The organism is Micromonospora sp. NPDC007220 (genome assembly GCF_040634035.1).
Taxonomy (GTDB): domain Bacteria; phylum Actinomycetota; class Actinomycetes; order Mycobacteriales; family Micromonosporaceae; genus Micromonospora; species Micromonospora reichwaldensis.
Genome location: NZ_JBEYEU010000005.1, coordinates 170122 through 225936, shown reverse-complemented (window position 1 = coordinate 225936; position 55815 = coordinate 170122). Strand labels below are relative to the sequence as shown.

At 72.5% G+C, this 55815-nt stretch carries 53 protein-coding genes and 1 riboswitch (1 of these 54 only partly in view); of the genes, 34 read left to right on the top strand and 19 right to left on the bottom strand.

Going from position 1 to position 55815, the window contains the following annotated elements; all coding sequences use genetic code 11:
- Positions 1-51: 51 nt before the first annotated feature.
- Complete coding sequence (locus ABZ573_RS13470; protein WP_358118194.1) at positions 52-933, bottom strand: universal stress protein; 882 nt, start codon at positions 931-933, stop codon at positions 52-54.
- Positions 934-1052: 119 nt separating this feature from the next.
- Between ABZ573_RS13470 and ABZ573_RS13465 the strand changes: the two genes are divergently transcribed.
- From ABZ573_RS13465 to ABZ573_RS13395, 15 genes are all read left to right on the top strand, one after another.
- Positions 1053-1802 (top strand): SAM-dependent methyltransferase, encoded by a 750-nt coding sequence (locus ABZ573_RS13465; RefSeq protein WP_358118192.1) that lies wholly within the window; start codon positions 1053-1055, stop codon positions 1800-1802.
- Positions 1803-2142: 340 nt separating this feature from the next.
- Positions 2143-3321 (top strand): PP2C family protein-serine/threonine phosphatase, encoded by a 1179-nt coding sequence (locus ABZ573_RS13460; protein ID WP_151454628.1) that lies wholly within the window; start codon positions 2143-2145, stop codon positions 3319-3321.
- A gap of 53 nt (positions 3322-3374) precedes the next feature.
- On the top strand, positions 3375-3845 hold the full coding sequence (locus ABZ573_RS13455; protein WP_151454627.1) for a MarR family transcriptional regulator: 471 nt from the start codon (positions 3375-3377) through the stop codon (positions 3843-3845).
- 392 nt (positions 3846-4237) lie between these two features.
- Positions 4238-4804, top strand: a complete 567-nt coding sequence (locus tag ABZ573_RS13450; RefSeq protein ID WP_225852190.1) for a CDP-alcohol phosphatidyltransferase family protein — start codon at positions 4238-4240, stop codon at positions 4802-4804.
- Positions 4801-5745: a DUF881 domain-containing protein gene (locus ABZ573_RS13445; protein WP_151454625.1), complete on the top strand. Its 945-nt coding sequence runs from the start codon at positions 4801-4803 to the stop codon at positions 5743-5745. The genes ABZ573_RS13450 and ABZ573_RS13445 overlap by 4 nt, the downstream gene beginning before the upstream one ends.
- Complete coding sequence (locus ABZ573_RS13440; protein ID WP_151454624.1) at positions 5742-6074, top strand: small basic family protein; 333 nt, start codon at positions 5742-5744, stop codon at positions 6072-6074. Before ABZ573_RS13445 ends, ABZ573_RS13440 begins: the two co-directional genes overlap by 4 nt.
- A 10-nt stretch (positions 6075-6084) precedes the next feature.
- Positions 6085-7065, top strand: a complete 981-nt coding sequence (locus ABZ573_RS13435; RefSeq protein ID WP_358118189.1) for a DUF881 domain-containing protein — start codon at positions 6085-6087, stop codon at positions 7063-7065.
- 54 nt (positions 7066-7119) lie between these two features.
- The gene (gene gcvH, locus ABZ573_RS13430) at positions 7120-7500 is read left to right on the top strand and encodes a glycine cleavage system protein GcvH (RefSeq protein WP_151454622.1); all 381 of its coding nucleotides are present in this window, start codon (positions 7120-7122) and stop codon (positions 7498-7500) included.
- 214 nt (positions 7501-7714) lie between these two features.
- The gene (locus ABZ573_RS13425; RefSeq protein ID WP_089000305.1) at positions 7715-8167 is read left to right on the top strand and encodes an FHA domain-containing protein; all 453 of its coding nucleotides are present in this window, start codon (positions 7715-7717) and stop codon (positions 8165-8167) included.
- A gap of 50 nt (positions 8168-8217) precedes the next feature.
- The gene (locus tag ABZ573_RS13420; RefSeq protein WP_192581391.1) at positions 8218-8919 is read left to right on the top strand and encodes a MerR family transcriptional regulator; all 702 of its coding nucleotides are present in this window, start codon (positions 8218-8220) and stop codon (positions 8917-8919) included.
- Between the two features lie 176 nt (positions 8920-9095).
- Positions 9096-9560: a bifunctional nuclease family protein gene (locus ABZ573_RS13415; protein ID WP_151454621.1), complete on the top strand. Its 465-nt coding sequence runs from the start codon at positions 9096-9098 to the stop codon at positions 9558-9560.
- Between the two features lie 187 nt (positions 9561-9747).
- Positions 9748-10332 (top strand): MerR family transcriptional regulator, encoded by a 585-nt coding sequence (locus tag ABZ573_RS13410; RefSeq protein WP_151454620.1) that lies wholly within the window; start codon positions 9748-9750, stop codon positions 10330-10332.
- 367 nt (positions 10333-10699) lie between these two features.
- Complete coding sequence (locus ABZ573_RS13405; protein WP_358118186.1) at positions 10700-11950, top strand: nitric oxide synthase oxygenase; 1251 nt, start codon at positions 10700-10702, stop codon at positions 11948-11950.
- Positions 11951-11953: 3 nt separating this feature from the next.
- Positions 11954-13174 (top strand): globin domain-containing protein, encoded by a 1221-nt coding sequence (locus tag ABZ573_RS13400; RefSeq protein WP_327028371.1) that lies wholly within the window; start codon positions 11954-11956, stop codon positions 13172-13174.
- On the top strand, positions 13171-13800 hold the full coding sequence (locus ABZ573_RS13395) for a hypothetical protein (protein ID WP_327028370.1): 630 nt from the start codon (positions 13171-13173) through the stop codon (positions 13798-13800). The genes ABZ573_RS13400 and ABZ573_RS13395 overlap by 4 nt, the downstream gene beginning before the upstream one ends.
- 28 nt (positions 13801-13828) lie before the next feature.
- Here the strand turns inward: ABZ573_RS13395 and ABZ573_RS13390 are convergent, their stop codons facing one another.
- Complete coding sequence (locus tag ABZ573_RS13390) at positions 13829-14488, bottom strand: SDR family oxidoreductase (protein ID WP_151457351.1); 660 nt, start codon at positions 14486-14488, stop codon at positions 13829-13831.
- Between the two features lie 169 nt (positions 14489-14657).
- On the opposite strand from ABZ573_RS13390, the gene ABZ573_RS13385 reads away from it, so the two are divergent.
- Complete coding sequence (locus ABZ573_RS13385) at positions 14658-15518, top strand: NAD-dependent protein deacetylase (RefSeq protein ID WP_327028369.1); 861 nt, start codon at positions 14658-14660, stop codon at positions 15516-15518.
- A 104-nt stretch (positions 15519-15622) separates the two neighbouring features.
- Positions 15623-15721: riboswitch (glycine riboswitch) on the top strand.
- 74 nt (positions 15722-15795) lie between these two features.
- Positions 15796-18642: an aminomethyl-transferring glycine dehydrogenase gene (gene gcvP / locus ABZ573_RS13380; protein ID WP_358118183.1), complete on the top strand. Its 2847-nt coding sequence runs from the start codon at positions 15796-15798 to the stop codon at positions 18640-18642.
- Between the two features lie 127 nt (positions 18643-18769).
- Here the strand turns inward: gcvP and ABZ573_RS13375 are convergent, their stop codons facing one another.
- On the bottom strand, positions 18770-18970 hold the full coding sequence (locus tag ABZ573_RS13375) for a DUF5999 family protein (protein WP_151456036.1): 201 nt from the start codon (positions 18968-18970) through the stop codon (positions 18770-18772).
- Positions 18971-19093: 123 nt separating this feature from the next.
- Between ABZ573_RS13375 and ABZ573_RS13370 the strand changes: the two genes are divergently transcribed.
- A complete protein-coding gene (locus ABZ573_RS13370) occupies positions 19094-20296 on the top strand; it encodes a chorismate-binding protein (protein ID WP_358118180.1) in 1203 nt (400 codons plus the stop codon).
- Positions 20297-20434: 138 nt separating this feature from the next.
- Positions 20435-22114, top strand: coding sequence for an L-lactate permease (locus ABZ573_RS13365; protein ID WP_358118178.1), 1680 nt, complete (start codon positions 20435-20437; stop codon positions 22112-22114).
- 22 nt (positions 22115-22136) lie between these two features.
- On the opposite strand, the gene pip is transcribed toward ABZ573_RS13365, so the two are convergent.
- Complete coding sequence (pip, locus tag ABZ573_RS13360) at positions 22137-23096, bottom strand: prolyl aminopeptidase (RefSeq protein ID WP_311413276.1); 960 nt, start codon at positions 23094-23096, stop codon at positions 22137-22139.
- A 50-nt stretch (positions 23097-23146) separates the two neighbouring features.
- Between pip and ABZ573_RS13355 the strand changes: the two genes are divergently transcribed.
- From ABZ573_RS13355 to ABZ573_RS13345, 3 genes are all read left to right on the top strand, one after another.
- Complete coding sequence (locus ABZ573_RS13355) at positions 23147-23725, top strand: MarR family transcriptional regulator (RefSeq protein ID WP_358118176.1); 579 nt, start codon at positions 23147-23149, stop codon at positions 23723-23725.
- Positions 23726-23757: 32 nt separating this feature from the next.
- Positions 23758-25374, top strand: coding sequence for a hypothetical protein (locus ABZ573_RS13350; RefSeq protein ID WP_358118174.1), 1617 nt, complete (start codon positions 23758-23760; stop codon positions 25372-25374).
- Positions 25375-25486: 112 nt separating this feature from the next.
- Positions 25487-28186 carry a hypothetical protein gene (locus tag ABZ573_RS13345; RefSeq protein WP_358118172.1) on the top strand — a complete coding sequence of 900 codons (2700 nt, stop codon included), beginning with the start codon at positions 25487-25489 and terminating at the stop codon, positions 28184-28186.
- A 21-nt stretch (positions 28187-28207) separates the two neighbouring features.
- Here ABZ573_RS13345 and ABZ573_RS13340 read toward each other — a convergent pair whose 3' ends face one another.
- Both ABZ573_RS13340 and ABZ573_RS13335 read right to left on the bottom strand, forming a co-directional pair.
- On the bottom strand, positions 28208-29026 hold the full coding sequence (locus ABZ573_RS13340) for an ABC transporter permease (RefSeq protein ID WP_358118170.1): 819 nt from the start codon (positions 29024-29026) through the stop codon (positions 28208-28210).
- The gene (locus tag ABZ573_RS13335; RefSeq protein ID WP_358118168.1) at positions 29023-30006 is read right to left on the bottom strand and encodes an ATP-binding cassette domain-containing protein; all 984 of its coding nucleotides are present in this window, start codon (positions 30004-30006) and stop codon (positions 29023-29025) included. The genes ABZ573_RS13340 and ABZ573_RS13335 overlap by 4 nt, the downstream gene beginning before the upstream one ends.
- A gap of 74 nt (positions 30007-30080) precedes the next feature.
- On the opposite strand from ABZ573_RS13335, the gene ABZ573_RS13330 reads away from it, so the two are divergent.
- Together ABZ573_RS13330 and def are read left to right on the top strand one after the other, a co-directional pair.
- On the top strand, positions 30081-30869 hold the full coding sequence (locus tag ABZ573_RS13330; protein WP_358118166.1) for a TetR/AcrR family transcriptional regulator: 789 nt from the start codon (positions 30081-30083) through the stop codon (positions 30867-30869).
- A gap of 10 nt (positions 30870-30879) precedes the next feature.
- A complete protein-coding gene (def, locus tag ABZ573_RS13325) occupies positions 30880-31389 on the top strand; it encodes a peptide deformylase (RefSeq protein WP_327028358.1) in 510 nt (169 codons plus the stop codon).
- 50 nt (positions 31390-31439) lie between these two features.
- Here def and ABZ573_RS13320 read toward each other — a convergent pair whose 3' ends face one another.
- Both ABZ573_RS13320 and ABZ573_RS13315 read right to left on the bottom strand, forming a co-directional pair.
- Positions 31440-32216: a GNAT family N-acetyltransferase gene (locus ABZ573_RS13320; protein ID WP_327028357.1), complete on the bottom strand. Its 777-nt coding sequence runs from the start codon at positions 32214-32216 to the stop codon at positions 31440-31442.
- A 52-nt stretch (positions 32217-32268) separates the two neighbouring features.
- Positions 32269-32637, bottom strand: coding sequence for a helix-turn-helix domain-containing protein (locus ABZ573_RS13315; RefSeq protein ID WP_151456047.1), 369 nt, complete (start codon positions 32635-32637; stop codon positions 32269-32271).
- Positions 32638-32737: 100 nt separating this feature from the next.
- On the opposite strand from ABZ573_RS13315, the gene ABZ573_RS13310 reads away from it, so the two are divergent.
- Positions 32738-33349: a malonic semialdehyde reductase gene (locus ABZ573_RS13310; protein WP_327028356.1), complete on the top strand. Its 612-nt coding sequence runs from the start codon at positions 32738-32740 to the stop codon at positions 33347-33349.
- 43 nt (positions 33350-33392) lie between these two features.
- Here the strand turns inward: ABZ573_RS13310 and ABZ573_RS13305 are convergent, their stop codons facing one another.
- Positions 33393-34172, bottom strand: coding sequence for a TSUP family transporter (locus ABZ573_RS13305; RefSeq protein ID WP_327028355.1), 780 nt, complete (start codon positions 34170-34172; stop codon positions 33393-33395).
- Between the two features lie 192 nt (positions 34173-34364).
- Between ABZ573_RS13305 and ABZ573_RS13300 the strand changes: the two genes are divergently transcribed.
- Both ABZ573_RS13300 and ABZ573_RS13295 read left to right on the top strand, forming a co-directional pair.
- Entirely contained in the window at positions 34365-35144 is a 780-nt protein-coding gene (locus tag ABZ573_RS13300; protein ID WP_358118162.1) for an endonuclease/exonuclease/phosphatase family protein, read from the top strand.
- A gap of 103 nt (positions 35145-35247) precedes the next feature.
- Positions 35248-36828, top strand: a complete 1581-nt coding sequence (locus tag ABZ573_RS13295; protein WP_327028353.1) for an NAD(P)-binding domain-containing protein — start codon at positions 35248-35250, stop codon at positions 36826-36828.
- 49 nt (positions 36829-36877) lie between these two features.
- Here the strand turns inward: ABZ573_RS13295 and ABZ573_RS13290 are convergent, their stop codons facing one another.
- On the bottom strand, positions 36878-37990 hold the full coding sequence (locus ABZ573_RS13290; protein ID WP_358118160.1) for a glutamate--cysteine ligase: 1113 nt from the start codon (positions 37988-37990) through the stop codon (positions 36878-36880).
- A 283-nt stretch (positions 37991-38273) separates the two neighbouring features.
- On the opposite strand from ABZ573_RS13290, the gene ABZ573_RS13285 reads away from it, so the two are divergent.
- Entirely contained in the window at positions 38274-39140 is an 867-nt protein-coding gene (locus ABZ573_RS13285) for a tetrahydrofolate dehydrogenase/cyclohydrolase catalytic domain-containing protein (protein WP_358118158.1), read from the top strand.
- A gap of 145 nt (positions 39141-39285) precedes the next feature.
- On the opposite strand, the gene ABZ573_RS13280 is transcribed toward ABZ573_RS13285, so the two are convergent.
- Complete coding sequence (locus ABZ573_RS13280; RefSeq protein ID WP_358118156.1) at positions 39286-40296, bottom strand: tyrosine-type recombinase/integrase; 1011 nt, start codon at positions 40294-40296, stop codon at positions 39286-39288.
- Between the two features lie 57 nt (positions 40297-40353).
- Between ABZ573_RS13280 and ABZ573_RS13275 the strand changes: the two genes are divergently transcribed.
- Positions 40354-40947 (top strand): AAA family ATPase, encoded by a 594-nt coding sequence (locus ABZ573_RS13275; RefSeq protein ID WP_151456723.1) that lies wholly within the window; start codon positions 40354-40356, stop codon positions 40945-40947.
- A gap of 549 nt (positions 40948-41496) precedes the next feature.
- On the opposite strand, the gene ABZ573_RS13270 is transcribed toward ABZ573_RS13275, so the two are convergent.
- Positions 41497-42360 carry a helix-turn-helix transcriptional regulator gene (locus ABZ573_RS13270; RefSeq protein ID WP_151456724.1) on the bottom strand — a complete coding sequence of 288 codons (864 nt, stop codon included), beginning with the start codon at positions 42358-42360 and terminating at the stop codon, positions 41497-41499.
- 175 nt (positions 42361-42535) lie between these two features.
- Between ABZ573_RS13270 and ABZ573_RS13265 the strand changes: the two genes are divergently transcribed.
- From ABZ573_RS13265 to ABZ573_RS13255, 3 genes are all read left to right on the top strand, one after another.
- A complete protein-coding gene (locus ABZ573_RS13265) occupies positions 42536-43393 on the top strand; it encodes an aldo/keto reductase (RefSeq protein WP_225852430.1) in 858 nt (285 codons plus the stop codon).
- A 76-nt stretch (positions 43394-43469) separates the two neighbouring features.
- Positions 43470-44063, top strand: a complete 594-nt coding sequence (locus ABZ573_RS13260) for a flavodoxin (RefSeq protein WP_151456725.1) — start codon at positions 43470-43472, stop codon at positions 44061-44063.
- Positions 44064-44095: 32 nt separating this feature from the next.
- Positions 44096-45082, top strand: a complete 987-nt coding sequence (locus ABZ573_RS13255) for an aldo/keto reductase (protein ID WP_151456726.1) — start codon at positions 44096-44098, stop codon at positions 45080-45082.
- A gap of 356 nt (positions 45083-45438) precedes the next feature.
- Here ABZ573_RS13255 and ABZ573_RS13250 read toward each other — a convergent pair whose 3' ends face one another.
- From ABZ573_RS13250 to ABZ573_RS13225, 6 genes are all read right to left on the bottom strand, one after another.
- Positions 45439-47826 (bottom strand): excinuclease ABC subunit UvrA, encoded by a 2388-nt coding sequence (locus ABZ573_RS13250; protein WP_358118153.1) that lies wholly within the window; start codon positions 47824-47826, stop codon positions 45439-45441.
- 81 nt (positions 47827-47907) lie between these two features.
- Entirely contained in the window at positions 47908-48318 is a 411-nt protein-coding gene (locus tag ABZ573_RS13245) for a VOC family protein (protein ID WP_151456728.1), read from the bottom strand.
- Between the two features lie 5 nt (positions 48319-48323).
- On the bottom strand, positions 48324-48773 hold the full coding sequence (locus ABZ573_RS13240) for a helix-turn-helix transcriptional regulator (protein ID WP_358118150.1): 450 nt from the start codon (positions 48771-48773) through the stop codon (positions 48324-48326).
- A gap of 72 nt (positions 48774-48845) precedes the next feature.
- Positions 48846-51509, bottom strand: a complete 2664-nt coding sequence (locus ABZ573_RS13235) for a DUF6493 family protein (RefSeq protein WP_358118148.1) — start codon at positions 51507-51509, stop codon at positions 48846-48848.
- Positions 51506-52846, bottom strand: coding sequence for an SWIM zinc finger family protein (locus tag ABZ573_RS13230; protein WP_358118146.1), 1341 nt, complete (start codon positions 52844-52846; stop codon positions 51506-51508). The genes ABZ573_RS13235 and ABZ573_RS13230 overlap by 4 nt, the downstream gene beginning before the upstream one ends.
- A 42-nt stretch (positions 52847-52888) precedes the next feature.
- Complete coding sequence (locus tag ABZ573_RS13225; RefSeq protein ID WP_358118144.1) at positions 52889-53617, bottom strand: SDR family oxidoreductase; 729 nt, start codon at positions 53615-53617, stop codon at positions 52889-52891.
- A gap of 141 nt (positions 53618-53758) precedes the next feature.
- On the opposite strand from ABZ573_RS13225, the gene ABZ573_RS13220 reads away from it, so the two are divergent.
- Positions 53759-54196: a peroxiredoxin gene (locus ABZ573_RS13220; protein ID WP_358118375.1), complete on the top strand. Its 438-nt coding sequence runs from the start codon at positions 53759-53761 to the stop codon at positions 54194-54196.
- A 72-nt stretch (positions 54197-54268) separates the two neighbouring features.
- Positions 54269-54964 (top strand): hypothetical protein, encoded by a 696-nt coding sequence (locus ABZ573_RS13215; RefSeq protein ID WP_151453206.1) that lies wholly within the window; start codon positions 54269-54271, stop codon positions 54962-54964.
- 139 nt (positions 54965-55103) lie between these two features.
- Here the strand turns inward: ABZ573_RS13215 and ABZ573_RS13210 are convergent, their stop codons facing one another.
- Positions 55104-55815 carry the 3' portion of an SDR family oxidoreductase gene (locus ABZ573_RS13210; RefSeq protein ID WP_358118142.1) on the bottom strand. 53 nt of this gene lie beyond the right edge of the window, so only the last 712 of its 765 coding nucleotides appear in the window; the start codon falls outside the window, past its right edge — the gene reads right to left on this strand; the stop codon is at positions 55104-55106.

Here is a 55815-nt window from a genome sequence, read left to right as displayed (position 1 = left end):
ACCCGCCTGCGCGGGGACCAACCCCGCGACCGGTCCGGCGCGGTGCCCGGCTCAGCGCGGCGCGCGGATCACCGCGACCGGGCATTCGGCGTGGTGCAGCAGCGACTGGCTCACCGAGCCCAGCAGCAGCCCGGTCAGCTCGCCGCGTCCCTGCCGGCCGACCACTAGCAGCTGGGCCCGCCGGGACGCCTCGGCGAGCACGGTGGTGGGGCGGCCGCGCGTGGTCTCCCGGCTGACCGGCACGTCCGGCCACCGCTCCGTGAGCCCTGCCAGCGACTCGGCGACCACCCGCTCCTCCTCGGAACGCAGTTCGGTGTCGTCGTACACCAGTGGTCGCATGTCCCCGGGCCCGGTGGAGGTCGGATGCCGGTAGGCGTGCAACGCGACCAGCGCCGCGCCGCGCACCGACGCCTCCTCCATGGCGAACTCCGCGGCGAGCCGGGCCGTCTCGGAGCCGTCCACGCCGACGACGACGGCCCCGTCGGGGTGGTCGGTGCCCCGGGCGACCAGCACGGGACAGTCGGCGTACGCGGCGACCTGCACCGCGACGGACCCCACCACCAGGGCGGAGAAGCCGCCGAGCCCCCGGTCGCCGAGCACGATCATCGCGGCGGCCGGCGACTCGCCGAGCAGCACCGCGGCGGCCTCGCCGTCGATGATCTCGCCGGAGATCCGCAACCCGGGCACCGCCGCCTCGGCCTCGTCCGTGGCGGCGGCGACGACCTGCTCCGCCTGGTGCCGCAGGCCGGCGCCGGGTGGGCCGGCGGCGGGGGCGTCGACCGGCACGCGCAGCAGGGGCCAGATGAAGGCGTGCACGATCCGCAGTGGCCGGTGCCGGCGGGCCGCCTCGACGGCGGCGAGCCGCACGGCGCGCAGCGACGAGTCCGAGCCGTCCGCGCCGACGACCACCGCCGCGCCGTTCGCCGAGTTCACCGCCCACCTCCCGCCGCTTCCCGGCCAGTATCGCGGCCGGGAACCCGTCGGCGGGCCGATACCGCGCAGGCCGGCCGGTGGGTACGCTGTCCACGCCCACCGGGGAGGGAGCGTCGTCGATGGTTGAGCCGGACCAGCCGAGCACCGCGCGGATGATCGATTTCTGGCTCGGCGGGGAGCACCACTTCCCGGTCGACGTGGCGGCCGCCCGAGACTTCGAGCAGGCGTACGGGCCGTGCGAGCCGGTCTTCCGCGAGCTGCGCGCGTTTCTCGGCCGGGCGGTCCGGGCGATGGCCGCGCGGGGGGTCGACAGCTTCCTCGTCTTCGGCGCCGGGGTGCCCACCATGGGCAACGTGCATGAGGTCGCCCCGGACGCCACCGTCCTCTACACCGACGTCGACCCGGTCACCATCCGCCTCGGCCAGCGCCTGCTGGCCGGCAGCGACCGGGCCGGCTACGGCTACGGCGACGCCACCGACATCGGCACCGTCGACCGCGCCCAGCTGCACCGGTTCGTGCCGGGGTGGGGGAGGAGACCGGTCGGCGTGGTCTTCCTCGGTCTGGCCGCGTTCCTCGACGACGAGACGCTGGCCCGCACCCTCGACGAGCTCTACGGTGCCACCGCGCCGGGCAGCCTGCTCGCCGTCGACTTCGACACGGAGGAGCTGGCCGGCTTCCCGGCGGCCCTCGCGATGATGGGCCCGGCGTTCCGGATGCGCCCGCCGGCCGCGTTCGTGCCGCTGCTGGGCCGCTGGACGCCCACCGAGGACGGCATCGTCCCGATCGCCCGGTGGCGGCCGGACGGCCCGCCCGCGCAGGTGCCCGACGCCTTCCACGGCGGGGTCGCCGTCCACCCGCCGGCGTGCTGACGCCTCCGGACGGCGAGGTACGCGTGTGCGGCCTGCCGTCCTGACCGGCCGTCACCGCGGCACCCGGGTCGCCACCTGACCACCGGTCGTCTCAACACCAGTCGCCGCCTGAGCGCCCGCTGCTGCCGCAGCAACCTGGCCTGACCTGTGCACCCCGCTGCCCCGCAGCACCCCCAACTGCCGCCGGCGCCGGCCGAGGCGACGTGGGCGCCGCGCGCCGGGCCCCGAGCCGGGTGCGAGGCCACGGCGGCTGGCACCCGCCGTGTGCCCGCCCGCCCGGAGGGTGGGGGAGGGGGCTCCGTATGATGCTTGCCCTACGGCAAGCTTCCGGAGGATGATCATGTTGGAGGCACCGGGCCAGGTCTCGCGTGCGCTTCGTGCGGCCCCGCCCGACCAGGTGGTGGAGGCGGCGGACCAGGCTATCCGGTCCGCCCTGGGCGCCTCGCGAACGGACGTGTTCATCGCCGACTACCGGATCACCGGGCTCTGGCCGGTGCTCGACGCGGACCTCTCCGGCGGCGGCTTCCTCGCCTGCCACGACGCGGCGCAGCGCTGCTTCAGCAGCCAGCAGCCGATGACCGACACCGACGACGAGGGCCGGTGCCGGCTCTACCTGCCGCTGTCGGTGTGGGGGGAGCGGCTGGGCGTGCTCCTGGTCGAGCTGCCCGACCAGCCCGAACCGGACGTCGTCGAGCGGGCCGCGGACATCGCCGGCGAGCTGGCCGTCGTGCTGCGCGCGGCGGACCGGGAGACCGACCGGTACCGCCGGGTCCGCCGACGGGAGCGACTCAGCATGGCCGCCGAGATGCAGTGGGAACTGCTGCCGGGACGCGGCGTGAGCCACGCGGCGTTCGACCTCGCCGGCCAGCTGGAACCGGCGTACACGGTCGGCGGAGACCACTTCGACTGGTCCGTGGACGACGACCGGCTCACCGTGACGGTGCTCAACGGCGCCGGCATCGGGCTGTCTGCGGCGCTGCTGACCGCCGTCACCGTGAACGCGCTGCGCAACGCCCGGCGCTCCGGAGGCAGCCTCGTCGAGCAGGCCGAGTTGGCCTCCGACACGGTCTTCTACCAGCACCGCGGTCGCCGGTACGTGGCCACGCTGCTCCTCGAACTGGACACCGTCACCGGCCGGGTGCGGGCGGTGGACGCCGGCTCCCCGCACCTGCTGCGGGTGCGCGGCGGCACGGTGACGCCCATCGACCTGGAGCAGCAGCTGCCGCTGGGCATGTTCGCCGAGGCCCGCTACGACGTCCAGGAGTTCGCGCTGGAACCGGGGGACCGGCTGTTCGTGGTCAGCGACGGGGTGTGGGCCGCCGATCCCGGTGACCGCGGCGCGTACGGCGAACGGACGATGGCGCGGGCGATGCGGTCCACGCGGCTGCAACCGCCGGCGGAAGCAGTTGGTACGGTGATGCGCGAACTGCACGCCTGGCACGCGGACGCCGATTTGCGCGACGACGCGGTCGTCGTCTGCCTGGACTGGCGTGGTTCCGCCGGGCGGGGCGACGGGTGAGAGCCGTCGTCGCACCGGCAGGGCACGAGCGGGACGATCGCAGGGGACACCGGGTGGAGCGACCTCCGAATCTCGCCGCGGCGATCGACGCCGCCGCCGAGGCACTCGTCGGTGTGCTCGACTCGGCGGTGCCCCGGCACCAGATGGCCGTCTCCCCGACGCAGCTGCGGGTGCTGTCGCTGATCAGCGGCCGGCCGGAGACCAACGTCAACGGCCTGGCCGAGTTGCTGGACGTCGTGCCGTCCTCGGCGAGCCGGCTCTGCGACCGGTTGGAGGCCACCGGGCTGCTGCGCCGGGTGCCCGATCCCCGCGACCGGCGGGAGGTGCGGCTGATGCCGACGGCCGCCGCCGAGGCGCTGCTGCGCGAGCTGCAGGAGCACCGGCACCGGGCGGTGCAGGCCGTGCTGGACCGGATGCCCGGTCGGGCGCAGCACGAGCTGCTGCTGGCGTTGATGGCCTTCGAACGCGCGGCCACCGCCGCCCCGACCGAGTCGCCGGCGGACTCCCAGGCCCGCACCGCCTGACGGGTCGTCTCCCGCCGTACGCGCCTTCCCCCCTGCTCCACTAGTGTCCTAGGATGCCTTACGGGGGGTGACGCACCCCACCCGACGACACCGTCGTCGACGGGCCCGGACGCCTGAGGCCGGAGGAGGCGCCGAGGGCCCGATATAGTGGCAGCGCAACCGGCCCGTGATCGTCACGATCGCGGGCCGATGTCAGGCGAAGGTCCCGTATACGGGGGACCGCAGGGGACGCCGGCGGCAGCCGGCCCGACAGCGCCCACGTTCTCCGCGCCGCCGGTCCTCGGCCGGGCGGCGGAGCGTGTCGCGGAGGAGGTTCGGTGTCGCGTCCGCCGGCTCGGGAAGAGCACCCGGGGGCCACCGACGGCACGAGCGGATCGGCCGTCGGCGACCGGATCCTCACGCTGCCGAACGTCATCAGCTTCGTCCGGTTGCTCGGCGTCCCGCTCTTCCTCTACCTGCTGCTCGTCGCGCACGCCGACGTGGCCGCGCTCGTGGTCCTGGCCATCGGCGGCACCACGGACTGGGTGGACGGCTGGGTCGCACGCCGGATGCGCCAGGTCAGCCGGCTGGGGGAGCTGCTCGACCCGCTCGCCGACCGGCTCTACATCCTCGCCACCCTGCTCGGGTTCACCGCCCGCGACGTGGTTCCCTGGCAGTTCACCGCGGCGCTGCTGGCCCGGGAGTTGCTCCTGCTCGGTTCGCTGGCGGTGCTGCGCCGGCACGGGTACGGCCCGCCGCCGGTGCACTACGTGGGCAAGACCGCGACCTTCCTGTTGCTGGCCGCCTTCCCGGTCCTGCTGCTCGCCGCGGCGGTGCCGGGTGCGGCGACCGTCGCCGGGGCGATCGGCTGGGGCCTGGCCTGGTGGGGCCTGGTGCTCTACTGGGTGGCCGGCGCGCTCTACGTCGTGCAGGCCGGCCGGCTGGTCAGGGCGGTTCGGGCCGGGGGAGCGCCGGCATGACGGGCACGCCGGGCGACGGCCGGGGCCGCGGCGACCGGGTGTACGCCCCGGACTTCCTCACCGAGCTGTTCCGCAATCCGCTGGATCCCGGCTACGCCGACGCGGCGGCCCGGCGTCGGGAGCGGCAGACGCCCTCGCCGAGGTGGCGGCGGTGGTCGGCGCGTTCCGTCACCGTGGTGGTGGCGCTGCTGCTGGGTTTCCTGTTCGCAGTGGCGTACCGGCAGACGCTGGAGGCCGAGCCGGGGCGCAGCCAGGCCCGGTCCGGCCTGGTCGAGCAGATCAAGCAGCGGGAGACCGAGACGGACCGGTTGTCGGTGCGGGCCGACGAGCTGCGGGCGGAGGTAGCGCGGCAGCGGGCGGCGGCGCTGGGTGGCTCGGAGGCGGCGCGGCTGCACAACCTGGAGGCGGGCACCGGCCTGGGGCGGGTGCGCGGTGACGGCGTGGTGGTGCGCCTGGCGGACGCGCCGCAGAACCAGGACGCGGTGACGGGCGCGGACGTGGGGCCGTCCCGGGTGATCTACAGCGATCTGCAGGGTGTGGCCAACGACCTGTGGGCGGCGGGGGCTGAGGCGATCGCGATCAACGGTCAGCGGTTGACGGCGATGTCGACGATCCGTTCGGCGGGGCAGGCGATCCTGGTGGACTTCCGGCCGGTGACGGGGCCTTACGAGGTGTCGGCGATCGGTCCGGGGTCGATGCGGGACCGGTACGAGGACAGCCGCAGCGCGTTGACGATGCGGAAGGTGGCCGAGGACACCGGGTTGTCGTTCGGGGTGCGTGAGGCGGAGGACCTCACCCTGCCGGCCGCTCCGGACCCGCGGCTACGCTACGCGCAGCCCTCGGTGAGCCCGACGCCGTCGCCGTCGGGGGCCGACCGTTCCGTCAGTCCTGGGCCGACCGGTTCGAGGACGTCTCCCAGCCCCTCCGGAGGTGGTCGATGATCGCGGTGCTGGCGTTGTTCGCCGGTGTGGTCCTCGGCGTGTGGCTCGACCCCACGGTTCCCACGGCGTTGCAGCCGTACCTGCCGATCGCGGTGGTGGCCGCGTTGGACGCGGTGTTCGGCGGGGTACGGGCGAAGCTCGACCGGATCTTCGACGACAAGCAGTTCGTGGTGTCGTTCATTTCGAACGTGCTGGTGGCGGGTCTGATCGTGTATCTGGGTGACCAGTTGGGGGTGGGCGGTCAGCTCTCCACCGGCGTGGTGGTCGTGCTCGGGGTGCGGATCTTCGGGAACGTGGCGGCGATCCGTCGGCACCTGTTCCGGGCGTAGGTTGGTGGCGATGAGCAGCGACGAGCACACCGAGACGGGCACGGGTTGGCCGCAGCCGGCGGGTCCGGGGCGGCCGTCGGGTCCGGCGGGGGAGCCCGATCCGCGGCCGGACGCGCCGGACCCGGACGAGTTGAGCCCGTTGGCGCCGGAGCGGTCCGCGCCGCCGGTGGAGCCGCCCGTGCAGGAGCCGGCGGTGGTGGAGCCCGACGACGGCGTGACGGTGGAGCTGAGCCGGGCCGCCGCCGGTGCCACCCCACCCGCGCCGGCAGCGGCCGGGGGTGGCGGGACGCCGCGGCGGCGGGTGAGTTCGGCCGGGGTGATGATCGCGGCGCTGTTGGCGTTGCTGGGGTTCACCCTGGTGGTGCAGTTCAAGTCGACGTCGACGGATCCGACGGTGGCGGCGACGCGGCAGGAGGATCTGGTGCGGATCCTGTACGACCTGAACTCGCGGGAGGTCCGGCTGCGGCAGGACATCGCGACGCTGGAGGAGAGTCAGCGGCAGTTGCGTTCGGGTCAGCAGGGGCGGCAGGCGGCGTTGGAGGAGGCGACGCGGCGGGCCGACGAGTTGGGGATCCTGGCGGGGACGTTACCGGCGACGGGGCCGGGGTTGTCGGTGCGGTTCGAGGCGGGTGAGAAGCCGATCTCGGCGTCGCGGGTGTTGGACGCGGTGCAGGAGTTGCGGGGCGCGGGCGCGGAGGCGATGCAGATCTCCGGTGGTGACCGGGCGACGGTGCGGATCATCGCGTCGACGTTCTTCCTGGACGGGGAGGGCGGGTCGTTGGTGGTGGACGGGCGTCGGTTGACGGGTCCGTTCACGATCACGGTGATCGGTGATCCGGCGACGATGCGTACGGCCTTGAACATTCCCGGCGGGGTGGTGGCGTCGGTGACGGGTGACGGCGGTAAGTTGATCGTCGAGGATCGTGAGGCTGCCGAGGTTTCGGCGCTGCACGCGCCGATCAAGCTGGAACACGCCCGTCCGGTCTCCTGACCGGCGCGGCCCGCACCGGGGTTCCGGTGCGCCGATGGATGAAGGACGCGTCTGGTGATTCCTGAGGATCTGCGGTATACCGCCGAGCACGAGTGGGTGGCGGGTGACGGCGGCGGCACTGTCCGGGTCGGCATCACGCACTTCGCGCAGGACGCCCTGGGTGACATCGTGTATGTCCAGCTGCCCGATGCGGGTGTGGTGGTGGCGGCCGGTGAGTCGTTGGGTGAGATCGAGTCGACGAAGAGCGTGTCGGAGATCTACGCCCCGCTCAGCGGTACGGTGGCGGCGCGCAACGAGGCGCTCGGCGACACCCCTGAGGTGATCAACACTGATCCGTACGGTGCGGGTTGGTTGCTGGAGATCACCCCGGACGATCCGGCGGCGGTCGATGGTCTGCTGTCCGCGGACGCGTATCGTGAGCTCACCGAGAGCTGAGTGCGTCCCCTTCGGGCGTGGCGGGTGTTCCGCGCGTCCGGTTGCCCTGCATTTCGGCGCTGGCTAGGCTCGCCCAGTCGACCGAGAACCAAATAGTTCAGCGTTGCGGAATTGCCTTTCCGGGCACGGGGAGCCAGCCGCCGGGTGTTGCACTGCCCGGCGGCCAGACCCGCCATTACCCGACGCCGACCGAACAGATCCGTGAGGTGGTCCCATGACGCGCCCAGACGACGAGTTCCCCCCACTCGACGTCACTTCGACGCTCAATCTCGGTTCGCTCGACGAAGTGCTGGAGGGGCCGGACACCGATGTGGTGCCGAGCCGGATGTCCGGTTCGTTGCCGCCGGGTATGGCGCTGCTGGTGGTTCGCCGGGGTCCGAATGCGGGTGCCCGGTTCCTGTTGGATCACGATGTGACGACCAGTGGCCGTCACCCGGACAGTGACATCTTCCTCGACGACGTGACGGTGTCGCGGCGGCACGCCGAGTTCCACCGTGACGGTGGGACGTTCACGGTGCGGGACGTGGGGAGCCTGAACGGCACGTACGTGAACCGGGAGCGGGTCGAGGCGGCCACGTTGAGCAATGGTGACGAGGTGCAGATCGGCAAGTTCCGGGTGGTGTTCATCGCCGGTCCGCGTCCCGAGGAGGGGGCCGGCCGGGGGTGAACGAGCCTGCGGCCTCCACGCCGCCCGAGGCGGCCCGTGCGCGCCCGCTGATGAGTATCGGTGAGGTGCTGGGTCAGCTGCGGGTCGATTTCCCGGACGTGACCATCTCGAAGTTGCGGTTCCTCGAGGCCGAGGGCCTGGTGGAGCCGCAGCGGACGGCGGCGGGTTACCGGAAGTACAGCTGGGACGATGTGGCGCGGTTGCGGTTCGTGCTGACCGCGCAGCGGGACCAGTATCTGCCGTTGCGGGTGATCCGTGATCAGTTGGCGCAGTGGGACGCGTCCGGGGAGTCGCCGGGTCGGCAGCGGCCGACGTTGGTGGCGGTGGGTCCGGACGGTGAGGTTCCGGGGCGGGTGCCGGAGGAGCCGGTCGGGTCGCCGCAGGTGCGGCTCGGCCGGCTGGACCTGGTGGCGCGCAGCGGGATCGACGAGTCGACGCTGGGCGAGTTGGAGCGCCTCGGTGTGGTGGTGTCGGATCCGCCGGGTTGGTACGACGACGACGCGTTGATCATCGCGCGGGCGGTGGCGGGTCTGGCGGCGTACGGGTTGGAGCCGCGGCATCTGCGGGCGTTCCGTACGGCGGCGGATCGGGAGGCCGGTCTGTTCGCGCAGTTGTTGACGCCGTTGGCGCGGCAGAGTGATCCGGCGGCGCGGGCGCGGGCGGCGGAGACGGCGCGGGAGTTGGTGGCGCTGTCGCAGCAGTTGCATGCGGCGTTGGTGCGGGTGGGGTTGCGGTCGACGTTGGGTCGGTGATCCGGCGGGGGCCGTGCGGAAAGATCTTCCCCGGGAAGCGTGTCGTAGGCTTGCCGGGGTAACCCCTTTCTGGCGCGGGCGTGTGCGGGTAGCGCATGGGACGGCCGTGTCGCGGTCCGTGTACCGTGCAGGGAAGGGCGCGGTGCGGCGTAGGTGACAACGACACGGAGGCGGCGGTGCGCGAGCTGAGCGTGGTCGGAGTTCGGGTGGAGCTGCCCAGCAACCAGCCGATCGTCCTGCTCAGGGAGGTCGAGGGGGACCGCTATCTGCCGATCTGGATCGGTGCGGTCGAGGCGACGGCGATCGCCTACGAGCAGCAGGGGGTCAAGCCGGCCCGGCCGCTGACCCACGATCTTCTGCGGGACGTGTTGACGGCGTTGAAGGCGCCCTTGCAGGCGGTGGAGATCACCGAGTTGAAGGAGAACGTCTTCTACGCCGATCTGTTGCTCGGGGACGGGGTGCGGGTGTCGGCCCGGCCGAGCGATTCCATCGCCCTGGCGTTGCGGGTCGGTGCGCCGATTCGTTGTGCGGAGGAGGTCCTCAGCGAGGCGGGGATCGTGATCCCGGACGAGCAGGAGGACGAGGTGGAGAAGTTCCGCGAGTTCCTGGACCAGGTGCGTCCGGAGGACTTCGCCGGCTGAGTCCGGTCTTCCTCGGGATGTCACGTTCGGTGATGTCCCGGTGCTGTGGGTGATCTTCGTTGTCGTGTCGCGGCGTGTCGCGGCGGCTTCTGCGGGGCAATTCCTGAAGGCGGCTATAGGGTTGCCGTGTCGAGGGGTGCACGTCCCGGAAACGACGTGTCACCGCACTGGCGGGGAGGTTGTCCGGATGCACGAGCCGCGAGATCCCGATCCGGGTACGGAGCTGGACGAGCCGGGTGTGGCGCCGCCGGGGTGGGCGACCGAGGGTGACGGTGCTGTGGGCTACCGGGGCGTGACGGCCTGCCATGCGGTGGGGATCAGCTACCGGCAGTTGGACTACTGGGCCCGCACCGGGTTGGTGGTGCCGAGTGTGCGTGACGCTTCGGGTTCGGGCACGCAGCGGTTGTATTCGTTCCGGGACCTGGTGGTCCTGAAGGTGGTGAAGCGGCTGCTGGACGCCGGGGTGTCGTTGCAGAACATCCGGAAGGCGATCGAGGCGCTGCGTTCCCGTGGGGTGGCGGACCTGGCGGGCATCACGTTGATCTCCGATGGCACGACCGTGTATGAGTGCCGGTCGCCGGAGGAGGTGGTCGACCTGTTGCAGGGTGGCCAGGGCGTGTTCGGTATCGCGATCGGTGGGGCGTTCAAGGAGATCCAGGGTTCCCTGTCGCACCTGCCGTCTGAGCCGGCGACGTCGGTGGAGCCGCAGGTGGCGGCGGAGCCGGTGGGTGACGAGTTGGCGGCGCGTCGGGCGCGGCGCCGGGCCGGCTGAGGGGTCGGCGGCTCGGCTGATCCGCCCCGCGCGCTCCGGGTTCGCCGGGGTCGCTCCGCCCGGTCCGGGCCGGGTTCGCTGCACGTCGTTGGTTCGCGTCACCAGCGCTGCCCGGCAATCGTCGTCCACGACCGAACCGTCCGATCGGCTGGTGGCGTGGGGGCCTGCGGCGGTGTGGCGTGCGCCACGTCCTGACCTGTCGGCTTGTTGACACTTCTGACGATCATGGCAATCCTGTCTGCGTCGTTGCGCCTGTTTCGCACGTGGGTCGCTGTTCCGTCGGGGTACGGGCAGTTGCGGGCCGGTGTCACGCGACGACGCAGGCAGCGGGCGGCGACGCTTGCCCGACGATCGGATTGAGTGCGAAGTGCAGACCGACGTGGATGCCGGCGCGATGTCGGCGCGCGCCGGCGTGCGGGCCGGGGATGCGGGCGGCTGTCCCGTGTCGCACGCGTCCGACTCGCCGGTGGACGTGACCGCGGAGGCGGTGGAGTTCCTGCACCTGTACCACGAGGAGCGCCGGCTGCCGGGGGTGGCGGACCGGGTCGCGCGGGTACGGGAGGAGATCGCGGTGACCGGCACGTACCGGCACACCGGCGATGAGTTGGTGCACGGCGCGAAGGTGGCGTGGCGGCAGTCGGCGCGCTGCGTGGGGCGGGTCCGGTGGGCGGGGTTGAGGGTCCGCGACCGCCGTGGGGTGACGACGGTCGCGGGCATCGCGGAGGAGTTGGCGCGGCATCTGGCGGTGGCGGACAACGGCGGGCGGATCCAGTCGGTGATGACGGTGTTCGCGCCGGACCGGCCGGGGGTGGGTCCGCGGGCGCGGCTCTGGAACGACCAGCTGATCCGCTACTGCGGACACCGGATGGACGACGGGTCGATCCTGGGTGATCCGGCGCAGGTGGCGATGACGGACGCGGTGCGGGCGCTGGGCTGGCATCCGCCGCCGGTGCCGGGCCGGTTCGATCTGCTGCCGTGGGTGCTCGAGACGGCGTACGAGGATCCGACGTTGGTGGAGGTGCCGCGGGAGCTCGTGCGTGAGGTCGCCCTGACGCATCCGGCGTATCCGTGGTTCGAGGAGTTGAGGTTGCGCTGGCACGCGCTGCCGGTGATCAGCAACATGCGGTTGCGGGTGGGTGGGGTGGACTACAGCTGCGCCCCGTTCAACGGGCACTACCTGGGCGACGAGGTCGGCACCCGGAACATGGGTGACGGGGACCGGTACGACCAGTTGCTGCCGGTGGCGCGGGGGTTGGGGTTGGACACCTCGCGGGAGGACACCCTGTGGCGGGAGCACGCGGCTCTGGTCATCAACCAGGCGGTGCTGCACTCGTTCCGTGCGGCGGGGGTGCGGGTGTCGGATCCGCACACGGAGTCGGAGCTGTTCATGCGGTTCTGCGCGCAGGAGGAGCGGGCGGGCCGGCCGGTGCACGGCGACTGGTCGTGGCTCAACGGCAGTGTGGGGTGGGCGGCGTTGCACGCGGTGCACCACCGGTACTACGACACCCGGGTGCCGAACCCGAACCTGTGGCAGACCGATCGTGCGTACGGTCCGGCGGGCGTCGAGGCGCTGTCCCTGCGGCAGCGGCACGACGTGGCCCGTCGGCGGGAGGGCTGAGGCATGGACGTGGTGGCGCTGCGTCAGAGTTGGGCCCAGCTGTCGGTGGCCGGGCCGGAGGCGGCGAAGTACTTCTACGCGACGTTGTTCCTGATCGCGCCGGAGACGCGTGCGATGTTCCCGACGAACATGCAGTACCAGCAGGACAAGTTGCTGGCGGCGTTGGGGCACATCGTCACCCATGTCGACGACGAGCGGGAGGTGACGGCGTTCGCGCAGCGGTTGGGCGCCGATCACCGGCGGTTCCAGGGCGAGGACCGGCAGGGCCGGCCGGTGCCGTTGGCGGAGTGGCACTACATCCGGGTCGGGCAGGCGTTGCTGGCGACGTTGGAGCGGTTCCTGGGTCCACGGTGGACGCCGCAGCTGCACGCCGAGTGGGCCGCGGCGTACGAGTTGGTGGCGCGGTTGATGCTGGCCGGGGCGGTGGAGGCGGAGCGGACGTCGCCGCCGTACTGGGAGGCGGAGGTCCTGGCGGTGCAGCGGCGGCGGGCCGACGTGTGTGTGTTCACGGTCCGTCCGAACTACCTGTGTGAGTACCTGCCGGGGCAGTCGCTGCCAATGCAGGTGCCGCAGCTGCGGACGTGGCGGTATCTGTCGCCGGCGAACGCGCCGCGTCCGGACGGGACGATCGAGTTCCACGTGCGGGCGGCGGGCCGGTTCTCCACGCATCTGGTGCGCAGGCTGCGGGAGGGTGACCGGGTGCTGCTGGGCGCGCCGGTGGGGACGGCGTTGTCGTCGTACGACCGGTCGCCGGGCCTGCCGTTGCTGCTGGTGGCGGGGGGCACCGGGGTGGCGCCGCTGCGGGCGGTGGTGGAGGCGTTGCGGCTGGGTCCGGGGCGCTCGACGACGTTGGTGGTGGGGGGACGGACCCCGGACGACCTGTACGACGACGTGGCGTTGCGGGAGTTGGCGGCGGCCGCGTCGGCGCAGTCGTGGCAGTCCGGGTGGCTGCGGTACGTGCCGACGGTGGAGTCCGGCTGGCAGTGGCAGGGGGCGGTGGGCACGGCCGGTGAGACCGCGGTGCGGTTGGGTCCGTGGCACGACACCGAGGTGCTGGTGTGCGGCAGTCCGGAGATGACCGGGGCGACGGTTGCCGCGTTGACGGCGTCGGGGGTGCCGCGGGAGCGGATCCTGGTGGAGAGTTACGACCATTGCCTGTATCCGCCGCTGGCGGGCGCTGCCGCCGCCGCGCCGGACGACTTCAGTTGGACGGGTGTGCGATGAGCGTCGACCACGGCGACCGGGTGGTCGCCGATGCGCACGGTGAGCTGACCCGGGCCGTGGGCGCGTTGGAGGCGCGCCGGTTCCGGGGTGGCCGGTGGCTGTCCGCCGACGAGGTGTCGGGCCTGGCCCGGTCGGCCGACGAGCGGTCGGCGTTGCTGGGTGGTGAGGTGGACCGGTTACGGCGGGAGAACGAGGGCCTGGCGCGGCAGGTGGAGATGTTGCGCCACGGCGCGTTGCCCAGCACCGGCGCGCAGGGCCCGGATCCGATGGTGATCGAGTTGGCGGTGCGGGCGCAGGACGAGGCGAACCGGACGATCGGTGAGGCCAGCGCGGAGGGCGCGGAGATCATCGCGGAGGCGCGGCGGCAGGCCGACGAGATCATCGCCGAGGCGCACGTGCTGGCCGGGGGTGTCGCCGGCCCGGCGGGGGCGGAGGGCGAGGAGTTGCGGCGGCAGGTGCGGGAGCTGGAGGGCCGGCAGGCGGCGTTGGTGGCGGCGGTGGCGGCGGCGCAGCAGCACCTGAGCCGGTGGCAGGCGTACCTGTCGGAGCAGTCGGAGCAGTTGCGCTCCGACGCGGAGGCGGCCGGGGCGGTCGGCGCGCAGCTGCGTGCCGTGCTCGGCGAGTAGCGGCGTCGCCTGCCCGCCGGACGGCGGGTCAGTGCTGGTCGACGGCGGCGACGGCGTCGGCGATGGGGGTGTTGCCGCCGACGAGTTCCAGGATCGCGCCGGCGCTGTGTGGGTGGTGGAGCAGGGCGACGAGGACCCGGGCGACGTCGGTGCGGGTCACGGCGCCCGCGGGGGCGTGTCGGGTGAGGGTGATCCGCCCGGTGGGCGCGTCGTCGGTGAGCCGGCCGGGTCGCAGGATCGTCCAGTCGAGGTCGCGGCCGGTCAGGTCGTCCTCGGCGGCCTTCTTGGCGCGCAGGTACGCCGCGAACACCTCGTCGGTGCCGGCGGGTGGTTCGCCTTCCACTCCCATCGAGGACAGCAGCAGGTAGCGGCGGACGTCGGCGCGTTGCGCGGCGTCGGCGAGCAGGACGGCGCCTGCCCGGTCGACGGTGTCCTTGCGGGCGGCGCCGCTGCCGGGGCCGGCGCCGGCGGCGAAGAGGACGGCGTCGGCGCCCTCGAGGTGGGCGGCGAGCTCGTCGGCGCCGACGTGTTCGAGGTCGGCCACGACGGGCTGGGCGCCGGCGGCACGCAGGGCGGCGGAGTGGTCGGGGTTGCGGATCAGCCCGATGGCGGTGTCGCCGCGTCCGGCGAGTTCGCGGTGGGTCAGCTGGGCGATCTTGCCGTGTCCTCCGGCGATGACGACGCGCATACCGCCAACCTAGCCGCCGTCGCGCCACGGCGGGGCCGGTCGGCGGGGCCCGGGTCGGGCGCGGCGGTAGAGATCACCAGCCGGTGGTGATCTTCACGAGCTCCGCCGCGGGGCGGCGGCGGTGCCCGGGTGTTCGCCGCAGGGTGGTTGCCTGAGGCAGCATGGACGGGTGACGGAGACGGTCGACGCGCTGGCCGGCCTGGTGGCCGGCGGTGGTGTCGTGGTGTTGAGCGGGGCGGGCCTGTCCACCGAGTCGGGCATCCCGGACTACCGGGGGCCCAGCGGCGCGGCGCGGCGGCACACCCCGATGACGTACCAGGCGTTCACGCGCGACGCGCAGGCGCGGCGGCGCTACTGGGCGCGCAGCCACCTGGGGTGGCGGGTGATCGCGCGGGCGGCCCCGAACGAGGGGCACCGGGCGGTGGCGCGGCTGCAGGCCGGCGGGTTGGTCGAGGGGATCATCACGCAGAACGTGGACGGGCTGCACACCGCCGCGGGCAGCCCGCGGGTGGTGGAGTTGCACGGCCGCCTCGACGAGGTGGTGTGCCTGGGCTGCGGTAACCGGACGTCGCGGGAGGAGTTGGACCGGCGGCTGCGGGAGGCGAACCCGGGCTTCGACGCGCGGGCCGCGGCGGTCAACCCGGACGGTGACGTGGATCTCGCCGACGACGAGGTGGCCCGGTTCCGTACGGTCGGCTGCACGTTCTGCCGGGTCGGCATGCTGAAGCCGGACGTGGTGTTCTTCGGGGAGACGGTGCCGGCGGCCCGGGTGTCGCGCTGTTTCGAGCTGGTGGCGCGGGCGCGGCTGCTGCTGGTGCTGGGTTCGTCGTTGACGGTGATGTCGGGTCGCCGGTTCGTGGTGCGCGCGGCGAAGCTGGGCATTCCGGTGGTGATCGTCAACCAGGGCCCGACCCGGGGCGACGGGTATGCGGCGTTGACCGTCGACGCACCGCTGGGGCGGCTGCTGCCGGCGTTGGCCGACCGGACGGCTGGCGACGCCGCGGCGGGGCTGGCGGGCGTCGGCCGGTAGCGGTCCGCCGGGGGTGCGGGGCCGGCCGGTCATCGACTGTCGTCGCCGGCGGGGGTACGACCTCCGGTGGGCGGTGCGGCGCTGGTAGCGTTGACCATGCCGGCAGCACCCACGTGGGAGAGACCGCCCAGCAGCATCCCGGGCGGCGCCGAAGGGGCAAATCCTCCCCGGAACCTCTCAGGCAAAAGGACCTCGTGGGCAGGCACTGTGGAGCGCCTCGCGGGCGCGACAGAGGGGGAGGCCGACCTGTCGACCTCGCCCCCCGGGAGCGCCGCCCATGACCGCAGAGCAGTTCGCCGCCCGCCACATCGGCCCGGATCCGGACGACGAGCGCCGGATGTTGGAGGCCGTCGGCTACGGCTCGGTCGAAGAGCTGATGGACGCGGCGATTCCCGAGGTGATCCGCTGGCACGGCACCCTGGACCTGCCGGAGCCGGCCAGCGAGCACGACGCCCTCGCGGAGCTGCGGGCCCTGGCGGCCCGCAACACGGTGGCCGTGTCGATGATCGGTCTGGGCTACCACGGCACGCACACCCCGGCGGTGATCCGCCGCAACGTGCTGGAGGACCCGGCCTGGTACACGGCGTACACGCCGTACCAGCCGGAGATCAGCCAGGGGCGGCTGGAGGCGCTGCTGAACTTCCAGACCATGGTCACGGACCTGACGGGGCTGGCCACCGCGAACGCGTCGATGCTCGACGAGGGCACCGCCGCGGCGGAGGCGATGACGCTCGCGCGCCGCGCGTCGAAGAGCCGGAGCGCGGTGTACGTGGTCGACGCCGACACCCTGCCGCAGACCATCGCGGTGATCACCAGCCGGGCCGAGCCCCTCGGCATCGACGTGCGGATCGTCGACACCGGGCGCGACGAGTTGCCGGCGGAGTTCTTCGGGCTGCACCTGCAGTACCCGGGGGCGTCGGGGGCGGTGCGTGACCAGGCGGGTCTGGTCGAGGCGGCGCACGCGGTCGGGGCGTTGGTGACCGTGGCGGCGGACCTGCTGGCACTGACGCTGCTGCGCGCGCCGGGGGAGATCGGCGCCGACATCGCGGCCGGCACCACCCAGCGTTTCGGCGTGCCGATGGGCTTCGGCGGGCCGCACGCCGGCTACCTGGCGGTACGGGCGGGGCTGGAGCGGATGCTGCCGGGCCGGCTGGTGGGGGTGTCGCGTGACGCGGACGGCAACCCGGCGTACCGGCTGGCGTTGCAGACCCGGGAGCAGCACATCCGGCGGGAGAAGGCGACCAGCAACATCTGCACCGCGCAGGTGCTGCTGGCGGTGATGGCCGGCATGTACGCCGTCTACCACGGCCCGGACGGGCTGCGGCGCATCGCCCGCCGTACCCATGGCATGGCGGTGCGGTTGGCGGCGTCGCTGCGGGGTGTCGACGGCGTCGAGGTGGTGCACGAGGCGTTCTTCGACACCGTCCTGGTGCGGGTGCCCGGCGGCGCCGAGGCGGTGGTCGCCGACGCCGCGGCCCGGGGGGTCAACCTGCGGCTGGTCGACGCCGACCACGTGGGGGTGTCCTGCGACGAGACGACCACCCCCGCGCACCTGCGGAAGGTGTGCGACGCGTTCGGGGCCACCGTGGCCGGGCGGTCGGTGGCCGTGGCGGACGCTCCGGTCGAGGGCGCGTTGCCGGCGGCGCTGGCCCGTACGTCGGACTTCCTCACCCACGCGGTGTTCCGCAGTCACCACTCGGAGACGGCGATGCTGCGCTACCTGCGGCGGCTGTCGGACTTCGACTACGCCCTGGACCGGGGGATGATCCCACTCGGGTCGTGCACGATGAAGCTCAACGCCACCACCGAGATGGAGCCGGTGAGCTGGCCGGAGTTCGCGCACGTGCACCCGTTGGCGCCGGACGCGCAGACCACCGGCTACCGGGAGATGATCTCCCAGTTGGAGGGGTGGCTGGCGGAGGTGACCGGCTACGACGCGGTCAGCGTGCAGCCCAACGCCGGTTCGCAGGGTGAGCTGGCGGGTCTGCTGGCGATCCGGTCGTACCACCGCCAGCGGGGCGAGGCCCACCGGGACGTGTGTCTGATCCCGTCGTCGGCGCACGGCACCAACGCCGCCAGCGCGGTGATGGCGGGCATGCGGGTCGTCGTGGTGGGCTGCGACGACGGCGGCAACATCGACCTGGTGGACCTCGACGCGAAGATCGACAAGCATCGGGACGCCCTCGCGGCGATCATGGTGACGTATCCGTCGACGCACGGGGTGTACGAGACGGGCATCGCGTCGCTGTGCGCGAAGGTCCACGACGCCGGCGGTCAGGTGTACGTCGACGGGGCGAACCTCAACGCGCTGGTCGGGTTCGCCAAGCCGGGGAAGTTCGGGGCGGACGTGTCGCACCTGAACCTGCACAAGACGTTCTGCATCCCGCACGGCGGCGGCGGTCCCGGGGTGGGACCGGTGGCGGTGCGGGCGCACCTGGCGCCGTTCCTGCCGGGCGATCCGCTGGGCGTGCACGTCGACGGCCGGCCGGCGATCTCGGCGGCGCGGTACGGGTCGGCGGGGATCCTGCCGATCCCGTGGGCGTACCTGCGGATGATGGGCGCGGCGGGGCTGGTGCGGGCCACCGGCGTGGCGGTGCTGGCGGCGAACTACGTGGCGGCGCGGCTGCGCGGGCACTTCCCGGTGCTGTACGCGGGCAACAAGGGCCTGGTGGCGCACGAGTGCATCCTGGACCTGCGGCCGCTGACGAAGGCGACCGGGGTGAGCGTGGACGACGTGGCGAAGCGGCTGATCGACTACGGGTTCCACGCGCCGACGATGTCGTTCCCGGTGGCGGGGACGCTGATGGTGGAGCCCACCGAGAGCGAGGACCTGGCCGAGCTGGACCGGTTCTGCGACGCGATGATCGCCATCCGGGCGGAGATCGACCGGGTGGCCTCGGGGGAGTGGCCGGCCGGCGACAATCCTCTCGCCAATGCCCCGCACACCGCGGCGATGGTGTCGGGCGACGAGTGGTCGCACCCGTACCCGCGGTCGGTGGGCGCGTACCCGGCCGGGGTGGAGCGGGCCGGGAAGTACTGGCCGCCGGTGCGGCGCATCGACGGCGCGTACGGCGACCGGAACCTGGTGTGTTCCTGCCCGGCGCCGGAGGCGTTCGAGGGCTGACCTCGCGTGACGCCGGGGCGGTCGTGGTGCCGCCCCGGCGGGTGCGTCGACCTGGGCGGGGGGTGTCCCGACCGGGGGACCAGCCCGGATCGACGAGTGTAAAAGGCGTGACTCAGCGTGACAGGGGTCAGGCGACGAGGGCGTGTCGGGCGGGGCCGCGGTGGGGGGCGATGCTGCTGCCGTCGGGGAGGAGTTCGCCGGTGTCCTCGAAGACGATGACACCGTTGCAGAGCAGGCTCCAGCCCTGCTCAGGGAAGCAGGCGAGGACTCGGGCGGCGTCCCGGTCGGTCGCTTCGGCGGAGGGGCAGGTGGGTTGGTGCTGGCACATCGGGTTCTCCGGACTGTGGGGGCACTGTGTCATGGTTCACATGACCAGTGACGCACAGTACCAAGCGAAAGTGGCCGGCATCGAGCAGGTATGCGCGTCGTTTTTCCGAAATCCACTGAACGGATGAGGCAAGATGGGCCGGACGGCGTGGACACGCTCCCAGGGCTGACGGTCGGTGCGCCGGGAGCGCCGGCCGGCTGCCGCCGTACCCTCGTCGAGCGGGCCCGCTGGCAGTGGCGGCCCGCCGACGGCGGCGACCCGGCGGCGCGGGCCGAGGAGTTCCTCGCCGCGCACGGCCTGCCGCTGCACGACCTGGCCCGCCCCGCCGGCCGGCACGACGCGGCCGGGGTGTGCGGGGCCGCTCTCTACGTCTCCGCGGCCGCCGGCGCCGCCCTGGTTGGCGCGCCGGCCGGCGCCGCCAACCCCGTGACCGGGCTGCCCGAGGTCGCCGTGGTCGTCTACGGCCACGGCCCGGGCACGCCGCCCGGCGCAGGCGCCGCCAGCCCCGCCACCCCCTGGTGGCGTGGCACCTTCGCGGAGAGCTGGACGCCCCGCCAGCACGCCGACGCCGTGACCGCGGTCCGCGCGGCGATCGGCCGCGGCGACGTCTACCAGGTCAACGTCGTCGGCCACGCCGCCGCCCGCTACACCGGCGACCCCCTGCCGGCCCTGAGCCGGCTGGCCGCGCTGCCCGGCGCACGCTACGGCGGCACCCTCGCCGGGGCGGGCTGGGCGATCGGCTGCGCCAGCCCCGAGACCCTGGTGGAGCTGACCGACGGGCGGTTGATCACCAGGCCGATCAAGGGCACCCGGCCGGCCACCGCCGCCGGCCGCGCCGAGCTGCTCGCCTCGGCCAAGGAACGCGCCGAGCACGTGATGATCGTCGACCTGGAACGCAACGACCTGGCCCGCGTCGCCCGCACCGGCAGCGTGCGCGTCGACGAACTGTTCGCCGTACGCCGGTGGTGCGACCTGTGGCAGGCGGAATCGACGGTCTCCGCGGCGGTCGCCGACGGGCTCGGCCTGGCGGACCTGCTGCGCGCGGTCTGCCCCGGCGGCTCGGTCACCGGCGCTCCGAAGCTCGCCGCCCTCGACCGCATCGCCGCGCTGGAGCCGGTCGGCCGGGGCGCCAGCATGGGCGCGCTCGGCTGGGTCGCCCCGGGCCGCATCGACCTGGGCCTGACCATCCGCACCGCCGCCGTGGACGCCGAGCGCGTGCACGTGTGGGCGGGTGGGGGCATCACGTGGGGCAGCGATCCCGACGCCGAGGTCGCCGAGGCCGCCGCGAAGGCCGCCCCGGTGCGCGCCGCGCTCGCCGGCGGCTGACCGGCGCGGCCCCACCGGCCGGTCGGCGCATCCGCCGGGCTGCGCACGTTGGAAGAGGCGCGCGCCGGCCGCGTCCGGTGAGATGGGCCGTACTCCACGCCACCCGGGCCAGGGGGGTGCGCAGCCAAGGCGGTCCCGATGTACCAGCAACCCCTGCAACCCGTCGGTGGGTCGCTCGCGCTGAGCGCCGCCTGCGCCGCGCTGCCCCTGCTCACCCTGTTCGTGCTGCTCGGAGTCGTGCGTACGCGGGCCTGGGTGGCGGCGTTCGGCGCGCTGGGCGTGGCGGTCGTGCTGGCCTGGTGGCTGTGGGGGATGCCGCTGCCGCAGACGCTGCTGGCCGCCGGTCAGGGCGCCACTTTCGCCCTCTTCCCGCTCGTCTGGACGTTCGGCACGGCGATCTGGATCCACCGCCTGACCGTGCACACGGGGCACTTCGACACGCTGCGGCAGGGCTTCGCCCGGATCAGCGACGACCGCCGCGTGCAGGCCCTGGTGATCGCGTTCTGCTTCGGGTCGCTGCTCGAGGCCCTGGCCGGGCAGGGCACGCCGGTCGCCGTGACCACGGTCATGCTGCTGGCCCTCGGCTTCACCCCGCTGCGGGCGGCCGCCGTGGCGCTGGTCGGCAACACGGTGCCGGCCGCCTTCGGACCCCTCGGCCTGCCGATCACCACCCTCGCCGGCGTGACCGGGCTGCCCGCCACGGAACTGGGCATGATGGCCGGCCGGCAGGTCCCGGTGGTCGCGGTCGTCGTCCCGCTGGTCCTGCTCGTCGTCGCCGACGGCCGCCGGGGCGTACGCGAGCTGTGGCGTCCGGCGCTGGCGTGCGGCGGCGCGTTCGCGGTGGCCCAGTTCGTCACGGCGAACTGGCTGACGGCCGCCCTCGCCGACATCACCGCCGCGTTCGCGGGGGCGGGCGTCCTGCTGCTCGTCGTCCGCCGTGGCGCGGCGCGGCGGACGGTTGCCGTGCCGGTCGGCGGCGGGCCGCCGGAGCGCGCCGCCAGCGGGTTGTCGGAGCGCGCCGCCAGCGGGTTGTCGGAGCCTGACGCCGCAGGGCCGTCGGAGCCCGACGCGCCGGATCCGGCGGGATCGCGCTGGCGGGCGTACGCGCCGTACGCGACGATCGTGGCGGTCTTCGCCGTCTCCCAGGTGCCGGCCGTCAAGCGGCTGCTCGACGCCGGCACGCTCGCGTTCTCCTGGCCCGGACTGCACGTCGTCACCGCCTCCGGTGACCCGTCACCGCTGACGACGTTCCGGTTCGCCTGGCTCGCGGCCCCCGGATCGCTGCTGCTGGTGGCCGGCCTGATCACGGTGGCGCTGCTGCGGGTGCCGCCGCGCGAGGCCGTCGGGCTCTACGGGCGCACCCTGTTCGAGCTGCGGTGGGCCGTGCTGACGGTGGTCGGGCTGCTGGCGCTGTCGTTCACCATGAACGCCTCCGGGCAGGTCGCCACGCTGGGCGTCTGGATGGCCGGCGCGGGCGGACTCTTCGCCGTGCTGGCGCCGGTGCTCGGCTGGCTCGGCGTCGCCCTGACCGGCTCGGACACGTCGTCCAACTCGCTGTTCGGCGCGCTCCAGGTGGCCGCGGCGCAGCGGGCCGGCCTCGATCCGGTCCTGCTGGCCGCGGCCAACGCCTCCGGCGGCACCCTCGGCAAGATGATCAGCCTGCAGAACCTCACGATCGCCGCCGCGGCGGTCGGACTCACCGGCCGCGAGGGCGACCTGTTCCGGCGGATGTTCGGCCCGAGCGTGCTGCTGCTCGCCCTGATGTGTGTGCTCATCGGGCTGCAGGCGACGCCTCTGCTGTCCTGGATGGTGCCGTAGCCGGCGCCGTACCCCCGGGTGGCTAGCGGCGCTCGGCGAAGTCGTCCAGCGCCGCCACGACCCGCTCCGCCATGCCGTTGGCGGATCCGTGCCCGGCGGTCTCCAGCAGTTCCAGCCGGGCGTCGGGCCAGGCCTGGGCCAGCTGCCACGCCACCTCCGGCGGGCTGCTGATGTCGAGCCTGCCGTGCAGCAGCACGCCGGGGATGCCGGCCAGCCGCCCCGCCTCGCGCAGCAGTTGCCCCTCCGGCAGGAAGCATCCGTTACGCCAGTAGTGGGTGACCAGCCGGGCCTGCAGCATCCGGAACACCGGGTCGTCGTAGCGGGGGTCGGGCCGGTGACCGGGGGCGGTGGCAACGTGGGTGTCCTCCCAGTCGCACCACTGCCGCGCCGCCCGTTCGCGCACCGCCGGATCCGGGTCGGCCAGCAGTCGGGCGTACGCGTCGGCCAGGTCGCCGTCGCGCTCGGCCGGCGGCACGCCGTCGCGGAAACGCGCCCACTCGGCCGGGAAGATCCGCCCCATCTCCCGGGTGAGCCACTCGATCTCCCGTCGGGTGCCGGCGGTCACGCTGAACAGCACCAGCTCGCTGACCTGCCGCGGGTGCCGCTGCGCGTACGCCAGGGCGAGGGAGGCGCCCCAGGAGGCGCCGAGCACCAGCCAGCGGTCCACGCCGAGGTGTTCACGCAGCAGTTCGATGTCGGCGATCAGGTGGTCGGTGGTGTTGGTGGACAGGTCCACGTCCGGGTCGGCGGCGTGCGGGGTGCTGCGGCCGCAGCCCCGCTGGTCGAACAGGACCACCCGGTAGCGGGCCGGGTCGAACAGGGTCCGCCAGCCGGGCGTGCAGCCGGAGCCGGGCCCGCCGTGCAGCACCACGGCGGGTTTGCCGTCCGGGTTACCGCAGGTCTCCCAGTGCACGAGCTGCCCGTCGCCGACGTCGAGCATCCCGTGTGCGTACGGCTCGATCGGGGGGTACCGCTGCGCCATCGTCGTCCCCTTCGTGATCATCGATACAACAGCGCTGTTACATTAGCGGAGTGACAGCCGTACCTGAACGTGAGGCTCTGGGCACGCTGCTTCGGCACGTGCTCGACGTGCTCGACGGCGACGTCGCCACGGTCTACGCCGAACGGGGCCTGCCCGACTACCGGCCCCGGTTCTCGCCACCGCTGCGGGTGCTGGTCGCCGACGGCCCACTGCCCATCCGCGACCTGGCCCGCCGGGTCGGGGTCACCCACTCGGCGGCCAGCCAGACCGTCGCGCAGATGGCCCGCGCCGGCCTGGTCGAGCTGACCGCGGGGGCGGACGCCCGGCAGCGCATCGTGCACCTCAGCGACCGGGCCCGCGAGCTGCTGCCACTGATCGAGGCGGAGTGGGCGGCGACGACCGCCGCGATACGCGAACTGGACGCGGAACTGACGGTGCCGCTGGCCGACGTGCTGCACGAGGTCCTCGCCGCGATGCGCCGACGGCCGCTGCGCCAACGCATCGCCGACGCGGGCCTGCCGTCCTCCCCGGACCCCGGCCCGCCGCCGGCCGCGCCACAGCGACGGCGGCAGACCCACCCGCAGGCCCCGCGTGCCGGCTCCGCACCCGATGTCGGCAATCTGTCCTGACGTGCACCGGCCAACGGTTGCAGACTGTGCCGGTGGCCATCACCCTCACCGTCCGCGTGGTCGACGCCAACCTCGGCGCGGTGCCCGGCGCGCTCGTCGTGCTCGACGGGGGACAGGGGACCACGGACGCAGCCGGGCGCTGGAGCACCGTCGTGTCCCACCAGCCGACGGTGCCGCAGATCCGGGTCAGCCATCCGGCGTACGTCGCCGAGCGGGTGACCTTCACTGGAGACCTGCGCTCCGCCACATGGGACAACTCCCTCGCCCGCCGCGCGGTCTCCGGCGACGACGTGACGATGACCGTGACGCTCGGGCGGATGGATCCGTCGCCCGTCGTCACGCTCTCCGACGCCGACGTCACGCGGATCATGGCCAGCCGAGGGCGCGACCCGAGGGCCGCACGGGTCGTGGGCTGGCCCAACAACCCGAGGATCCACACCTACGCGGGGCACTACAACAACACGCTGACGTTCCGTCAGGCCAACCGGGAGCTGTTGAAGCCCGCAGCCGCCGCCGAGAGCGACGCGGGCTGGGACCGGTTCGGCGAGAAACGCGAGGTCACGGTCAACATCGCGGCGTTGAGCCGGTTCCACTTCCTGGAGTACGCCGCGACGCAGTCCGATCCGAAGTTCGTCGTCGCCGTGGTGTCGCCGAACCTGCCGGACCCCAAGCCCGTGACGAGTCTGGACTTCGTCGTCTACTGCAGCCCCAGCACCGGCGACTACACCGCCCGGTACCCGTACGGGCTGGTCAACGCGGCGGCGCCACTTCAGGAGTACCTGAACCTGGCCCGGAAGTACCTTCTCGACGAGGCCTTCTTCGCCTTCCAGTCGCTGGGCTGGGGCAACCGCTCGGTGCTGGTGATGCCGCTGTTCCCACAGGGGCAGTGGGGCCCGTTCGCGACCGGCGAGGGGCTGCTGCGGATGTTGCGTGAGGTCGCGGTGTTCCTGCACCGGCAGTGCCGCACCAGCAGCCTCGGGCTGCGCAAGCCCGACGCCACCGCGCACGAGCTGGCCGGGCCGAACCTGCGGACGATCTTCCCGCCGCTCTACTCCGGTGACTTCGGCACGGTGCCCGGCGTCGGGCAGGTGGCGGTCGCCGGCTTCAGCCAGGGCATCGGTGCGGTCAAGGCCCTCATGTCCGACCTCACCTTCCCGGTGGGGCTCAACTCCACGCTCTGGGGCGTGCCGATGGGTGGCGGCACCGACGGCCGGCGGGAGTGGGCCCGCGCGTTTCGCGAGGTGTGGGACCTCGACGGCCACCACAGCGGCACCGGCGGTTGGCGCGCCTACCTCGACCTGCTGCGGGTGTGGTTCAACCACGACCCGGGCCGGGTCGTACGCAGTTACCACTCGGGGGACACCGGCCCGCCCGACCCGCTGACGGACCCCCATCCGGTGTGGACGGACCTGCACGGCGCCGGCCTCGACCTCGACCGTCCGACGCCACCGGCACGGGGCGCGTTCTGGGCGCGGCTGCTGCAGAACGCCCGCTGGACGGACCTGCGGGTGTCGAACCCGTACGTGGACGGCAGTTCGGGACCGCAGTTGCCGGTGTTCCTCGACCCGCACCACACCATGCCCCGGATCGGGTTCTCGCACGCCCTGTCGATGACCACACTCGGCCGGGCGGCCGCGACGCGTCCCTAGGCCGCCTGCGGCGGGACCAGGACAGACGGACATCCGATTACGGCAGGATGCGAGCCCGTCACCGATCGTACGATCCTGGCGTCACCCCCCGCGCATCGGCCGAAGGGGCATCATGGCGATCACCGTCACGTTCAGCGGCAAGGCTTCCCTCGCCGGGGCCGACCCCGGCTACCGGATCTGGTCCTACACGATCGAGCCCAACCCGCCCGGGGAGATCCCGGCCAACCAACGGATCGCCCTCGGTCTGCCACGCGACATGGACGTCCGGGACCCCAGCGAGTTCCCGAACACCCCCGCGCTGGCCAACATGTTCCTGGTCCGCGAGGCCGGCTCGTCGCGTCAGTACGCCGGCCGGGTCACCAGCTCGGCGGGCACGCAGACCATCTCGTTCGTCGCTCCGGCCGCCGACGGCACCGCCGAGACGCTGCTGGTCAAGCTGGTGACCGGCCAGTCGCCGACTCCGCTGCCCTTCGCCAACGTCCCCGGCGGCACACCGGCTCCGGCGCAGGTGCTGACCGCGCCCGTCAACGGCCCGCCGGTGCACACCGGCCGGCCCCTGACCGCCTTCGCCGGCACCCTGCCGTACGCCAGCGAACTGTTCGGCATCTACCAGCCGCTGGCGGGCTGGTTCGGCATGCAGAGCGCGCTGCGCGTCGCCCACGGCGCCACCGACCGCGCCCTGGTGGACCTGAGCCACGAGTCGTTCTCCAGGGCCGCGGCCGCGAGCACGCTCGACGACGCGGCGCTCACCGCCCTGGCGGAGCACTTCGACGCCCCGATCCGTGGGGTGCTCTCGCCGGTCGGGCTGGTGAATCTCTTCCGGCAGTACTTCTTCGAGTTCGACACTTTCCTGGGTCCGCCCGCCGGGCACCTGTGGCTCAGCCCCGGCGGCACCGTGGAACTCGTCGAGACCAGCACGCGGCGCACCCTGGTCGAGAAGACCGCCGAGCAGTTCGAGGAGACCACCCGCAAGGTCGAGGAGAGCCTGACGGATCAGGAGGACATCGCCAACGCGGTCAAGGAGGACAACGCCAATGACACGAAGCTCGGCATCAGTGCCTCCGGTGGCGCCAACGTCGGTGTCTACCACGCGGACGCCAGCGCCAGCTTCAGCCTGAACGCCACCGTGAAGCGGTCCTCGGAGGAGACCCACAAGCACTCCCGTACGCAGAGCGCGAAGGTCACCAGCGAGATCAAGAGGAAACACAAGACGACGTTCAAGACGGTGACCGAGAGCACCGACCTGTCGAGCCGCCGCTACCTCGTGCAGAACACCACGGGCAAGCTGGTGAACTACGAGCTGCGGCGCAAGATGCGCAAGGTCGGTGTGCAGGTGCAGCACATCGGCGGGCGGCTGTGCTGGCAGGTGTACCTCCCCGGGCCGGGCCGCAACCTGGGCCTGGGGGATCTGGTGCACATCGTCGCGGCGCCGGACCTCACCGCCCTGCGGAAGCCGGAGCCGCCACCGCCGCTCGTGGCCAGGACGACCGCGTTCACCGGGACGTTCCCCATCCGGAAGGTGCGGGCCACCCAGGACCCGCCGGAAGCGAACATGGAATTCGTGCACCACACCGCCCCGGACGCCGAGGGGATCACCGACCACGACAACGCCATCCACGCGGTGGCCCGCATCGACTTCACTCCGTCGCCGCCCGAGCGGGGCTACAAGCTGAAGGACGCGCGACTCGTCTCTGTCGCACCGGGTCGCGCGTTCGTGCCCGACCTGATCCGCACCAACCAGGAGCAGACCGGCTTCGCGGTCTTCGCGAAGTTCTTCCACTCGGGCGACCTCAGCCCGATCAGCCTGACCTTCGACGTCACGTGGGACCCACCGCAGACCAACGACGCCCACGACCGGTACAACGAGGAGATGAAGGCCTACCAGGCGCAGGTGGCGGAGCTGCAACGCACGGCGTACGCCTCGGCCGTGCGGGACCGGCTCGGTCTGCTCAGCGCCATGCGCCCACGGCCGTCGCAGGACCTGCGCACCGAGGAACGCCAGGCGATCTACGGGAGCCTGATCCAGAAGCTGAAGCCGTTCGACCTGTTCGCGGACCTGTATCTGGGCTCGGAGCTGCTCCGGCAGATCTTCGACGTCGACGAGATGCTGTACTTCGTGGCACCGGACTACTGGCGGCCCCGCGAGGTCACCCCGCCGCCCACCACTGCGCCGGCGCCTGCCCCGCCCACCCACACCAGCCTCGGCAAGTACCCGGTGCGGGACCCGAGCGTCCTCGCGGATCGGACCGTGGTCACCTGGTACTCCCACACCGACAAGACGAACGCGATGAATCCGGACGGCACGGTCTCCGACGAGTGGCGGGTGAACTACCTCATCACCGAGCAGACCCAGCCGGCCCCCTCGGGGAGCTCGCTGGGCTGGTTGATCCAGGCCGACGGCGACGCGCGCCGCAACGAGTTCCTCAACGCCGCGTGGGCCAAGGCGGTCCTGCCCGTACGACCCGGGCGCGAACAGGCGGCGCTGGAGTGGCTCAAGCAGGCCAACGTGGAGGGGCAGGCGGCGCTGGGGCTTCCCTACCCGTTCCAGGAGGGCGATCCCGAGGAGTGCCGGAACAAGACGGTCGGGCAGGTCCTGAACATCCTCGCGCTCAAGTTGCAGAAGGACAACACGCAGATCGCCAACACCCTCGTCGCCGAGAAGGTCTTCGAGACCGGGTTCGACCCGCTCGACGGCGGCTTCCGCCCGGCGGCCCCGTACGAGGTCTTCGACCAGTGGATCGAGGTGCTGCCCACCGACCAGGTGGTGGCGGTGGAGGTGAGCTACGACCCCAGGACCGGCCAGCAGCTGTGACGTCACCGGCTCGGGCCTCCGTCACCGGCCGAGCCCGCGGTACCGACGTACCGCCAGGGGCCCGAACACGGCGGTCAGCAGCAGCGGCCAGGCCACGGCGAGCGCGACGGCGTGCTGCGCGGCGAACGACTCGCCGCCCCAGCCGGGGTTGCCGAACAGTTCCCGGCAGGCCGCGACGGTCGCCGACAGCGGGTTGTACCCGGCGACGGCGGCGAGCCAGCCGGGCATGGTGTCGGGGGAGACGAACGCGTTGGAGGTGAACCCGACCGGCCAGACCAGGATCTGCAGCACCACCACCGACCCGGGTGCGCGCAGCACCAGCGCCAGATGGATGCCGACCCAGATCAGGGCGAAACGCAGCAGCAGGAGCAGCCCGACGGCGGCCAGCGCCGCCGGTGCCCCGGCCCGCCACTGCCAGCCGACGGCGACCCCGCAGGCGAGCATGACGGCCAGAGCGGCGGCGCAGTGCAGCAGGTCCGCGGCGGCCCGGCCGGTGAGCACCGCCGAGGGTGTCATCGGCAGGGACCGCAACCGGTCGGTGACGCCGCGCGCGGTGTCGGTGGCCACGGCCGCGTACGTCGACTCGACGCCGAAGAGCACCGTCATGGCGTACATGCCGGGCAGCAGGAACTCCCGGTAGTCGCCGCCGCCGGGCACGCTCATCGCGCCGCCGAACAGGTAGCCGAACATCAGCACCATCAGCACCGGGAAGAGCAGCCCGACGACGAACTGCCCGGGTTGGCGCCGCCAGTGTGCCAGCGCCCGACCGGTGAGGGTGACGGTGTCGGCGACGGCCCAGCGCAGGCGCTGCGGCACGGGGTGCACGCCGGTCGTGCTCATGCGCCCACCCTGTCCTCGTCGGGGCGGGTGGTGGGGGAGTGGCCGTCGGTGAGCCGCAGGAACACCTCGTCGAGGGTGGGGCGGCGCACCGCGACGTCGGCGGCGGTGAGGCCGGCGTCGTCGAGGGCCCGCAGCACGGCGGCCAGTGCGGCCACCCGCCCGGTGACGGCGACGCTGAGGCGCAGGCCCGCCGCGTCGACGAGCGGGGTCGCGGCGACGGCGGCGCCGACGACGCGTACCGCCCGGTCCAGGTCGTCGGCGCGGGTCAGCACGACGTCGACGCGGTCGCCGCCGAGCGCGGTCTTCAACTGCTCGGGGGTGCCGTCGGCGACGACCCGTCCGGCGTCGACGACCCGGACGGTGTGGGCGAGCTGGTCGGCCTCCTCCAGGTACTGGGTGGTCAGCAGCACGGTGGTGCCGCCGGCGACGAGCCGGCGCACCGCGTCCCACACCTGCGCCCGGGCGCGCGGGTCGAGGCCGGTGGTGGGTTCGTCGAGGAAGAGCACCGGCGGGTCGAGGATCAGGCTCGCCGCGAGGTCGAGGCGGCGGCGCATCCCACCGGAGTATGTGCCGACCGGCCGGTCGGCGGCGTCGGTCAGGTCGAAGCGGGCGAGCAGGTCGGTGGCCCGGGCGCGGGCCCGCGCGCCGCCGAGGTGGTGCAGCCGGCCGAACAGGACCAGGTTCTGCCGGCCGCTGAGCACCTCGTCGAGCGCGGCGTGCTGGCCGACCAGGCCGATGCGGGCCCGGACCCGCTCGGGATGGCGCAGCACGTCGGCGCCGGCCACCCGCGCCGCGCCGGCGTCGGGCCGCAGCAGGGTGCTCAGCACCCGTACCGCCGTGGTCTTGCCCGCCCCGTTCGGGCCGAGCAGGCCGCACACGGTGCCGGCGGGCACCGTCAGGTCGAGGCCGGCGAGGGCCTGCGTGCCGCCGTAGCGCTTGCGCAGTCCCTCCGCCTCGACAGCCGGTCCGTCGTGGTGCATCAGCGCCCCTCCACCCACTCGACTCGTACGCCGTACCGTACGGCATACGGTACGGCGGACGATACAGTGCCGGGATGACGACCGAGTACAGCGGCACCGGCGACCCCGCGCGCAGCCTCGCCCTGCTCTGGCGTACCCGCGAACGCACCAGCCGCAAGGGCCGGCCCGACCTGTCGGTGGACCGCATCGTGCGCGCCGCCATCGAGGTGGCCGACGCCGAGGGCCTCGCCGCCCTGTCCATGCGCCGCGTCGCCGAACGCCTCGGCGTCGGCACCATGTCCCTCTACACCTACGTCCCCGGCAAGGGCGAACTGCTCGACGTCATGCTCGACACCGTCTACGGCGAGACCGCCCGCCCCGACGACGTGTCCGGCGGCTGGCGGGAGCGGCTCACCCACGTCGCCCGCGAGACCTGGGCGCTCTACCTGCGCCACCCCTGGCTGCTGCAGGTCGCCACCACCCGCCCCCCGCTGGGCCCCAACGTCATCGCCCGCTACGAGTACGAACTGCGCGCCGTCGACGGCATCGGCCTGACCGACCTGGAGATGGACGCCGTCGTCACCCTCGTCTCCGGCTACGTCCACGGCGCCGTGCGCAGCGCCGTGGAGGCCGCCCAGGCCGCCGCGCGCACCGGCATGACCGAGCAGCAGTGGTGGCAGGCCCACGCCCCCTACCTGGAGAAGGCCCTCGACCCGCGCCGCTACCCCCTCGCCGCCCGCGTCGGCACCGCCGCCGGCCAGGAGTACCAGGCCGCCGCCAACCCCCACGGCGCCTTCGAGTTCGGCCTGGCTCGCATCCTCGACGGCATCGAGGTCCTCGTCGCCACCCGCCCGGACGCCGCCGCCACGACCGGCGAGCGATAACCTGGCCGACATGACGATGCGCCCCATCAGGATCATCGGTGACCCCGTGCTGCGCACCCCCAGCGAGCCCGTCACCAGCTTCGACGCCGAACTGCGCGCCCTGGTCACCGACCTGATGGACACCCTGCTCGGCGCCCCCGGCCGCGCCGGCGTCGCCGCTCCCCAGATCGGCGTCAACGCCCAGGTGTTCGTCTACGACGCCGACGGCCACCGCGGCCACCTGGTCAACCCGACGCTCGAGCTGTCGGAGGAACTGCAGGACGACGACGAGGGCTGCCTGTCCATCCCGGGGCTCTACTTCCCGACCAGGCGCGCCCTGCACGCCACCGCCCACGGCTTCGACCAGCACGGCGAGCCGCTGACCATCTCCGGCAGCGGTTTCCTCGCCCGGGCCCTGCAACACGAGACCGACCACCTCGCCGGCCGCCTCTACGTCGACACCCTGCGCGGCGACACCCGCCGCAAGGCGCTGCGGGAGATCCGCGCCGGCCGCTTCGACTCACCCAGCCGCCGCGGCTGACCCGCCCGCACCCTGCACGCCCCCGACGCCCTGGTCGTCGGGGGCGTGACTCAGCTGTCGTGGGGGCGCAGCGCGTACTCGCCGTAGTCGGCCACCCGGGTGAAGCCCAGCCGCCCGTAGAGCCGCAACGCCGCCGCGTTGTCCGCCTTCACGTTGAGCGTGACGTGCGTGACGTGCTCGCGCAGCCGCCGGCACAGCGCGGCCACCACCGCTCCGGCCAGCCCCCGCCCGCGCAGCCGGGGATGGGTGGTCACGTTGCCCAGCGCCGCCACCCGGTACGCGGGGGAGAACACGTGCACCCCGGCGACCGCCACCAGCTCACCGCCGTCGCGCACGCCCACGTACTGGCCGGTGTCGAGCATCCGCGGGTCGAACCAGTTGCCCGGGTAGGCCACGTCGTACAGCCGGCGCAGCGCCGGCAGGTCGTCGGCGTCCAGCACCGATCCCGCCGGGGTCACCGTGTCCAGCCGCGCCGCGTCGGTCAGGGCCATCCGGTGGTGCGGGCCGGCCGCGTCCATCCGGAACATCCCGGCCAGGGCCGGCTCCAGGCCGGGGGACAGGTGCGCCCACAGGCGGGCCGGCAGCACCGGCGCCATCTGGCGCAGCAGCGCCGCCAGCCGGTGCACCCGTGGCGGGGCCGCGAACGCCAGCAACGTGGGCGGGTCCGCGCCGTGGTAGAGCAACGCCACCTCCTCGTCGTGGCGGAACCAGGAGGTGTACGGCCAGAAGAAGTCGTCCAGGTCACCGAGCTGGTACGCGTGCAGCACCGGGTCCCGCCCGAGCAGCGCGGCCAGGACGGTCCGGTCGTGTTCGGCGCGTACCGGCATCCGCCGATGATCACACATCCGGCGCGGGGCGCTCCGCCCGACGCCGGCGTGCTCAGCAGCCCGACGGGGTGGCCGCCTCCGGCTCGGCGGGAAGGTTCTCGTGCGCCCACCGGCCCAACGCGTCGAGCACCGGCAGCAGTGCCGCGCCCGGCCCGGTGAGCTCGTAGCTCACCCCCACCGGGGGACCCTGCCGGACGCTGCGGCTGACCAGCCCGATCCGCACAAGCTCGCCCAGCCGGTCGGAGAGCACGGACTCGCTGATCCCGGGCAGGGCGCGGGTCAGCTCGGCGAAGCCGGCCGGCCCGTCGGCGAGGGTGCTCAGGAGCATGCCGTTCCACCGCTTGCCGAGAAACGCGAAGGCCCGGGCGACGCCCCCGTCACACGTGCGGGGCGTGTCGCCCACCTGTGGCCTGACCGTCATGACCCCAGGATACGGCGGACATCCCCCGAACAAGGGACTAGTAAAAAGCTAGCTGCTACCGTAGCCGAAGCAAGTCCGCCGATTCGATGGAGACACCCCGATGACCGACGTCCACTCGCCCCTGATCAACCTGGACCCCGAGGCCCAGGCGCTGCTGTTCACCGACGCCCGCACCGCCAACACCTTCACCGACGAGCCGGTCACCGACGAACAACTCCAGGCGATCTTCGAAATCGCCAAGTTCCCACCCACCGCCGCCAACACCCAGCCCCTGCGCATCCTCTACGTGCGCCCCGGCGACGCCCGCACCCGCCTGGTCGCCCACATGAGCGAAGGCAACAAGGCCAAGACCGCCAGCGCCCCCATGGTCGCCGTACTCGCCGCCGACACCGACTTCCACGAGTTCATCCCGCAGGTCTTCCCCATCCGGCCCCAGATGCGCGACGACCTCGCCGACAAGCCCGAGGCGCGCGAGCGCATGGCCCGCTTCAACGCCACCCTCCAGATCGGCTACTTCCTGCTCGCCGTCCGCGCCGCCGGCCTCGCCGCCGGCCCCATGGCCGGCTTCGACGCCGCCGCCATCGACCGCGAATTCTTCGCCGACAACACCTGGAAGACCCTGCTCGTGGTCAACATCGGCCGCCCCGGCGAGAACGCCTGGTTCCCCCGCCTGCCCCGCCTCGACTACACCGACGTCGTCCGACACGCCTGACCCGGCGACCACCGGGGGACCGACGAGCAGTGGGTGGCGACCGTCAGGCCGCCACCCACTGGTCGAAGCCCAACTTGCCGACCAACGCCAGCACCACCACCAACAGCACCACCCGCACGAAACCCGAGCCACGCCGCAACGCCATCCGCGCCCCCAACGCCGCCCCCGCGATGTTGCACACCGCCATCGCCGCCCCCAGCAGCCACCACACGTGCCCCGTCGCCGCGAACACCGCCAACGCCCCCAGGTTCGTGCCCACGTTCACGACCTTCGCCATCGCCGAGCCGTGCACGAAGTCCGCCCCCACCAGCGCCGTGAACGCCACCACCAGGAACGTCCCCGTACCCGGACCCACCAGCCCGTCGTACAGGGCGATACCCACCCCCGCCACCGCGACCGCCACACCCACCCGCACCCGGGTACGCCGATGCGGCTGCGCCACCACCCCCAACCGCGGACGCAACACCACGAACGCCGCCACCGACACCAGCACCACCAGCACCACCGGCCGGTACGCCGACGCCGGCACCGCCCCCGCCAACGCCGCACCCACCCCGGCGCAACACATCGCCAGCACCGCCGACGGCCCCGCCACCGCCCAGTCGATCTTCGTACGGCGCGCGTACGTCACCGCCGCCGTCGTCGTACCCGCGATCGCCGTCAACTTGTTCGTGGCCAACGCCGACGCCACCGGCATCCCCGGCGCCGCCACCATCAACACCGGCAACAACAGCAGACCACCACCACCCACCACGGCGTCGATCCAACCGGCCATCGCGGCCGCGGCGAGCAGGGTCGTCAACGACAGGGGATCCACATCCACGGGCCGCCATTCTGCCCACCACCACCCACCCCACGACGCCGCCTGTGGCCAGCCTCACCGGAACCGCAGGTCACCGACCCCGCGCCCGACGCAGCCACACACCCACCGCCGACAACGCCACGAACAACAGCACCGAGCACAACAACACCTTCAACACCCGGCAACCCTCCCACGGCCACGTAGGGTGCAAGCGTGCGCCTGGCCACCTTCAACCTGCTGCACGGCCGATCCCTCGCCGACGGACTCGTCGACCCCGACCGGCTCACCGCCGCCGTCACCGCCCTCGACGCCGACGTCCTCGCCCTACAGGAAGTCGACCGCGACCAGAGCCGCAGCGGCAAACTCGACCTCACCGCCATCGCCGCCCGCGCCCTCGACGCCGGCGAACACCGCTTCGCCGCCGCCGTCGTCGGCACCCCCGGCGAACAGTTCCGCCCCCTCACCCACGACGACGACGGACACGGCGAACCCTGCTACGGCGTCGGCCTCGTCACCCGCCACCGCGTCCACACCTGGCAGGTCACCCGACTGCGCCCCGCCCCCGTACGCTCACCCGTCTACGTCCCCGGCCCCCGCGGCGGACTCATCCTCCTGCGCGACGAACCCCGCGTCGTCCTCGCCGCCGTCCTCGACACCCCACACGGACGGCTCACCGTCGCCGCCACCCACCTGTCCTTCGTCCCCGGCTGGAACGCCCACCAACTCCGCCAGACCGTCCGCGCACTGCGCACCCTGCCCGCCCCACGGATCCTCCTCGGCGACCTCAACCTGCCCGCCGGCGCCGCCCGACTCCTCACCGGCTGGCACCCCCTCGGCCGCCGCCCCACCTACCCCGCCGGGCAACCCCGCGTCCAACTCGACCACATCCTCGCCGACCGCCACAGCCTCGACCAGCTGCCACCCGTCACCGCCGTACACACCCCCCTGTCCACCATCTCCGACCACCGCCCCCTCCTGGTCGACCTCGGCTGACCGCGCACACCGCAGGGGAGGCGACACCACTCACCAGCGGTCGCGTCACCGTCACCCCACCCAGCGTTGACACCAACCCGCCACATCGGCGAAGGTCTCTGGCGTGACGGCACCCACCCCAGGCCCGACGAGCCACCACGACCCCACCACCGAACACCACCGGTACGTCATCATCGGAGCCGGACCAGCCGGCATCCAACTCAGCTACTACCTCCAACAGGCCGGCTGCGACTACGTCACCCTCGAACGCGCCCCCGCACCCGCCGAATTCTTCCGCCACTTCCCCCGCCACCGCCGGCTCATCTCCCTCAACAAGGTCCACACCACCAGCACCGACCCCGAGATCCGCCTGCGCTGGGACTGGAACTCCCTGCTGCACGAACCCGCCGACCTGCCCTTCGCCAAGTACAGCAGCGAATACTTCCCCCACGCCGACGACATGGTGCGCTACCTCACCGACTTCCAGCGCTACCACCAACTCGCCGTACGCTTCGACACCCCCGCCAACCGGATCGAACGCCTCGACGACGGCTTCCTCGTCCACACCCCCGACCGCGTCCTGCACTGCCACTGCCTCATCGTCGCCACCGGCTGGGGCCGACCCAACATCCCCGACATCCGCGGCATCGAACACGCCACCGGCTACGAGGACATGCACACCGACCCCGCCGCCTACGCCGGCCAACGCGTCCTCATCCTCGGCAAGGGCAACTCCGCGTTCGAAACCGCCTCCGCGATCCTCGGCCACGCCGCCATGATCCACCTCGCCAGCCCCCGCCCACTACGCCTGGCCTGGAACACCAAACACCCCGGAGACGTCCGCGGCCACCACGGCGCCGTCCTCGACAGCTACCAGTTCAAGACCCTGCACTCCGTACTCGACTGCGTCATCGACGAGATCCGCCCCCTCGACAACCGCTACCAGGTGCACCTCACCTACACCCACGCCGACGGCGAAACCGCCGTCATGGACTACGAAACCGTCCTGCGCTGCACCGGCTTCACCATGGACACCAGCCCCTTCGACCCCACCTGCCGACCCGACATGGTCCCCAGCGGCCGCATGCCCACCACCACCGGCGACTGGCAGTCCACCAACATCGACGGCCTCTACTTCGCCGGCACCCTCGCCCAGGACCGCGACCTCAAGAAGGCCTCCTCCGCCTTCATCGACGGATTCCGCTACAACCTGCGCACCCTCACCGCCCTGCTACGCGAACGCTACGACGGCGTACCCCTGCCACACACCCTCGTCGACCCCGACCCCGACACCCTCACCACCCTCGTCCTCGACCGGGTCAACTGGAGCTCCGCCCTCTGGACCCAGTTCGAATTCCTCTGCGACGCCCTCGTCGTCGACCCCCACGGCCAGCTACGCCACTACACCGACCTGCCCGAAGACCACGTCCGCGCCCGCTTCCACGACCACCCGCACTACTACACCGTCAGCCTCCGCTGGGGCCGCGACGACTACGGCGACGTCTTCGCCATCGAACGCCACCCCCAACCCGACCGCGCCGCCGAAAGCGCCTTCATCCACCCCGTCATCCGCCGCTACCACGGCGACACCCTCGTCGACGAACTCCACCTGCTCGAAGACCTGCTCGCCGAATGGCGCCGCCCCGACCGCCACGTGACACCCCTGCGCGACTACTTCACCCGCGAACTGCACCGCCACCGCTGACCCGGGCACACCCGCACCCCCCACCACCGGGCCAACCTCGACCACGCACCTACGCCGGCTGCAACTCGTCCACCACCGTCTGCGCCACCAGAAAATCCACCACATCCGTCAACCGACCCCGCCGACCCGCCGCCGCCCGCTGCCGCACCGCACCACCACCCACCGCCAACAACCGCTCCGACCAGCCCCGCACCAGATCCTCGTCCCCACACGCCCGCAACACCGGCGCCAACCACGCCACCACCTCACCCAACACCTCCCGCGCCGGACGCAACCGACCCGAACCGACCTCCGGCAACGAACCCGCCAACCCGTCACGCGCCGCCCGCCAGTACGCCGCCCGCAACCACTCCCCGGCAACCTCCGGACCGTGATCACCCCGATCCACCGCCTCCAACCCCCGCACCACCAACGCCCGCACCAACGCCGCCACCAACGCCGACTCCTGCGCCGACACCGGCACGTCCGACACCCGCACCTCCAACGTCGGATGCGTCACCGACGGCCGGATGTCCCAGAACAACGTCCCCGGATCCACCACCGCCCCCGCCGCCGACAACATCTCCACCACCCGCTCGTAGTGAGCCACCGACGTGAACCGCGGCGGCGGCCCCGCCACCGGCCACCGCGACCAGATCATCGACCGCCAACCCGCATAACCCGAATCCCGCCCCTCCCAGAACGGCGAATTCGCCGTCAACGCGATCAACAACGGCAGATACGCCCGCAGATGATTGCTCACCAGCAACGCCCGCTCCCGATCCGGCAACTCCACGTGCACGTGCAACGCACAGATCGCCAACTCGTCGTGCAACCCCCGGAACGTCGCCGTACCCCGATCCTGCCGCGGCCCCCGCGTCACCGGCGGCGCCGTCGCACCCGGCAACACCGGCGTACCGGTCGCCACGATCCGCAACCCGTCGACCGCCGCGCACTCCGCCACCACCCGACGAGCCTCCACCAACTGCTCCAACAACCCCCGCACCGACGCCGTCGGATCCGTCCTGGTCTCCACGTGCAACGTCGTGATCTCACCCGACACCCGCGAACCCAACCGCGCCACCGCCCGATCCACCACCGCCCCCGCACCCGGCACCACACCCCGACTCACCGGATCGACCAGCAGGAACTCCTCCTCCACCCCCAACCGCGGACCCGACACCACACCATCCCCGCCGACCTGCACCGGCACCACGGCCTCCACTCACGACACCCGGGCGAGCGCCCGACACGGACAGGCCGACAGGGTAGCCCGAACCAGTGACCAACGGGACACCCACAGTCAGTACGCCGACGCGGCAGCCACCCACCGGGACACGCCACACCCGACCCCCTGTGGCAAGCTGACCCCAGACGCGACTGGCGGCCAGAGGATGGGCACCAAACCATCGGGGAGCTCCACGCGCGGAGGTCGACCGCCTGGGCCCCGCCGGCAGAGGAGCACCATGCCCACCGCCCGACTCCTGCCCGGCACCCCCGTCGCCGACCACATCCTCACCGACGTCGCCGCCGGCGTCACCGCACTGCGCGCCGCAGGCACCACCCCCGGCCTCGCCACCATCCTCGTCGGCGACGACGACGCCAGCGCCGGCTACATCCGCATCAAGCAACGCCAGGCCAGCGAACTCGGCTTCGCCTCACCCCACGTACACCTGCCCGCCACCGCCACCCAGGCCGACCTGCACCACGCCATCGCCGACTTCAACACCGCACCCGACGTGCACGGACTGCTCATCCAGCACCCCATCCCCGCACACCTCAACTACGACCGCGCCCTGCAGACCATGGACCCCGACCTCGACGTCGACGGCATGCACCCCCTCAACATGGGACGCCTCGCCCTCGGCCTGCCCGGACCCCTGCCCTGCACACCCGCCGGCATCGAAGCCCTGCTCGCCTTCCACGACATCCCCGTCGCCGGCCGCAACGTCGTCATCCTCGGCCGCGGCGCCACCCTCGGCCGCCCCCTCGCCCTGCTGCTCACCCAGAAACGACCCACCGCCAACGCCGCCGTCACCGTCGTGCACACCGGCGTCCCCGACTGGGCCACCCACACCCGACGCGCCGACATCCTCATCGCCGCCGCCGGCGTCCCCGGAATCATCCAACCCGAACACGTCCGCCCCGGCGCCGTCGTCATCGGCGGCGGCGTCCGCTACGAAGGCCGACGCCTCCTACCCGACGTCGCCGAAACCTGCGCCGACGTCGCCGGCGCCATCACCCCCCGCGTCGGCGGCGTCGGCCCCACCACCGTCGCCATGCTCTTCCGCAACGCCCTCGACGCCGCCCGCCGCGCCACCGGCCACGCCTGACCGTCCCCGGCCCGGCGTCGGGGTCCCCGACGCCGGGCCGACCGCCCCTCGGCGGCCACGCCCGACACCCGCACGGCCATGGGCGCGCGCTCCGACGAGCCCGCCGGCCGGGCACCGCGCTCCGCGACGCCCGCCGCGTACCGCCTCACGACCGCGCGTCGCCCTCCGCCGCCACCAACCCCGCCAACGCCCGATTGGTACGGTTGGACCGCACCGCGGCGCGCTGCTGCCCGGCCGTCACCTCGATGTACGTCTGCGACGACGCCAACGACGCGTGACCCAGCAACCGCATGATCTCCGCCGCGCTCGCTCCGTCCTCCGCCAACCGCGTCGCGAAGGTGTGCCGCAACGCGTGCAATCGCGCCCCCCGCGGCACCCGGTCGGTGATGCCCGCCCGCCGGTAGCAGGACTCCACCAGATACTGCAGCCCGCCCCGGCGCAGCGGCTCACCCTGCCGGTCCACCAGCAGCGGCGCGTCCGGCCGCACCGTACGCGACCCGAACCGCCGCACCCGGCTGTCCAGGTAGCCCGCCAGGACCCCGTCCAGCTCCGGCTCGATCGGCACCACCCTCGGCCGCCCGCCCTTGCCGGCCACGTCGACCCGCCGCTCGCCCGCACGGCCCGTCAACGATCCCACCCGCAGCGCCAGCAGCTCCGACAGCCGCAACCCCGCGCAGAGCGCCAACGCCAGCACCGCCAGGTCGCGCTCCGGCCACGGGTCGCGCTGCCGGCCCTCCTGCCGGGCCACCGAGGCGAGCAGCTGCTCGGGGGTGTCCGCGCCGCGCAGCGGCTTGGGCTGGGGGAGAGGCGCCCGGGGACGACCGACCGCCGGCATCGGGTTGCCGGCGACCACCCCGTCGGCGACCAGGAAGGAGAAGAAACTGTTCCAGGTGGACCACGCCCGGTGCACCGACGCGGCCGCGCGGGGAGCGGCGAACCGGGCGAATGCCGCGCGCATGACGCGGGCGGTGAGGGCGGCGACGGGCAGCGCGTCGAGGGGGAGGGGAGGGGTGCTCTCCTCGGCCGCCAGTTCGGCGACGGCGCGCAGGTCCCGCCGGTACGCCTCCAGTGTGTGGGGGGAGGGCTTGCGGGTCGCGCGGGCTGTCAGGAACTCCTCGATGAGCTGCCGTACCGATTCGTCCTGTTTGTCATGCATAAGGGATATTATGCAGCATTTTCGGGTTCGCCGGCAACGGCGGGAGAGGGGGAGAGCATGCGGCGGTACGTACTGACGGGTGCGCCGGGGGCGGGCAAGACGACACTCGCCGACGCGCTGCGTCGGCGCGGGTGGGACGTCGTCGCCGAGGCGGCCACCGACGTCATCGCGGCCCAGCAGGGGCGGGGCGTCGCCGAACCGTGGCGGGAGGCCGGGTTCGTCGACGCCGTCGCGCGGCTCCAGCGGGAGCGCCGCGAGGCGCCCGGGGCGTACGGGTCGGTGCAGGTCCACGACCGGTCGCCGCTGTGCACGTTGGCCCTCGCGCAATATCTGGGACGCCCGCCGGGGCGCTTGCTCACCGAGGAGGTGCGGCGGGTGCTGCGCGACGGCGCCTACCAGCGGCAGGTGTTCCTGGTCGAGCCGCTGGGCTTCGTGACACCGAGTGCCACCCGCCGGATCGGCTACGCCGAGTCGCTGGCGTTCGCCCGCGTGCACGAGGAGGTCTACCGGGCGCACGGGCACCACCTGATCGCGGTGCCGCCCGCGCCGGTGCAGGTGCGTGTGGCGCTGGTGGAGACACACCTGCGGCACTTCGCCGACCTGCCGTCGGACCGAGCCGAGGGAGGGCCCGATCCGGCTTACTTGACATAATGTACATTATCGAATCGGTGAGAACAGGCGCTCGGACGCCTGCGCAACCGCGCGCACGTTGGCAGCGCGGGCTGCACGCCAACGGCCGTGACCGGTTGGCGCGGCTTCGACCGGCGATGTCGTCCTCAACCGGTGCGGTCACCCTGACGTTCAGCCAGACCTAAGCCGCTGTCGCGGGTCGGCCGCACCGTCACCGGCCTGTGCGGGCCGCCACCCCGGGCGCCAGGCGACACGTCGGTGACCGGCCCTGGGGTTCCCTCTCGGTCCGCGATGATCACGGCGGGGCGCGCCACCGGAGGTGCTTCGTCGTCGTGGCTGTTCGGCCCTGCCCGGGCACGCTCCCCCGCGATGACGAAGGCGAGAGGCCTTCACGGCCGGCGCGGATGGTGGGCCGGCCGCGGCGCACTTGGGGTGCCGGCAAGAAACGTGTCACCAGCCGCAAACGGCGGCGATCTAGCGTGGCGTCGAGCGGACACGGTATTTCGGCTCGGGCCGGTCGGTGTCGCGGCCGGATTGCTTCTCCGCCCTGGGCGTTTCGCCGAACGCTCGTCAGCGGGTGTCCGTGGCTGCTTCCTGCGGGCTCCAACCGGCAAGGAAGGTGAGGGCCTGCTCGGTGGGGCTGGCGGGCTCGAAGGTGTACGTGATGATCGTCAAGCCCGAGTCCCCCGGCAGGTGCAGGGCCTCGCCGGTGAGTTCCAGGTCCCCTGCGACCGGGTGGTGCATCATCTTGGTCGCCGTGTGATGCAGTTTCACGTTGTGAGTGGCCCACCACGTGCGGAATTGCTCGCTGCGGGTGCTGAGTTCGCCGACCAGGTCGGTGAGGCCTCGGTCGTAGGGGTTGCGGCCAGCTTCGGTGCGTAAGGCGGCGGCGCAGTCTCGGGCGACCGTGGGCCAGTCGCGGTAGAAGCCCTGCGAGCGTGTATCGAGGAACAGGTAGCGGGCCAGGTTGAAGCCGGCGCCGTAGGCGCCGGCAAACAGAGCTCGACCGAGCCGGTTGACGGCCAGGATGTCCATCCGCCCATTGCGGGCATAGGCCGGGGCGTTGATGGTGTCTAGAATGCGCTGCACCCCAACACGGACACCGGTACGGTTCAGCGCGCGCCTCGGCCGGCCGGCGGCGCGGTCGGAGGTGTTCGCCGCGTCGGCCAGGTCGAGCAGGTGCGCGCGTTCGGCCTCGTCGAGGTGCAGAGCGCGGGCGAGAGACTCAAGCACCGACGCGCTGACGCCGGTCAGGTTGCCGCGTTCCAGGCGGGTGTAGTAGTCGGTGCTCATCCCGGCGAGCATCGCAACCTCCTCGCGGCGCAGCCCTTTCACCCGTCGCTTGCCACCGAACAATGGCACGCCGGCCTGCTCGGGAGTGAGTCGCTCACGGCGGGTGGTGAGGAAGTCGCGTACCTCGTTGCGGTTGTCCACGCCTCGACCGTAGGGCCGTGGTCGCGGGCTGAGGGAGGGTCTGGCGTTACCGGTCATGACAGTCACTGCCTCGCGCGCACAAAAGCGGGTTTCGTGGGCTCAGCGAACGGAATTCACTGAGACTGGCACCGGCCGTTCAGGCGGTCGGCCCCTCCCACAGCGAAGGATCGTGATCGTGTCCGTACAGAATCGCGTCGTCATGCTCAACAACGGCGTCGAGATGCCGATCCTCGGCTTCGGCGTCTACCAGGTGCCCGACGAGCAGACCGAACAGGTCGTCACCGACGCCCTCGTCGCCGGCTACCGGTTGATCGACACCGCCGCCTCCTACGGCAACGAGGAAGCCGTCGGCCGGGCCATTGCCAGGAGCGGTATCCCCCGCGACGAGCTGTTCATCACCACGAAGATGTGGATCCAGCACACCGGCAAGGACACCGCCAAGCGCGAGTTCGACAAGTCTCTGCGGAATCTCGGGCTGGATTACCTGGACCTGTACCTGATCCACCAGCCGCTCGGTGACTACTACAGCTCCTGGCACGCCATGCAGGATCTGTACGGCGAGGGGCTGATCAAGGCGATCGGCGTCTCGAACTTCCACCCCGACCGGCTTGTCGACCTGATCGTCCACAACGATGTCGTACCGGCGGTCGATCAGATCGAGACGCACCCGTTCCACCAGCGCGTCGCCGACCAACAGCTCATGCGCGAGCACGGGGTGCAGATCGAGTCCTGGGGTCCGTTCGCCGAGGGCAAGAACGACCTGTTCACCAACCCGGTCCTCACCGAGATCGGGGTCGCGCATGGCAAGTCCGTCGCCCAGGTCGTCCTGCGTTGGCTGATCCAGCGCGACGTCGTCGTCATCCCGAAGTCCGTGCGCCCGGAGCGGATGGCGCAGAACCTCGACGTCTTCGACTTCGACCTGACCGACGACGAGATGACCCGGATCGCCGCCCTGGACACCGGCGCCTCGATGTTCTTCGACCACCGGGACCCGGCGATGGTCAGCTGGCTCGGCAGCCGCCGTGTCGACTGATGGCATGCGTGACCGGCCCGGCCGAATCTCCCGCCGTACCGTCATCGCGGGTGCTGCTGGCGCCGCGATCGCCACAATGAGTGGCTGCGTCCCTTCCGGCCCGGCCGGCAACGAGCCGGCCGCCGCCCCCAGCCGGCCCGTATCCGACGGCAGGGCCGTTCTGCTGGCGTACTTCTCCCGCGCCGGAGAGAACTACTTCAACGGCGGCCGGCGACGCCTCACGGTCGGCAACACCCAGGTCGTCGCCGAGACGATCGGCCGGCTGATCGGTTGCGACGTGCACCGCATCGAGGCTGCCGACCCCTACCCCGACGACTACGACCCGACGGTCGCTCGCAACGTGCGGGAACAGCGGTCTAACGCCCGCCCGGCCATCACCAACCCGCTGGCCTCGATCAGCCGGTACGACACGGTGCTGCTGGGCAGCCCGATCTGGAACGTCCGTGCACCCATGATCATGACGACGTTCGCCGAAAGCGTCGACTTCACCGGTAAGACGATCCACCCGCTGACCACGCACGCGATGAGCGGCCTCGGCACCACCGAACGCGACTACGCCGTCTCCTGTCCAGGAGCGACCCTCGGCGAAGGACTCGCCGTGCGCGGAGAGGACGTTGCCGACGCGAGCCCGGCCGTCGAGGCATGGCTACGCCGCATCGGCCTGCTGTGACGCCCAGCCACCACAATTTCCAGGGAGAACCCATGGATCAGCGCACCCTTGGCAGCAGCGGACTCACGGTCTCTGCGATCGGTCTCGGCTGCATGGGCCTGAGCCACGGCTACGGCCCGGCTGTCGGCCGCGAGGATGGCATCGCTCTCATCCGTGCCGCCGTCGACCAAGGTGTCACCTTCTTCGACACCGCCCAGATCTACGGCCCGTTCACCAACGAGGTACTTGCAGGCGAGGCTCTGGCACCCGTGCGCGAGCAGGTCGTCATCGCCACCAAGTTCGGCTTCGCCTTCGACGGCGACCGGTCCACCGGCCTGAACAGCCGCCCCGACCACATCCGAGCGACCGTCGAGGACTCGTTGCGCCGGCTCGGCACCGACTGCATCGACCTGCTGTATCAGCACCGCGTCGACCCCGACGTGCCGATCGAGGACGTCGCCGGCACGGTGAAGGATCTCATCGCTGCCGGCAAGGTGAAGCACTTCGGCTTGTCCGAGGCCGGTGTGGAGGTGATCCGCCGCGCCCACGTCGTGCAGCCGGTCGCGGCACTGCAGAGCGAGTACTCCCTGTGGTGGCGCGAGCCCGAGGAGCAGATCCTGCCCACCCTGATCGAGTTGGGCGTCGGCTTCGTGCCGTTCAGTCCTCTGGGGAAGGGCTTCCTCACCGGCGCGATCACCACCAGCACGTCGTTCAGCGACTCCGACCTGCGCAACACCCTGCCCCGGTTCACCGAGCAGGCCCGCGCCGCTAACCAGGCCCTCGTGGACCTGCTGACGGCGATCGCCGCACGCAAGGGCGCCACCAACGCGCAGGTCGCCGTTGCGTGGCTGCTCGCCCAGCACCCCACGATCGTCCCCATCCCCGGCACCACGAAGATCCACCGCCTGCGCGAGAACACCGCCGCCGCAGACGTGGAACTCACCTCCGCAGACCTCAGCGAGATCTCCGCCGCCGCCGACCAGGTGGTCGTTCAAGGTGAGCGCTACCCTCAGCACATGCAGCGGTGGATCAACCGCTGACGCGTCGGCGAGGACGTCCTGGGCCATGGGGGTGTCGACGTGGACGAGGGCGGCCTGCAGCGCCCGCAGGCATAGCACGGACAGTTCCTGCTCGTCGTGGCGATGTCGCCGCCCTTGCCGAAGAGATCGCGCAGCTCAAGCAGCTCGTCGCCCGTGTCGAGGTCACCCATCCCCCGGAGGTCCGCTGACCCGGGCGCCGGCCCGTCGGCGTTTGGGCGACGGTCCGGCGCCGGCCTTTTCCGGATGTGCGGTTCGCCTTCTCGGGGTGACTACGGGTACTCCCCCGGCGCGCGCCACGCGTCCGGCGGACACCGTGGCGGGCGCCGACGCCGCCACGGTGTCCGCATCGGCGCTGGTCAGGTGCCGACGTAGGTGGCGAGGTGTTCGCCGGTGAGGGTGGACCGCTTGGCGACGAGGTCGGCGGGGGTGCCCTCGAAGACGATCCGGCCGCCGTCGTGGCCGGCGCCGGGGCCGAGGTCGATGATCCAGTCGGCGTGTGCCATGACCGCCTGGTGGTGCTCGATGACGATGACCGACTTGCCGGATTCGACGAGCCGGTCGAGCAGGGCGAGCAGTTGTTCGACGTCGGCGAGGTGCAGGCCGGTGGTCGGCTCGTCGAGGACGTAGACGCCGCCCTTCTCGGCCATGTGGGTGGCGAGCTTGAGGCGTTGCCGCTCGCCGCCGGAGAGGGTGGTGAGGGGTTGGCCGAGGCTGAGGTAGCCCAGTCCGACGTCGGCGAGCCGGTTCAGGATGGCGTGGGCGGCGGGGATACGCGCCTCGCCGGTGCCGAAGAACTCCTCGGCCTCGGCGACGGGCATGGCGAGCACCTCGGCGATGTTCCGGCCGCCCAGCGTGTACTCCAGGACGGCCGCCTGGAACCGCTTGCCGCCGCATTCCTCGCAGGTGGTCTCGACGGTCGCCATGACGCCCAGGTCGGTGTAGATGACGCCGGCGCCGTTGCAGGTGGGGCAGGCGCCTTCGGAGTTGGCGCTGAACAGTGCCGGTTTGACGCCGTTGGCCTTGGCGAACGCCTTGCGGATGGGGTCGAGCAGGCCGGTGTACGTCGCCGGGTTGCTGCGTCGGGAGCCGCGGATCGCGCCCTGGTCGATGACGACAACGCCGTCGCGGCCGGCGACGGAACCGTGGATCAGCGAGCTCTTGCCGGAGCCGGCGACGCCGGTGACGGCGCACAGGACGCCGAGTGGGATGTCGACGTCGACGTCACGCAGGTTGTGCGCGGTCGCGCCGCGGATCTCGAGGGTGGCGGTGGGCGTGCGTACGGTCTTCTTGACGGCGGCCCGGTCGTCGAGGTGGCGGCCGGTGACGGTGTCGCTGCCCCGCAGTCCTTCGACGGTGCCTTCGAAGCAGACCGTGCCGCCGTGGGTGCCGGCGCCGGGGCCGAGGTCGACGACGTGGTCGGCGATCATGATGGTCTCGGGTTTGTGTTCGACGACGAGCACGGTGTTGCCCTTGTTGCGCAGTTGCCGCAGCAGGTTGTTCATCCGCTCGATGTCGTGCGGGTGCAGGCCGATGGTGGGTTCGTCGAAGACGTAGGTGACGTCGGTGAGGGACGAGCCGAGGTGGCGGATCATCTTGGTGCGTTGTGCCTCTCCCCCGGACAGGGTGCCGGAGGGTCGGTCGAGCGAGAGGTAGCCCAGGCCGATCTGCGTGAACGAGTCGAGGAGGTGTTGCAGCCCCTTGAGCAGGGGGGCCACCGAGGGTTCGTCGAGGTCGCGGATCCACTCGGCCAGGTCGCTGATCTGCATGGCGCAGACGTCGGCGATGCTCCTGCCGTTGATCTTCGATGCGCGGGCTTCGGGGCTGAGTCGGGTTCCGTCGCAGCTCGGGCAGGTCTGGAAGGTGACGGCGCGCTCGACGAAGGCCCGGATGTGGGGCTGGAGGGCGTCGACGTCCTTGGCGAGGAAGGACTTCTGGATCTGCGGGATGATGCCGACGTACGTCAGGTTGATGCCGTCGACCTTGATCTTGGTGGGTTCCCGGTGGAGCAGGTCGTGCAGTTCCTTCTTGGTGAACTTGCTGATCGGCTTGTCGGGGTCGAAGTAGCCGCAGCCGCGGAAGATGCGCCCGTACCAGCCGTCCATGCTGTAGCCGGGGATGGTGAGGGCGCCCTCGTTGAGTGACTTGCCGGCGTCGTAGAGGGCGGTCAGGTCGATGTCGTTGACGGTGCCCATGCCCTCGCAGCGGGGGCACATGCCGCCGAGGCGGTGGAACGTCGCCTTCTCGGCCTTGGTCTTGTTGCCGCGTTCGACGGTGATCGCGCCGCTGGCGCGGACGGTGGGGATGTTGAAGGAGTACGCGTTGGGCGAGCCGATGTGGGGTTGGCCGAGGCGGCTGAACAGGATGCGCAGCATGGCGTTGGCGTCGGTGGCGGTGCCGACGGTGGAGCGGGGGTTGGCGCCCATCCGTTCCTGGTCGACGATGATCGCCGTGGTCAGGCCGTCGAGCAGGTCGACGTCCGGTCGGGTGAGCGACGGCATGAAGCCCTGCAGGAATGCGCTGTAGGTTTCGTTGATCATCCGCTGTGACTCGGCGGCGATGGTGCCGAACACGAGTGAGCTCTTGCCCGAGCCGGAGACGCCGGTGAAGACCGTGAGGCGGCGTTTCGGGATGTCGACGCTGACGTCCTTGAGGTTGTTCACGCGCGCGCCCTGCACGCGGATCAGGTCGTGGCTGTCGGCGATGTGGGCGGATGCCTGGGTGTCCGTCCCCGTGGCGGTGCTCATCGTGTCTCCATCTGCTGCGCGGGGCCGCCGTCGCGGTCCCCGCGTCGAGGGTTTCCTAGGTGTCTGGGTGCGCCCGAGGGTTCAGTGCAGCTCGTTGATGCGGATCAGGTTGCCCGTGGGGTCGCGGAAGGCGCAGTCGCGGACGCCGTAGGGCTGGGCGGTGGGTTCCTGGACGACGTCGGCGCCGCTGGCCTGTAGCCGCTCGAAGAGGCCGTCGAGGTCGTCGGTGGCCAGGGTGATCGCGCCGTAGCTGCCCTTGGCGATGAGTTCGAGGATGGTGCGGCGTTCGTCGTCGGTGATGCCGGGTTCGGCGGCCGGCGGGTGCAGGACGATGGACGTGCCGGGCTGGTTGGCGGGGCCGACGGTGAGCCAGCGCATGCCGTCGTATCCGACGTCGTTGCGGACCTCGAAGCCGAGGGTGTCGCGGTAGAAGGTCAGGGCGGCGTCGGCGTCGGTGTGCGGGAGGAAGGCGTAGTGAATGGTGATGTCCATGCCGGTCAGGCTAGTTGCGGCTGCCTGGCGCGTGCTTCTCGATTCCTGATCGGTCTGGTCACCTGTTTCGCGATGCACGCTGGCATCTCCGCCGCCGCGTGAGCCGTCCGGGCGCGGTAGGTGCTCGGCGGCACACCGACCAGTTCGGTGAAGCGGGTGCTGAAGGTGCCCAGCGAAGAGCAGCCGACGGCGAAACAGACTTCGGTGACGCTGAGGTCGCCACGGCGCAGCAGCGCCATGGCGCGTTCGATGCGCCGGGTCATGAGGTAGGCGTACGGCGACTCGCCGTACGCCTGGCGGAACTGGCGGCTGAGGTGTCCGGCTGACATGTTCGCGCCGCGGGCGAGCGCCTCGACGTCCAGGGGCTGTGCGTACTCGCGGTCGATGCGGTCGCGGACGCGGCGCAGCCGGGCGAGGTCGCGTAGGTGCTGGTCGGCGGCGTCTCTGCTGGTCACCTGCGAGATCGTGCCACGTGTCGTCGGGGTTGCCCAGCAGGGTCGGCGGCCTGTCGCCGCCAGTGTGCCGGGTCATACCGTGTCGAGTGCGCGGTGCAGGCGTCGGGCCTCGGTGACGAGGCGGCCGGATCCGCCCCGGCCGGCGACGTCGGCCAGGCCGGGCACGTCGATGCGGGTGCCGGTCGTGCTGGCCGTCTCGGCCGCGAGGCTCAGCAGGTCCGGCAGGCCGCGCGGGGGCTGGGGCGCGGCGAGTGCCGACGGCAGTGCGGCGGCGATCAGTCGCCACACGGTCAGCGGTGCTCCGGCCTGGGCGGCGTCGCGTAGTGGTTCGAGTGCCCTGGACAGCTTCACCAGTTGCCCGGCGACGAGTCGGCCGAGGTGTCCGCCCGTCGCGGTGGCGTCGAGCTGCCCGGCCGCGGCGAGGGCGAGCAGGGCGTCCAGGGCGGCGATCCGGTCGGTGCCGTGGCGGGCCGCGAGGCCGTAGGACAGGGCGAGGTCGAGGGCCGGTCCGCCGGGGCCGGTGGTTTCGGCGAGCAGCGGCAGCATGGTCGTGCCGCCGCGTTGGTCCATGTCCGCGGTGGCGGCCACGATCGGCAGGGCGTACGCGGCGACGACTGCCCGGTGTCCCGGCAGGGTCGACGGCAGCAGGTTCGCCCAGGCGGAGTGCTCGACACCGATCGGTGCGGGGTCGACGGTCAGCAGCCCGTACGGGTCGTCGTATCCGTCGGGTGGGCGCAGCTCGACGAGGATGCGCTTGGGCGGTAGCTGGTCGTACTCCCAGTCGTAGCCGTTGCGGCGGGGGCGGCGGGTGCGGGTGACGGTGCGCGTGACGGGTTGTGGCAGTCCGCCGGCGCGCAGCCAGGTGGCGAGCCGCTCCCCCGCCGGGGTGCCCAGTGCCGCGGCCTTGCCGGCGACCGTCTCGTCGGTGTCGGCGGGTAGGCGCAGCAGGGCCTGGGTGAGGTCCCAGTGCCAGGCTGGGCGGTCGCCGAGGGCCGCGAGGCGCTCGATCAGGGCGAGCGGGTCGAGGGTGCCGTTGGCGTGGGTGGGGGTGGCGAGCAGGCCGGGGTGTCCCGGCTCGGCGAGGTGCGCGCCGATCTCGGCGAGGCGGGCTCGGAGCAGCCGGTGGGGTGGGGGCACCCGGGGGTCGGTGGTGACCAGTTCCGGCTGCGGTGTCTGCCGGTCGGTGCGGCGCAGCGCGGTGAGCAGTGTCTCCCACCGGCTGCGTCGGCGGGCCTGCTGGTCGGTGGTCGGGGCGGTGGTGAGGACGTCGACGACCACCTCGGACAGGGAGAGGGGGTCGTGGCGGTGTTCGTTGCCCCAGGACCAGTGGCAGCGTTCGACGACGGGGGCGAGGGCGGCGTGCACCCGGGCGCCGTCGGTGGCGGAGAGCCGGACCAGCGCGTCGAGGATGCGGTCCAGCGGTGTGCCCTGTGACGGGGTGCCGAGCAGGGCGGCGACCTCCTCGGCGAGTTCGTCGACGTCGGTGATGGGGGTGGGTGCCGGTGCGGGTGGGGCGGGTGGGGGCAGGTCGTCGCCGCGTGGTCGGGCGTGCGCCGGGCCGGTGCGGTCGGCCGTCGGGTCGTGTCCGTGGCGGGTGGCGAGGGTGTTGGCGCGGTCGCGTAGCTCGACGGCGGGGTGTTCGGCGGCGACGGCGATGACCTCGGCGACCTGGGCCGCCCGGTCGTGGTGGTGGCGGGCCAGGCGGTCGAGCCAGGTGAGTTGGGCCTTGACGAGTGCCTTGTCCGGTCGCAGCAGCACGTCGCGGGAGGTGTCGAGGACGGTGTCGATCTCGAGGTCGGGCAGGTCTCGTAGGGCCTTCTGCGCCATGGTGGCGGCCGGCGCCGGCGCGTCGGCGAGCAGGCGGAGGTAGTCGGTGGCGCGGGTGGCGACCTCGGTGGTGGTGGGTTCGAGTTCGGTGAGCAGGATGGTGAAGGCGCGCAGGGCCGACGCCCGGTCGCCGCGCAGTAGCCGGCCGATCGCGCCGTCGATCAGGATCGTCCGGTCGATGGTCCCTTCGGTGGCGAGCTGAGCCAGCGCGGTCGGCAGGACGTGGCGTCGTCGTTCGTCCCAGGTCGTGGTGACCTCGTCGAACGTCATGCGCAGGCCGAGGCCGTCGATCTCGAACAGCCGGGGCAGCATGGCGTCGAGGAACGGGTCGTCGCGGAGCCGTTCGATCAGGGTTGCCGGTCGGCCGGCGCGTCGCCGGTCGGGCAGTTGCACCGAGTCCAGCCACAGTTCGACGAACCGGTCGTTGGCCGGTGCTGTCGTCCCGGTGACGCGCAGCAGCGCGGCGGCGAACCGCCAGTGTTCGAGCCCGGTCTGCTGGTTGATCTTCGTGGCCAGCCGGTGCGCCAGGTCGCCGAGCCAGGTGATGCCACGTTCCTCGGCGACCGTGGACATCAGGGCGGCGGCGCGTTCGCCGTCGGGGTTGACCGTGTTGCGGGCGAGGATCGTCGCGGCCTGCGCGGCGGTGGGTAGGCAGCCGACCACGGCGACGGCCAGGGCGGTGCCGGAGCCGGCCGTCCACCAGGTGGTGCGTTGCCGCTGCTTGAACCAGGTCGTCACCTCGGCGCCGATCTCCCGGCGGCGCTGCTCCGGCAGCCCGGCCAGGGCCGCCACGATCTGGCTGGCGGAGGCGTTCTGGATGAGGTCGAACAGGTCGCTGGTGCCGCCGGCGGCCAGTTCCCGTCGCCGCCGTACGGCGCTGTTGATGAACGCCTGCTGTGCGTTTCTCACACCCGCTCCTCCGCCCGCTCGGCGGTCGACATGCGGGTGGCCAGCGCGTGCCGGCACGGTCCCCGCTGGCCGCGATGCTTGGCCCACCAGGGGCAGGTGCAGGTGAAGTCGCCGCCGGGCAGTTGGCGGACCCGGTAGACCTGGTCGCCGCTGTGGACGGTGGCGGTGGTGGCGGTGTCGAGGTGGACGGCGCCGGCGTCGCGCAGCGCCCGGGCGCCGACGAGGCGGGGGTTGTCGCGTTCGGCGCGGCCCGCGTCGTAGGGCATGACCCGGTGGAAGTACGCGGCCTCGGAGACGTCGTAGCCGACGCGGCCGGCGGTGCCGAGCTGGGCGAGCGCGGCGCGGACGCGGGCCGCGTCGAGGCCGGTGTCGGTGGCCAGCCGGTCGACGTCGATGGTGGGATCCCAGGAGAGTACGGCGGCGACGAGGTTGGCGTCGTCGGCCACGTCGTCGCTGGCGAGGGCGGTGAGGGCGGCGCCTTCGCCGGAGAATCCGCGGTACGGCTCGGGTGAGAGGGTGAGGGAGAGGCGCAGGGCGCCGGTGTCCAGTTCCCAGGTGCTCGGTGTGGGTGCCGAGCCGGTGGCGACGGTCGGTCCGTACACGCGCAGGGTCTCGGCGAAGCGCAGCATGGCGCGGAGGGCGGTGAGTCGGCTCGCTCCGGCCAGGCAGACGGCGCCGGGAACGGGTCGGGAGGTCAGTCGCAGGGACCGGCCGGCCGGCACCGCCCAGAGGACCGAGCGGTCGCTGGTGGTGGGGAGTCGGCGCAGGAACGTGGCCGCCTCGGTGGCGGGGATCTCGGCGCGGGGTTCGAAGGTGGCCGACAGGATCTGCACCTCGGCGAAGCCGCGCAGCCAGCGCGCCGGGAGGGGGACCTTCTTCTCCACGATCGGGCCGTTCATGGTGGCGACGGTCAGGTCGTCGGGGCCGACGGACAGGTGCAGCGGGTCGAGGCCGCCGACGCGGGCCAGTGCCTCGCGCAGTGGGTTGTTGACGTCGACGTTGGTGGTGCCGTGCTCGATCACGTCGCCGTCGAGGCCGGCGGGCAGGGTGTCGAGGCGGGCGTAGACGCCGCAGCAGCCGGAGAAGGATTCGAACCGGAGCCGGTCGCGGCTGCCGGTGACCACCGGGTCGAGGCTGGCGGGGCTGACGGGCCGGTGGTAGCGGGTGCGGGCGACCTCGGCGACGGCGAGCAGGCCGGCGGCCGCCGCCTGGGGGGTGGTGAGGAACCCGGTGAAGAATCGGGGGTGGGGTGCGGGTCCGCCGCTGGTCTGCAGGCCGAGGCCGTCGCTGGCGAGGGTGGAGGATCCGAGGTACCGGTACGTCTGCGTTGCGCTCACGTCGGCGGACGGTAGTGCAGACCACCGACAGGAAGCAGCGGGTCAGAGGCCGCCGGCGACGCGCAGGACGGTGCCGGTGGTGTAGGTGGCGTCGGGGCCGAGCAGCCAGGCGATGGCGCCGGCGACCTCGTCGGGTTCGCCGGGGCGGCCCAGTGGGATGCGGGCGGCGGCCCGCTCGGGTCGGTCGGGTTGGCCGGAGAGGGCGTGGATGTCGGTGCGGATGATGCCGGGGGCGACGGCGTTGACGCGGATGCCGCGGGGGGCGAGTTCCTTGGCGAGGCCGGTGGTGAGGGTGTCGGTGGCGGCCTTCACGGCGGCGTAGTGCACGTACTCGCCGGGGCTGCCGAGGGTGGCGGCGGCGGAGGAGACGTTGACGATGGCGGCGCCGTCGCCCATCCGGCGGGCGGCCTGCTGGGCGCAGAGGACGTAGCCGATGAGGTTGACGTCGACGACGTGGCGCAGGTCGGTGGGGTCGAGGTCGACGAACGCGCCGATGGGGCTGGTGACGCCGGCGTTGTTGACCAGGCCGGTGATCGGGCCGAGGTCGGCGGCGGCGTCGAACAGGGCGGTGACCTGCTCGGGGTCGCGGGTGTCGGCGGGCACGGCGAGGCCGCGTACGCCGGTGGCTTCGATGTCGGCGAGCACGGCGGTGGCGGCGGTGTGGTCGCGGCGGTAGCTGAAGGCGACGTGGTGCCCGGCGTGGGCGAGGCGGCGGGCGGTGGCGGCGCCGATGCCGCGGCTGCCGCCGGTGATGACGGTGACCGGTCGCATGTGCCTCTCCCCTGTCCTGGCTGCGGGGCCGACGCTACCGGCGGGCGGCGCGGGGCGGGCCGGTGGGTGGGCGCATAGGCTCGGGCACGTCGGTGGACGGTGACGTGGAGGTGTGCGGTGGCGGGTGTGGGTGTCGGCGACATGGTGCGGGACTTCGAGTTGCCCGACGAGACGGGCACGCCGCGGCGGCTGTCGGAGTTCCTGGCCGCCGGTCCGGTGGTGTTGTTCTTCTATCCGGCGGCGTTGACGCGGGGGTGCACGGCGGAGAGCTGCCACTTCCGGGACCTGGCGGCGGAGTTCGCGGCGGTGGGCGCGACGCGGGTGGGCATCAGCCGCGACCCGGTGGAGAAGCAGGCCGAGTTCTCCCGCCGGCACGGGTTCGACTATCCCCTGCTGTCGGACGTCGACGGCACGGTCGCGGACCTGTTCGGGGTGCGGCGGCGACTGCCGTTGGGTGCGCTGAGCACGCGGCGGATGACGTTCGTGATCGGCACCGACCGGCGGATCGTCGAGGTGGTCCACAGTGAGCTGAACATGAACGACCACGCGGACGCGGCGTTGCGGGCGCTGGGGGGTTGATCTTCCGCTTGTCGGCGTGGGCTGGTATCAAGGCAGTCATCTGAACAGGTGTACGAGGGGAAGAGGTTGCTGATGGGTGCTGCTGGCCAGGGTTTGTCCACTGACGAGGTGCAGAGCATCCGGGAGGCGCTGGCGGCGGGCCGCAAGCCGAAGGTGGTGTTCACCGCCTCGGCGGGTCAGATCGCCGGGCAGGTGGGTCAGGTGGTGGAGCTGACCGACCCGGCCGGGTCGGACGAGTTCGTGGTGGTCCGGTTCGGTCGCGACGAGTTGCCCTTCTCCCCCGCCGACGTGGCGGTGGCGCCGCGCGGCGCCGGGCGCAAGGCGGCGGAGCCGCAGCCGGAGACGCCGGAGCCCGAGCCGGCGGCGCCTGCGGAGCCGGAGTTCGTGTTGGACCGGGCGCAGGTGCCGCAGCAGCGGCGGGAGGAGCCGAAGGTGGAGACGACGGAGGCGAAGCCCGCCCCGGCGCGCAAGGCGGTGAAGGCCGTGAAGCCGAAGGGGCCAGCGGGGCTGACGGTGACGTTGGCGTACGCCGACGGTGAGTGGACGGTCGCGGCGCAGCAGGGCAGCAAGTCCCTGGCGAAGCCGTACGTGGTGAAGCCGGCGGAGGCGCTGCGGATGGTGGCGCTGGTGGACGTGCCGGGCGTGCAGGAGGCGGTGGAGCAGATCATGGCCGCGGAGCGGGCCGAGGCGGAGCAGCAGGCGGAGAAGCTGCGCGCGGAGCTGGCGGAGATCGAGGCGCGCCTGGCGGAGCTGCGCGAGGCGCACTGACGCGGACGGCCGGCGGGGTGGGTGGCGGTGCCGCTCGCCCCGCCGGCGCTGGCGGGTGTGGTGGTCGACGAGCCTGCCGACGCGCCCGGTGGCGGTGAGTGGGGCGAGGTCGGGCTGGCTGGCGGGCGCCTTTGGGTGGTCAGGCGCGCGGGCCCAGGAACAGGCCGCCACTGGCGTCGATGACCTGCCCGGTGACCCAGCGTGCGGCGTCGGAGGCGAGGAACGCGACCACGTCGGCGACGTCGCCGGGCTCGCCCAGGCGGTCGAGTGCCGTCGTTGCGGTGATCAGCTCGGCCAGGCCCGGTGTCTCGAAGACCGGGCCGTTGGTCGCGGTCCGGGTGGCGCCGGGCGCGACCGCGTTCACCGTGATGCCCCTGGCGCCGAGCTGGTTGGCCAACGTCAGGGTCATCGTCTCGACCGCGCCCTTGGTCATGGCGAACGACGTCTGGGTCGCGTTGGCCATCCGGGTCGCCGCGGACGAGATCGTGATGATCCGGCCGCCGTCGCACAGCAGGGGCAACGCTCGTTCGATGATGAAGTACGGCGCCCGTACGTTGACCGCGAACAGATGGTCGAAGGCTGCTCGTGTCGTGGCGCCGAGCGGGCCTGCGGGTGGCGCTGCCGCGTTGTTGACGAGGATGTCGAGTGGTCGTCCGGCGAGGCTGGCCTCGACCCCCGCGAACAGCGTCTCGACATCTGCGTCCACGCCCAGTTCCGCGCCGACGGCGTACGCCGTTCCACCGTCCCGCACGATCTGGTCGACCGTCGCCGTCGCGCCCTGCCTGTCCGTGCCGAAGTGCGCGATGACGACCGCTCCCCGCGCTGCGAGCCGGATCGCGATCGCCTGGCCG

Bases quoted from the DNA above. Each gene is read 5' to 3' on its own strand.
- ABZ573_RS13465 (WP_358118192.1), top strand. From the start codon at position 1,053: ATGGTTGAGCCGGACCAGCCGAGCACCGCGCGGATGATCGATTTCTGG.
- ABZ573_RS13460 (WP_151454628.1), top strand. From the start codon at position 2,143: ATGTTGGAGGCACCGGGCCAGGTCTCGCGTGCGCTTCGTGCGGCCCCG.
- ABZ573_RS13445 (WP_151454625.1), top strand. From the start codon at position 4,801: ATGACGGGCACGCCGGGCGACGGCCGGGGCCGCGGCGACCGGGTGTAC.
- ABZ573_RS13440 (WP_151454624.1), top strand. From the start codon at position 5,742: ATGATCGCGGTGCTGGCGTTGTTCGCCGGTGTGGTCCTCGGCGTGTGG.
- ABZ573_RS13435 (WP_358118189.1), top strand. From the start codon at position 6,085: ATGAGCAGCGACGAGCACACCGAGACGGGCACGGGTTGGCCGCAGCCG.
- ABZ573_RS13425 (WP_089000305.1), top strand. From the start codon at position 7,715: ATGACGCGCCCAGACGACGAGTTCCCCCCACTCGACGTCACTTCGACG.
- ABZ573_RS13420 (WP_192581391.1), top strand. From the start codon at position 8,218: ATGAGTATCGGTGAGGTGCTGGGTCAGCTGCGGGTCGATTTCCCGGAC.
- ABZ573_RS13410 (WP_151454620.1), top strand. From the start codon at position 9,748: ATGCACGAGCCGCGAGATCCCGATCCGGGTACGGAGCTGGACGAGCCG.
- ABZ573_RS13400 (WP_327028371.1), top strand. From the start codon at position 11,954: ATGGACGTGGTGGCGCTGCGTCAGAGTTGGGCCCAGCTGTCGGTGGCC.
- ABZ573_RS13395 (WP_327028370.1), top strand. From the start codon at position 13,171: ATGAGCGTCGACCACGGCGACCGGGTGGTCGCCGATGCGCACGGTGAG.
- ABZ573_RS13390 (WP_151457351.1), bottom strand. From the start codon at position 14,488: ATGCGCGTCGTCATCGCCGGAGGACACGGCAAGATCGCCCAGCTGACC.
- gcvP (WP_358118183.1), top strand. From the start codon at position 15,796: ATGACCGCAGAGCAGTTCGCCGCCCGCCACATCGGCCCGGATCCGGAC.
- ABZ573_RS13375 (WP_151456036.1), bottom strand. From the start codon at position 18,970: ATGTGCCAGCACCAACCCACCTGCCCCTCCGCCGAAGCGACCGACCGG.
- ABZ573_RS13370 (WP_358118180.1), top strand. From the start codon at position 19,094: ATGAGGCAAGATGGGCCGGACGGCGTGGACACGCTCCCAGGGCTGACG.
- ABZ573_RS13365 (WP_358118178.1), top strand. From the start codon at position 20,435: ATGTACCAGCAACCCCTGCAACCCGTCGGTGGGTCGCTCGCGCTGAGC.
- pip (WP_311413276.1), bottom strand. From the start codon at position 23,096: ATGGCGCAGCGGTACCCCCCGATCGAGCCGTACGCACACGGGATGCTC.
- ABZ573_RS13345 (WP_358118172.1), top strand. From the start codon at position 25,487: ATGGCGATCACCGTCACGTTCAGCGGCAAGGCTTCCCTCGCCGGGGCC.
- ABZ573_RS13340 (WP_358118170.1), bottom strand. From the start codon at position 29,026: ATGAGCACGACCGGCGTGCACCCCGTGCCGCAGCGCCTGCGCTGGGCC.
- ABZ573_RS13335 (WP_358118168.1), bottom strand. From the start codon at position 30,006: ATGCACCACGACGGACCGGCTGTCGAGGCGGAGGGACTGCGCAAGCGC.
- ABZ573_RS13330 (WP_358118166.1), top strand. From the start codon at position 30,081: ATGACGACCGAGTACAGCGGCACCGGCGACCCCGCGCGCAGCCTCGCC.
- def (WP_327028358.1), top strand. From the start codon at position 30,880: ATGACGATGCGCCCCATCAGGATCATCGGTGACCCCGTGCTGCGCACC.
- ABZ573_RS13320 (WP_327028357.1), bottom strand. From the start codon at position 32,216: ATGCCGGTACGCGCCGAACACGACCGGACCGTCCTGGCCGCGCTGCTC.
- ABZ573_RS13315 (WP_151456047.1), bottom strand. From the start codon at position 32,637: ATGACGGTCAGGCCACAGGTGGGCGACACGCCCCGCACGTGTGACGGG.
- ABZ573_RS13310 (WP_327028356.1), top strand. From the start codon at position 32,738: ATGACCGACGTCCACTCGCCCCTGATCAACCTGGACCCCGAGGCCCAG.
- ABZ573_RS13285 (WP_358118158.1), top strand. From the start codon at position 38,274: ATGCCCACCGCCCGACTCCTGCCCGGCACCCCCGTCGCCGACCACATC.
- ABZ573_RS13280 (WP_358118156.1), bottom strand. From the start codon at position 40,296: ATGCATGACAAACAGGACGAATCGGTACGGCAGCTCATCGAGGAGTTC.
- ABZ573_RS13275 (WP_151456723.1), top strand. From the start codon at position 40,354: ATGCGGCGGTACGTACTGACGGGTGCGCCGGGGGCGGGCAAGACGACA.
- ABZ573_RS13260 (WP_151456725.1), top strand. From the start codon at position 43,470: ATGAGTGGCTGCGTCCCTTCCGGCCCGGCCGGCAACGAGCCGGCCGCC.
- ABZ573_RS13255 (WP_151456726.1), top strand. From the start codon at position 44,096: ATGGATCAGCGCACCCTTGGCAGCAGCGGACTCACGGTCTCTGCGATC.
- ABZ573_RS13250 (WP_358118153.1), bottom strand. From the start codon at position 47,826: ATGAGCACCGCCACGGGGACGGACACCCAGGCATCCGCCCACATCGCC.
- ABZ573_RS13245 (WP_151456728.1), bottom strand. From the start codon at position 48,318: ATGGACATCACCATTCACTACGCCTTCCTCCCGCACACCGACGCCGAC.
- ABZ573_RS13225 (WP_358118144.1), bottom strand. From the start codon at position 53,617: ATGCGACCGGTCACCGTCATCACCGGCGGCAGCCGCGGCATCGGCGCC.
- ABZ573_RS13220 (WP_358118375.1), top strand. From the start codon at position 53,759: ATGGTGCGGGACTTCGAGTTGCCCGACGAGACGGGCACGCCGCGGCGG.
- ABZ573_RS13215 (WP_151453206.1), top strand. From the start codon at position 54,269: ATGGGTGCTGCTGGCCAGGGTTTGTCCACTGACGAGGTGCAGAGCATC.